A 51,314-nucleotide genomic window follows, 5' to 3' on the forward strand; every position below is an offset into this window, starting at 1 on the left:
GCAATCGCATTATCGGTGGTTTAAACGAAAATCTGATTCTGTTGATTCACTAACTGAGCTGATACAGGCTGAAATATAAAGGATATAACTTTTTTTATGACTTTCAGCCTCTGAAAAGCCCCTGACGAATAACGGACTCACCGCATGGGGGTTGGGCGCATCAAGGAAACCTGGCGGGAACGCAGGCGCACATCCAGGACTGGCCGCCAGGACGGCGGCCAGAGGCTGAGTCGCGGCAAGGATGCCGCGTCTCAGCCGGTCCGCCAGATGAAGCCGGAGTGGAGCGGACCGCGCAGCGGCAGGTTTTCAGCGCCATGCCGGGGGTGCAGGGGGACGGGCGAAACGTCCCCCTGCCCGTTCACACGCTGTGGATATAACGAATATCCGCGAATTACCCGTGAACGGAACAGACCACGGAATCTGAATGGGTGAAAATGAAAAATGCGTCATGTTCGCCAGAACCACCGATCGCGGGCCGATAAAAAGCAGATAACATAATGATATTATTGTTTTTTCAAGCCAGAAAAGGCGGTAATCACCACCCGGCGAAAATGCTGACACAATATCTCAAACAGATTTGTCATCAGCCTCAAGGCCCTACAGGTCGCAACACGCCGCCTGGTACATTCGCTAAATTTACCGCTATAATGCCCCACAATATTCAGCAGATTCAGACACCCGTATGACAAAACTCACCTTACAAGAGCAGATGCTCAAAGCCGGATTAGTAACCAGCAAAAAAATGGCCAAGGTCCAGAGAACCGCTAAAAAGTCGCGCGTTCAGGCTCGCGAAGCCAGAGAAGCCGTGGAAGAGAATAAGAGAGCGCAACTTGAGCGAGATAAGCAGCTAAGCGAGCAGCAAAAACAAGCGGCGCTGGCCAAAGAATATCAAGCTCAGATCAAGCAGCTTATTGAAATGAACAAAATCGACATTGCAAAAGGCGATATTGATTTTAACTTTACGGATAATAATTTTATTAAGAAAATGACCGTAGACAAGCTGACGCAGGCCCAGTTGATTAGCGGTCGTCTGGCTATTGTCCGCCTGGCTGTTGATCATAACGGCGAGAATAAATACGCAATCATCCCCGGGAGCGTAGCCGATAAAATCGCCCAGCGGGACGCAAGCTGCATTGTCTTAAACAGCGCGCTGAGTGAGCAGACACAGGATGAAGACGATCCTTATGCTGATTTTAAAGTGCCCGATGATTTAATGTGGTAAGCAGCGCTCGCGGAGCAGAGATCCATCGGTCACACTAAAGGCGTAGTCTGCGCGGGCATTATGCTTTACACTGCGCGCGGCAAAAATTAGGTAATGAATGATTAATCAGGCGGTAATGGCAATGAACGGAACGATCACGACATGGTTTAAAGATAAAGGCTTTGGATTTATCAAAGATGAAAACGGTGATAATCGCTATTTTCACGTGATTAAGGTTGCCAACCCTGATTTGCTTAAAAAAAACGCGGCGGTAACGTTCGAGCCCACGACAAATAACAAGGGCTTGTCATCGTATGCCGTGAAGGTCATCCCTGAAAGCAAATACATCTACATCGCAGGCGAGCGTCTTAAACTTACCTCAATCAAATCGTGGCTGGTATACAGTGAAGAGGTTCCTGCCGATACCCGCATCGATAAAGAAAATGCGGTGCTGTCTGTCGGTTTGCTGATGGGCAATATCAAGCCAAAATCAGCCGCTAAGCCCGGCGAAATGCGTTCACTGAAAAAACTGGCGATCACCACCTTCCAGGGAACGACGCTTATCTTCTCGGAAGATGAGATAGATATAGAAGCCACAGTGAAAATGCTGAAGGTGTAATCATTCCGGCCCGATCTGGCAGCCAGCAATTATTTATACCGATATCTGTCAGATTATATCTTGCTGAAATGCTGCTCAGCCCGCTTGTTTTCATCATATCGCGTTTCCCCGGGGGAACGAATAGCCAGGAACCGCACCCGCACCATTAATCCACCTGACGTTTCGCTGCGTAAAAGCCGGGGATGTGTGTGGTGCAAACGCGCAATATCGTTAACCAGCGCCAGCCCGATCCCCGCCCCCGCCTCGGTCCCCGCATTGTCAAGTCGCTGAAACGGCTGCAACGCCTGATAGATCTGCTCATCCTCAATGCCCGGACCGCTATCCTCTACCTCCAGAATGACCGCATCGTCATCACGCAGAAGCCTCGCGGTGACGGTGCCCGGTGATGGGGTATATTTCAACGCATTATCCAGCAGATTCGCACACAGTTCGCCAAGTAAAACCTCATCGCCTTCGATCCACTGCGCCGTCTGCTCGCCTTCATATCCCAGATCGATCGCTTTGCTACGGGCCTGCGCCAGACGGCTAAAACAGCTCATCTGCACCACATCATACAGATTAACCGGCAAGAACTGTCGCTCCCCCTGCTCTTTACGTTTCACCGCCGAAAGCTGTAGCAATCTCTCCGTCAACTGAATGGTATTATCCAGCGTGGCGCTCATCGCCCGCAAACTTTCGTGCCACTGCTGCGGCTGTTGACTGGCTAACGCCACCGCCGCCTGGGTTTTCAGTACCGCCAGCGGCGTTTTTAACTGATGGGACGCATCGGCGCTAAAGCGCTCCTGACGGGAGATCAGCGCGCGCAGGCGATCGATGTAGCGGTTAAAGGCGACGATCAGCAGCCGGGTCTCTGACCAGGGCAGCAGTTCCGGCAAGGGGGTCAGCAGGCCCGGTTCACGCCGCACCATCAGCGAAGAGAGCTGACGTATCGGTCTTAATATCCGCCGCAGCAACCAGCCCACAAGCACTAACGTCAGCAGCACCAGCAGACCTTGCGATACCCAGGATGAAAACAACAAATGCCCGGCCAGATAGCGCCGGGATTGCAACGTTTCGGCAACGTAAATCTCCGCCATGCCGAAAATCGCCCCTTCGTTTACCGGCTGTAATAGCCGCGCCACGCGGATCGCTTCCCCGCGATATTGAGTATGATAAAACCATGCCAGCGCCGGATAGAGCCGGGTTCGCGAGGTCGCTGGCGGCATCGCAGGCAGATCGTCATACCCGGAAATAACCTTTCCATCCGGATCCACCACTTTGTAATAGAGCCGATCGTTCATGTTCAGTTCGAAGCTGTCGAGCACCACCCAGGGCACATTCACTTCCAGTTTATCGTCGCGCACCACCAGCCGTTCCGCCACCGTTCTGGCAGAAGAGAGCAGCGTCCTGTCGTAGGCCTGGGTTGCAGCCTGTAGCGCGCTAACGTAGCTGTTGAATGCTGATAGTCCCCACAGCAGCACCAGCGGCAGTCCGAGAAACAGCAGCAGTTGCAGATACAGCGACTGGGGTTTAACCCATCTCATCATCGCACTCCAGCACGTAACCCAGCCCACGCAGGGTGGTGATCCGCACGTTACTGCCCTGTAATTTTTTCCGCAAACGATGGATATAGAGTTCGATGCTCTCCGGGCTGACCTCATCGCTCAGGCTGAAGACCTGTTCAAACAGCTGCTGGCGCGACACAGGTCGCGTTCTGCGGTACATCAATACCGTCAGCAACGCCTGCTCACGCGGGGTCAGCGCCAGCGGCTGCGCCTGAAGCAAAAAGTAACCTTCATCGTGAAACGCCAGATCGCCAAGCTGCTGTAACTCCTGCACCTGGCCCGCGCTGCGCCGCAGTAATGCCCGTAATCGCGCATCCAGCTCTTCGATTTCAAACGGTTTTGGCAGATAGTCATCCGCCCCGACATTCAGCCCTTTCACCCGATCCGCCACCGCGCTGCGCGCCGTCAGCAGCAGCACCGGCAGCGTTTGTCCACGCTTGCGCAGGCGTTGCACCACATCCAGCCCGTCCAGTCCAGGCATATTGATGTCCAGCACCGCCAGCGCGTAGCTTTCACTGTGCAGAAGATGATCGGCCGCCAGGCCATCGAATACGCAGTCCACGGCAAAACCGTTTTGCGCCAGCGCTTTCTCCAGCCAGTGAGCCAGCTCACGGTTATCTTCCGCTAATAAGAGACGCATTTTAAACTCATCAAATTGTTATATATGGACTATTTTACTAAAAGAGGTTGTTTTTATCCTGTTACTTATCCGGTTATTCAAAATCAACCCCACTTTACCAGAGTGGAAACAGGATTGAGGATGTCAAAATGCAACAGATTTGCAACATGCGCGGAAGAGGAATGGAATGAGTGTAGCATAATTGGCATTCAAACCGCCCTCTCATCATTCCTCATATCGCCGATCGCATGCGTCGCGACACCCAGCACTTCAACCTCATCCATCGCATCGCCTTCAATCGATTCTCCCTCAACCGTGATAAATGAACGCCCCATCAATTTTGCAAACTGCAGTTCGCCAGACACGCGAATCAAAACCACACTTCCCTGCATTACCTTCAGTGACAGGTCCAGAACGACATAACCCCTGTCAGTCTGGATAACCTGTGAATTTGCACCAATATTGCAGGCATGGGTTACTGTAATCGCCCTTTCTATATAGTCAGCAGCAGGAGACGGAAATCCCATTACAATACACTCCCCATAACTCTCAGAATCCACAACCGGTTTTCTGTATGCTCCGGCGTCTTGTCAGCAAAGCACGGCTGATAGCGCTGTATCCAGCGATTAGCCTCGGATTCTGAAAAGTGAATGCCATGACGCAGCAAAACCGCCATAAAGTCATGAGTGTGTAAATACTGATGGCCTTTGGGATTGCGAAGAATCGACTCCCGAAAGGCCTGGTTGATGTCTGATTGCCTGAGCATGATAATCCTCCCACTCACAAACACTGTTTATAAATACAGTAGTTTTATTAGAGTGGAAGATCAAGCGCAGTTGAAACAATTAAATCATCTGACAGCCTTGCGACTAACAATGGTAATTACAGGTATTCATTTTATTCAAATACAAATCCCGGTAAGTCTCCCTGAGCCAGTACAGATTTCAGTATTTCTTCTTCGCCCACTGGTCCCATTGGGATGTCGTATGCGCCGTAAGGCACACCGTCATCGTAAAGGATCACACGAATCATCGTGTCCGGCCATTCACCTATAATTGCAACCTGTCCGAGCCTCAATACCACATCACGCACAATGGTGGTCTCTTCCCCGTTGATTTGCACGATTTTGCTTTCAGTGCCTGTTAATTGCATAAATACCTCACTTCAGGAAGTAATACCCTTCAATCTGGAAAAAGTCGCCAGCGGCTGGATAAAACGGATAAGCGGTGGAAGGGGAAACTGCGTATGCCGTCAGATATTTTTCAAAGACCAGCGCGGCACCCTGCCCCGATATTAGCGCCCGGCCATGATAGAATTTTGCCGCTGAGGCGTCATAAGCTATGCATGAAAGACTCTGTCCCGTAACGACAGTGTTATACGGTAAAGTGAGCGTCAGGTTTGTCCCTTCGATGACCGTGGAACTGCCCACTACCAGTCTGGCATTGACTTCAACCTTATTGAAGTTTCGGGTTTTACGGCCCGTCTGCGTCCCGTTACCCACCGATACAGAGCCGTTTGTAATCGTCCATTGCGGAGAGTAGCCCGTATCGTATGTGCGCATAAATCCGGAAATAACACCTTTAGTGGAGTTATCCTGGTATGTGGCAACGTTTGTATCAACCGGCAGTGTCACCAGCACGCCAGCTCTGACACCATAGATATTTGAACCCGCAGGGCTGGTGAAATCCATGTTCAAATCCATCACAGAGGCTAAATCACACTGGATGAAATCCACGCCGACATGGCAATTCCAGCAACGGCCACCAGTAATAGAAAAATTCGCTGCACCCGGACCATCAATCTGAATGGCGATTTTCTCCCCGGTCGCATACCGGTCAGCAGGACCATCGTAATAAGGCGTATCGATTCTGACGCCATGCGTCCTGACAAAGCGCATACCGATAAGGCCTTCCTGGAATTTGCAATGCTCAAAACGAAGTGCATTACCGCCAGTGAACAGCGCCTGAACGCCATAATTGTTACAGGAAAATGCTTTAACCCGGACATATCGGTTATAGGAGCATTCCATAAACATCGGGTCGTCAGCGTTATATGTCGGGTTGGGTTCATATTGTTCCCATCCGTAACTTTTAGCGGCGCGTACTTCAATTTCACCGAAGAAACATTCTGTCACCGCTTTAGCAAGCACCCCTCTCCCTTGCGGATACCACACCTGGAAATCAGTGAATAAACCCCAGAGAGAAATGTTTTCCAGGTGTACGGCTGCCGGATAAATACCGTTGCTATCCGCTTCAAGAGACCAGTCAGATACATCAATACACAGACCGGTAATCTGAACACCTCGCGCCGATTTGCTCCCCGATGTCCCGAGGTTCCCCAGCGCTCTTATGGCAGGTGTAGAGCCGTCACCACCGACAAAATATATTTTGCTCGACATGTCATTAGGGCCAACAATACGAGCAGACAAACCATTCCCGGTGCCATCCCCGCGGTCAATCATTTCCAGACAGCCTGATGAGTAATAAATTGCACCCTGCGTTGGTGATACCGGGCGACCATTATTCGCTCTCGACCATTCAAGCGCCTTGTTGATAGCTATGGCATTCTCATCTGCTTTAGTCGTGTCATTCGGGATTGCGCCAAATGATTCGAATGTCGGGTTCCCAAACCAGTGCGTGATGCTGGTATCGGAGAACAGCCCCTTTTCCTGAACGTATTCCTGGATTGCTGCGCTGACAATATCGGAGCCAAAACCCGTTTCGCTTGAACCCAGGTTTGCGCGAAGCGTGTCACCATCCATCAGAACGAAGTGAGTAAAGTCATTCGCAAAGCTGGTTGCATCAGTACCGGTTGTTGTGAAACCAACATCAGTGGAGGCGTTCAGGCGGTAATACTGATTGTCGTAACGAATGTACTGGTTGCGGGCGCTGAACTGGAATGGGCCATCTTCGTAATCACCGAGAAAGACATATCCAGATGAAATAAGGAACTCCTGGAATTTATTGCTGCGCCCTGTATTCGTAAGATGTTTTACACCCAATCTATCGACGTAATAATCACCGCTACCAGTCACTTCTTCGTCAAGCTTTGCGCCAGCAAATACATGATCCCGAATATCAGTGCTTGGCACCGGATTTTTTGTCGGTGTTGGTAATGGAATTTTCGCCATTGCGCGTGTCGCCCTATATATAAGCGCACGAATCCATCAGAGGTGAATCTGATGGTGTGCGCGAAGGTTGGTTATTACGGGTAAATGAGGTCGGAATACTCAGAGAGCGAAAGCGTCTGGGTATCGTCACCGTTGGGTTTAGCGCTTTCTACGCGCCAGATGGTTGAGTTAAGTTCTGTGTTTGTTGCGATGAAGTACCGACTGGCGTTCTGGACTGTAACCCGGTCGTAAATATTGAGGTCGAAAGCATCCGCTGCGGCTTCAAAAGCCTTTGGATTATCGTCAACAGGATATGCCCGCCAGCGCCCCCGATAATTACCGAGACTGTCGGTCATCACCACCCACATATCGCCGAGAGAAAAGTCGATGCGCTCTGATGTGTAAAATACGTCGCCATTACGCCCGGTGATGTAGCCGTTCTGCTGCTTGTTGTCGTACAGGTCAGGACACTGAACAACCGTCCCGCGCACGACCTGAGTCGATTCAAGCACTTTGACTGTCATAGTCAGGCGTGAGTAAAGGATTTTACGCGCCTCAAGCCATGCCCTGTCGAGCGCCTGTGCCCTGTTCCGGCAACCGGATAGACTTACCTGCATTGCGTTAACAGTGGCATCTTCAACTTCAGTAATGCCGTTGCTGTCTATTTGCAGATAGATATACAGTTTCTTGTTTGTCGACGGGTCAACGTAATCAAGAGATACGCCGTCATAACCGCCAGGTAAAGACATTTGCCACGCCAGTTTGTACTCGTCCCAGAACATGTTAGAGCGCGCGAATACCGCATCAGGGTTAGTGACTTTTTCGTCACGCCAGAATGTCAGCGTGTCGCCTATCCAGTTAAAATCCACCCTCGCCACGTTGCAGGCAATCTGTATTCTCTCTCCAAGGGGTTGAGTTGCGTCTGAGAAAGTCCAGTCGAAATACCCAAGCCACTCGTCAGAAAGACTGTCTGAAATTGCGTAAAGAGAGGGTAAATCCATTCTTTCCGGGTCCTGCTTTCCAATCACCACCCATTCGTGCAGGACAGCATCTGCAAATGACCTGCTTGCTCTCAGGGTGTAATCAATGCCACCTTCCGCACTCCATGAAATAACCTTTCTTTGCACCAGGCAGTTATATTTTCTGTCTGTTGCTACCGTCTGGGTTTCTGTCTGCCTGACAGTCACGCGAACAAGAGTATCGTCGGGATACACAACATTCTGGCGGATTGATACTGCGTGAGCGCCGGAGAGATACAGCACAGAATCAGACTGAGAGTTATTTGTCCGGTAAAGACTGAATGCATATCGCCCATAACCCGCTGTAGGGGTTATTTTTCTGGTCACATAAATATAATCAGCACTCCCTCCTGAATTGTGAACAGGAATATCGACGCTCTGCTCTGTCCCTGCTATCTGATTATTGTCTTCGTCAACCTGCCATAAAGTCACTCTTGCCGGGGCATCATACCCGCCGCCGAGGTTGGCATAGAGATGAACCCACAACTGCTCTGATTCCAGTGCGGCGAAGAACGGGCCAATAACCGTGCTGTTATACTCATTAATTGTGAAAAGAGCGCTGTTAACTACTGTGTCAGAGGGAAGCGATGAATAATCACTTCCGCTAAGGTTGTCAAACCAGAAGTTATAATATTCTTCGGGGTCAATCAGTCCGCCATCATCAGTGATTGTTGACTGAAATAGTCGCGCCGCCACGCTTACGTCTTTTGTGACTGTGCCGCTTGCGGTTTCATACGTGACATTGACCTTTACAGTAACTGATAACGGTTTTGGGGAATCATAAAAGTAATCGAAGTCGTTAACTTTACTGATTCGCGCGTAAAACTGGAAACCAGAAAAATTTCCTTCAAGCAAGTCGCTTGTCGTGGCTGACTGCTTAACGCTACCGTCATTTTCATTCAGGCCGGGTATTTCCTGCCCGTCGACATCATCAAAGGCGTAACCCTGCGCCATCTCATCGATAACATCTCCGGGCTGATAAATCTGATAGCTGGCACCGGCCATTGATACAAGAGATGATTCTGAATATCGGACGGATGATATGTCGTAATGCCCGTAACCAATCTCCATCCACTCCGTGACCATCTTATTGTTGTTAACGTACTCAAACATCGACTCCTGAATTAAATCAGGGTACGCCCGAACCTGCCCGTAAATATTCGGGCGGCCCTTATAAAGCCTCGCCCTGTTAGTCTGCTGAGTTACGTCATTATTTGGTGAATCACCGGTGGCAACCGAAACGCTACCTGCCGATTTAGGCGACAAGCCAAGCAGTTTCATTGCTCCGGAAAGTATTTTTGTGACCGGCTTTAAAATTGTCTGTATTAATTTACCGACACCGCCCTGCGGCTGGTCAAATACAGTGACAAAATCGCCCTGCTTTAGTTTGTAAGATATGTCGAAATCATCAGCAAGCTCCCTGCCGTTAAGTCTTACAACCACGTCATTGTGCAGCTTCAGTGAATCGAGAAGGTCAATCAGTTGCTTCCCTGCATCCACCACGCCGCGCTCTCTTGGCGCTCCAGGAAGACGCTGCAATTCATATCGAACCATGCATCATGTACTCCACTTTGCTGTAAACCTTCAGTAATGCCAGCGGGCTGTCACAGCGTACAAAGCCGAATTCCCCGCGAGAGTGCAGGCATTTAACCGGGCTTATCATCACGCCGATATGTGCCGGAACGTCGCCGCGATAAAAAACGGCGATACACCCGGTTTTTGCATTCGGCACCGTCCGCCAGTGCTCAACTTCCTGCTCATGGCAGGTGATGAAGTCCGCGCCAGATTCGTAACCAGCAATGTGATGTAACTCAATGCCGAAAACGTGCCGGTAATACAGAACAACCAGCGCCCAGCAGTCCATTTCATCAAAACTACAGGCGCGGTTAGCCCACGGCTTGCCGATAACCAGCCGGATAAATTCGTCTTGTGTCATGAGGTTTTCAGTCCGGGGTAGAGTTCTGTTGTGTAAATAATCGGATTGGCGAGTGTCAGAGGGTTCGTAAATCCGGCGTTGACAGTCACGTTATTGGCATCGGCAGAGATATCACTCACAAACAACGTCCAGTCCTTCATTGAGGACGAATCGCCGATAGCGTCCCATTGCTGATAAAGGCACTGAATCGGCGTCATTCTTGCTTCACCACTCCAGCTTTTCAGCGTCTGCCTTACCTGTTCCGTGGCCGCCACAAACGTGATAGTCAGTGATATCGTTGCAGTTCCGTCCTGCGCTGGCTCCGTTACGCTGAAACGTGCTGGTTCAAATGAATTTCCGCCAAATGTCGCCGGGAGAAACAGGTTATTCACCACACGGTAGTAGCCAAATGATGGGTGATAAAATTCTACCGTCTGTTTGATATCGCTGGCCGGGCGTCGCTCTTTCCATTCGCGTAAAGTTGGCATTAATCAGCCCTCGGTATTAATTCGGTGACAAGATAATCAAGCCAGTAGCCGTAGTTTTCAGGCGCTTCTACAATCCAGTCGTCGTAGTCTTCCGTCAGGTCGTTAATTCCGTTGCTGATGACCGTTGCCGTCCAGGTGACGATACTGCCGTTCTTACTGGTCTGTACCGGAATACTGACGAAATGAAGTGTCTGAAGCTGAACACCTTGCGTGTCGCCGAGGTCTATAGTCATCTGGAACCAGTTACGCCCACGATCACAGTAAGTTGGCGACCGCAACCAGGACTTAAATCGCTCAGCCTGCGCCAGCGTGAATATCCACTGCAATGTCCACGTCGCTTTAAGGTCTGTGGTTATCGGCGTGAATATCGCTGGCCCGACTGCCGGTTGCGTTGTCTGCCACGCAGTATCCTGCGTCATGTTCTGACTGGCCCGCTGCGGAAGCGGAAGAAATTCCGGGTATGAAACTGTTGCCACGTTTCCTCCGGGCAAAATAAAACCCGCCGGAGCGGGTTGGTTTAGTAGGAGCCGTTGGCCTGCCTTCTGAGTCCGAAGGTTTGTTGCAATTGCGAAGATACTGCCCCGCCTCTTTCTATATCAGTAATAAGCAGTTCAACAACTGCGCTGCCATCCTGCATATATCCGTCAGCGCTCTCAATGGTTGCGCCGGTTGACTGGTTGATCACATTCACCTGCACGCTAATATTTCCGCTGGATTGCATATCCTTATTGCTAATCACCTTGCCATTGTCGCCCGGTATCATGTACTGGCTTCCATTACTGGCCTGGTAAATCTCCGGCTTACCATTCTCACCAACCTGATACAGCCCACCCGCTGATACCGGTCCGCCGTTGTAGCGAGCGCCAGCAACGTTACCCAGGGCCATTGATGTTGCCAGGCCTGAGCCATAGGCCACGGCTCCCACTTTTGCAGCGGCTCCACCAGTCGCCACGGATGCAGCATAGGCTGCCGGTGTCCATGCGTTGGTTAACAGAGACGCCTGCAGCAATCCGTTTGCAGTTGATGCCGCACCGATTGTCTGCCCGATGATAAAGTTCTTCAGCATCTCGACGCCTACCTGGACGATGCTGTTAATCACACTGTTCAGAATGGTATTACCGAGAGAACTCATCGCTTCCTGTGCTGACATTGTGCCCGTAAGCAGCCCGGTAATGGCATTAGAGGCATTGCCTGCAAACGCATCTACAGCGCTTGTCAGCATGTTATAGCCAAGGCTCTGCTGGCTGAGTATCTCCCATTGTGCTGCGGTTCTCTGCTGCTCATATTGCGTGTCGGCTGCGTTTTTGAGGGCCAGCGCATTCTGATGTGCTAATACGCCCTGCTGCTCAAACTGCTGAATAAGAGCCAGTTCCTGAGCGTGCTGATTAGCCAACTGCTGAACAGGGTCAACCTCGCCAACTGCCTGCTGTTGTGGCGTTACGGTCTGCTGAGCGCGAATTTTGGCAAGATTTGCCTGGTGCTGCTGCTCAAGTTGCTCGCTGGTTTGATTGTACTGTTGCTGAGTTATTTTTTTTGCAGCATACGCAGTTTGCAGGTCTTTAACGTCCTGTTCGTATGATGCGTTTTCCCTGGCTTCTGGGAGTAATTTCTCAGCCGCAGCCTGAGCTTTGATTGCGTTAGCTGTGTCCCACTTTTTAGCAGCGTACTGTCCTGCAAGCGCTATTTGCTCCTGCGTTGCACCTTTGCCAAGAGATTGCTGGGCGGTCAGTATCGCTTGATCCCTGCTCAGTTGTTGCGTTGAGTCTGCGGCAAGTTCCGATTGTTGCTTCAGGTTGGCGAGTTTTTGGGCTACCGACTCCTGCTGATTGGCAAGCTTTTTGGCTTCTGATGCAGATTCCTTGGTGGACTTCTTGTTGTTTTGCTGCGCCTGTTGAGCATCAAATTCAGCAGCCGCCCTGTCGCGAGCAAGATTAACATCTGCCTCTGACCCGCCCAGCTTCCTGATATCCTGCTCTGCCTTTAATTGCGCTCGCTTCCTGTCGTTAAGTTCGCTCTGTAGAGTTACTTGATCCTGTAAGTTATCCAAATATTCCTGGACATCTTTTGGGCGCTCAATCATGAGGCTACTGGAGTTGAATTTGTCTTTTGCCTTGGCGGCAAAATTAATCATACCTCCTAACTTACTCATCATTCCGGCTGCGATTCCAGCCTCCTGACCATCTCTACGCAGCAAGTCAATGCCTTGCTTCATTGTGCCGTTTAACGTAGCACGGCCAATATTAATAGCGTTTTGTGTCTGGCTTAATCTGTTCTGAGCCTTCTCCAGTTCAAGGGTTGCTATAGCAAGCTCATCCTGCGCTCCGCCAAGCGCCTCCGCAGCTTGCCGCCCTCTGGTTGTATTTGTGCCCCAGTTTGATATCTCTCTCTGTTGACGCTCAACAGCAGCACTGGCCGCATTAAATTCCTTCTGAGCGTCAGAAACAGCGTCGCTAAGCTCTGGCAGGCTTTGGCTTAATTTGCCTATTGTTGCCGCAAGCTGTGTGTTGGACATGGTCTGGAATTTTGAGCTTAGTTCATTAACTCCATCTGCCAGATTATTCGCATCGTTACGAGCCTCCTTTGCTCTCTGAGAGAAGTAGACTATCGCGCTGGCAGCCAGCATAGCAGCTCCAGCCGGGCCGCCAATTAAACCAAGCGATCTACCTGCCAGACTTGTCCCACTAGAAAGCGCCGCCTGTGCTGCCTTATTAGCTGCGAGTGAACGATTATAATTATCAACGGCTCCAGTTGCAGTTATTCTGGCTGCGGACAATCTCTGCTCTGCGGCTGCGGCGTTAGTGGCACTTACCGCCGTCAGTTTTTGCATTTCGGCAAGTCTGATTTCATCTAACGCGCGTTCTTTAGCTACCGTGGCGGCGCGAAGATCTGCGGCCGCTTTATTAGCGGTAGCCTGTGCAGCTAGCGCCTCCTGAGCCGATAAAGTACGTGATGCAGCCGCTGACTTTATTTTTGCGGCAACTGACATTGTCAGCGCTCCAACATATCGACTTCCCAGGATCGCCGCCACAGCAGTGAGTATTGCGCTCAAGCCAGCTATGTTTTGACTCATTGTGACAACGGCATCACTAAAAATTGCCGCACCTGTTTTTACAGTGGAGTTTTCACCAAAGAATTTAGTGATGTTATTCCCGGCAACCTGTAAAGCCTGGCTGATCGTCGTGGTCGTGTTGGCAAACTCTTTACCGATTGCATCCCCCTGCGAAAGAAGGCCATTCACCACAACGTCAGTGGTCAATTTGCCCTGCGCTGCCATATTCCGCATTTGACCAATGCTTACACCCATTGAGTCTGCGAGAGCGACGATTAAGCGATTTCCCTGCTCGTTTACGGAGTTGAATTCTTCGCCACGTAACGCACCAGAAGCCAGACCCTGAGATAACTGGATAATAGCGTTTTCAGCTTCTTGTGCTGTTGCACCAGAAACGACAAAACCTTGGTTTATGATGGTGGTCAACTTCGCCAGATCATCTGCGCTGGTACCGTACTGCCTTGTTGCTCTTTCCAGTCGTGCGTATAGGGATGCCGTTGCATCTAAACTACTGCGAGTTTGCTGAGTAATATTGAAAACGCGCTCGGTTACATCGGCAAGATGTTCAGATGGGCGAAGAGAGTTTGATAATTTATTGTTGACAGTAGCCCACGCGTCAGCGTATTCAGCCACCTGCTGAACTGACAATGCCGCAGTGAGCGCAACCGCTACGCGTGACAGACTCGACATTGAACGCTCAGTAGTATCAATTGAGCGCGTTGTTTTATCAAAGCCACGCTCCATCAGATCAAGACGTTGGTTGACGCGCTGCTGTGCCGTGAGCAATCCGCGCACATCCATCTCAATATCGTAATAAATGCCGCCAGCGTTCTCTGCCATTTACTTTTCTCCTGACAATAAAAAACCCCGCCGGGGCGAGGTTTCGATTCTGTGTCTATAAAAAGAAAATCCCGCAAGATGGCGGGCTTTAACATTCATCAGTAGTTATGATCTATTGTTGATGGTCCGCATCCATAAAATTTATTTCCAGCTTGGATCACAAATTTATGCCTAGGTTCGGTTGGTATAAACCTGGCTATCATGGAGCCACCATTAAAGGTAAAAGAGTATTCTCTCCCGTCCCATCGAGGATTCTTCCCCATCATTACACTACCAGCGATAATCATTGCCGGGTAACGACCTGTAATCATTGTTACGTCCTCCCATACCAAGCAGTTGGTAGTAAAGGCGTGCTTCTCTTTCATAAAATAAGATTTGGCTTTTGTCCCAGAGAGGCTTTCAACGATCGTCATTTCATTTTCTGCTTCTTTTTTTAGAACAGAAGATTTATCCACCTGACACGCAGCCCACTGTTCAGTGGTTTTCTTTATTCTATCTGACACGGCAAAGCTAGATTTGTCCATATTAGCAGCAAACACCTTTGTTTTATCATCAACAAAGATCATCGTACCTTTCTTTTCAGTTAGCGGCGGGGTTACCACAAAAGAACCATCCGGCCTATATGCTGTAAATGATTTCCCATCAAATATTACATTCGCATTGCCTTTAATGAGAAGCTTTGGTGGTACTGACAACTCGCCTACCGAATACTCACATGATAACTTTTCACTAGACACTGCCAAGCCAGAGACCATCAAAAGACCAAGCGCAAAAATGCTCCTCATACCCCTACCCCCATTAACGTTTTCTTACATGTTAGGTCATGGGGTATGCAATGGAAAGCAAAAACCCGCAGTTAAGCGGGTTTGGATGACCTATAAAAAATTGTTGGTGGTTAACCAATCACATACTCAGCTTTCCCACCGCGAAACGAAATGGTTTTGTTCCCCGCCCGGCTGCAGGCGTCAGCGATAGCCTTCATGCCATACTCAACATTAGCCAGGTGTTTACGCATCGCCACGATTTCAGCTTTCGGTGCTGATACATCAAAACCCGCCCCTTCAAGAAGATTAATTAGGCGAATGGCCGCAGAAGTCGAGTTATCGCCGCAGAGCATATCCATCGTCACATCCAGAGACGGGGCGCATCGGGTTTTACCGAATGACAAGTTTCCACTCCGCACCACCGGGTTATTGTCCATCCACCATTGAATCGGGATGTTGATATCCAGTTTTGGGGCCGGTAAGGTTTCCTGCTTACCCAGAAACTCACCTTCCAACGGAATCCGCGCCGCGATAGAAAGCGCCTCAGTAAACTGGTCTGCACCGATTTCTTTATAGGTGCAGCCAAAATGCGATTTCAGTGATGACCACATGGTGATCATCGCTTTGGCCTGGCATTCTTTTGGTAGCGCCTTGCCGCGAGTCATTACCAGTTGCTTAATGGCTTCCTGCTGATCGGCCGTGATTTTACCGGGGAGTGACTTTTTGGCCTTGCGCGGGTTCTTTACCTCACCTTTAGTCCAGTAGTCATGCAGAACAGTGAAGCACTCTTCCTGATACTGGATCAACTTATCGCGGATATCGGAGCGGACTTTCTCAGGGTTGATGCTGAACAGCCAACCGTTGAGTTTTTTCAGGGGAAGGCACAGAAGCTTGCGTAGCTTGCCGTCAGCAGCAACCATATTCATATGAATACAGTTGAATTTTTCCAGTGACTTCATGAGCTTTTGCTGCTGAGTACCCCAGCTCATGCCGAGATTTTCAACGATAGGCTTCATCGCTACATACGCCACTCCAGCGGCCATAGCAGTAATAATCTGCTGACCGTTGAAAGGCACGTAAGAGGTGTTAACTGCTTCAAGAATTGCTATACTTGTCATGTCGATATTCCTAGCTGGTTTGTTCGATACCGAAGCCCTGACTGTTGCTGCAGTTGGGGCTTCAACTTTTAAGCTACACATCGCCCTTCTTCTTTCATCCTGTCCATGAACATTCGATAAAGTTCCTCGTTCACAGACCTACCATTTTCCGCTGCTACCTGCTTAGCCAGCGCCACTGTTTCCGCTGGCCACCGCAAATTAAGCTGCGGCATTTTTCGCGCGCCTTTCACTTCGCCTCCATATATATCACCGTGGTCTTATTGTAAGCGTACTACCACCGTCATATGATGTCAACAAACGGAGGTTGTATGTCGCGAGAAGATCCACAATTCAATTTCAGGATGACCCCAGAGATAAAGGAAAAGGTTAAGCAAAGGGCAAAGCTTAACGGACGGTCTATAAACGCCGAACTCCTGCAAATAGTGCAAGACGCACTGGATCAGCCATCGCCAGTATCCGGCTACCGCGACGATGCCGAACGTTTGGCCGACCAGCAGGCAGAGAAGTTTAAGAAGGTCGTATTCGATACGCTTAAAGGCATCTACGGGGACAATAAAAAATGAGTACCGAGAAAATAGCCTTCCTATATTCCTTGATTAAAGATAAAGACGGCAAAAAATTACCCGTACTCCAATATGAGCTTCAAAAGGTTCCAGTAACCATGTCGATAACTCTGAAGGTATCAATGGTTGGCCTGGTACAAGATGAGCACTACAAGATTTCAGCAAATGTTTTTTCCCCGGAAGGGGAAAACCTTACTGGAACTTCTGACTGGCTTGAGTTTAAGGCCAATGACAGTAAAGAGACTTGTGAAGGGATTGCGGTTTCTCTCGAAGCAAAATTTGATGGTGTAGAGATAACAAAACTTGGTAACTACAGCATGAAAGCTACGCTAAAACGCGGTGATACCGAGTTAGATTGCGCTACTTGCTACTTTAACATGCGAAGATCATAATGAAGCCAACATTAACTCTCGTTTCAGTGGACACTCCGCATAAGGAGCAACCGAAAGTGGAAAAAAATACATTAAAAACAATTCTCAACTGGGGCGGATTAATCCTGACAGTGATCGTTCCTGTTGTTATTGCAACCGTTTGGATAAATTCCACGATTGAAGCTAAGTCCAGAGAAAACAGACTCGAGCTTAAAGCTGATCTGGCTGAAATGCAGAAGTTGAATAAGGATGACATAAACCAAACAAGGCAAGACTTGCTCGCGCAAACCTATCGTTTGCAAGATGCCGTCCAAAGAATTTCAGATCGAAGCGATGATAAGTTTGACAAAATCGCAACCCAATTATCAGCTATAGAGCTTAATACCAAAAAGTAATCAAGATGTGATAGCCCACCTGAGTGGGCTATCCAAAAACCACGGATTTATCTTGTCTTGGTGGCCTGCTCTTTTTCCATCATCGCCTTCCAGCGGCGGTCGTCCTCGTCCATTACTTCGTCGTACTCTTCCCTGGTGAATCCTTTCTGGTTTGGATATTTGGCATTCAGCATTAATGCAAATTCCGTCATTGTCAGATTTTCAGCCTCTTCCCTGCTGATGCCGAAGTGATTGCGTGCCGCCATGATGTAGTCTGTAGCGCGGAATTCTGATGTGGTCTCGTTCGTTTCGTAGCGCTGTAGTTTTCGCACCTTCGCCTTTCCTACAATGCCATGCATCATCAGGCTTTGCGCGACGATTACCATGTTCTCAGGCGGCATAGAGCCGCGACGCCAGACGAAACTACGCTTACTGGCCTTAGCCGGTTTCATCCAGCCTATCAGTTCGCCGATATCGTCATCGCAACAGGCAGACATAACAGTGTGCGCCGCCATGATTGCCTTTCTCGCAAGTAGCCCGCTCTGGATGTACTGCGTTACGCAAGATGGCAGTCTGCTGTACTCGTCGCGGATATAGGCCTCTGCCGCTCGCTGAAGCAACGGCGTCGCTTCGTCATTGCACAAGTCATAGAACGTCTGCACGATTTCTGCTGGCTCACCGATTCGCGCCATGTTGCGAAACGACGGCCGGAAAAAGAATTCCCGGTCACCGGTACCGATAACGCATTCGCCAAGTTCTTTGATGGGGGTCATAGTTGCTCCATAAACAGTATCAAGGGCGCCGGGACGCCCTTTGTACTGATTACGGCTCAGTAACTGTGATAACGGACGTTGCCGTGAAACTGCCGTCTGCCGTTGTTGCGGTGATAGTTGCGCTGCCTGCGGCAACTGCTGTTACCAGACCGCTGGCGTTAACTGTTGCCACCGCCTCATCGGAAGAGGTGTAAGTTACTGCCTGGTTGGTTGCGTTGGACGGCTCGACTGTCGCATTCAGTTGCTGAGTGCTGCCAACTGCGATACTGGCGGTAGCCGGGGTGACGGTGACGCCGGTAACTGCAATCGGGTCAGCAATTTCAAACACCACGGTGTCGGCGTCGTAAACTTTCCACTCACCAGAGAAGGTGGAAATATCGGACGTGCCGAAATCACCCGACCATGAGGTGGTATTGAAGTACCCCATAATGTAGGTGCCAGCATCTTCGCCCACAAAGTCGAAGCGCACCCACAGCGTCGGCTGGCGTCCGGCCTGCACTTCATCGAAAATATATTTCGACAGGCGGATTGCGCCGACCTCAGTCGTTTTGTCCTTCTTGCGGAACTCGCCCTCACCGGAAATGGTGAAGTCCATGTTGTTAACCAGGTTCTCAACCAGCCCTTTCGTATCGTCAGCCTCGGAGGTGACGGTATTCATGGAGTAGTCAAAACCTTTAGTGGTTAGCGCGCCAAGACGCAGCCACTCAGATAACGCAGGAACAGTGTCAGCACAGCCGTAAGCCATGCGGAGTACCGCTGTTTTACCAATTAGCTTGCCGGTATCATTAGCACAGCCTTGCATGTGTACCTCTCAATTAAAAAAGGCCGCCATCTGGCGGCCTGTTAGTGATTTCTGGCGTTATTCGCCGTATGTGCAGGAGACGAGCAGCCGTGTGACTAACCGACCCTCTTCCGTGGGGATTGCTGTCGGGACATTACCGACAAGCCGCAGCGCGCCGACGCATTCATCAGCACCGGATTGTGCGCTGATGTATTCGACAATAGCGTTTACCGCTGAGTCAGCGGCATCAGGATTGGCTTTCGAGGAAACAACATCGACCATCACATACCAGTCACCGCCGCGGTCGTACTCAATATTGGTACCGCCGGAAGGCCGGAAAACGATAAACTGGTCGGCATCTTTCCCGGTATCGCGCCATTGCCGCCACTGCACCTTAAACCCCTCCGTCAGCTTTTCGGCAACAAACAGGTCTTTCAGGCGCATGTACATGGCCGGAGTCATAGACTTAACTCCTTCTTAATCGCCGCGTCAATCTGGCTGCGGGTATCTTCGAAGCCCTTCGTTAAGAACTCTTTCCGCGCTGTGGCTCGTCGGAAGTTCTGCTTCACTTCAGGGTCGTGGACATACATTGCGTAGTTAGCCGTATAGCCAACGCGCCCGGTCACTCTCACGCCGTTAGTAGTTATTTCCCGGAACTGGCTATTGATGAGCGTCGATGTATCGATGGGCGTATAAAGTGCTGCCTGTGCGCTACCGATGAGCATCGCAGACTGCAACGCGCGAACAACCTTACGCCCCTGGACGTCTTTGATGATGCGGTCGAGATTGGCCTTAGCCTGACGAATGCCGCGAATTTTAGCGCCCATAAGGTAGCTCCAGACGTAAAAAAAGGCCGCCGAAGCGACCTATTAATTGTGATAGTTGGCTACAGGCATTCTTTAAGTCTTGCAATCAGTCTTTCGATGTCTTCTTTTTCCCAAACGGCAAACATCTGGGATTCATCAAACATCGAATTTCTTGTTTCAACATTAAAGTCTGGGTCTACTGACCAACCCATTTTTATAGAGCGCTCTATTTCCTTTTCGGCCTCATCAATACTGTTAAAGTCAAAATCAGGTATTGATGTTTCGTAGTAGTCAGCATCCGCTACTGTTGGCCCTTTTATTTTAAGGTCAGTTATTGATGTACTGCCTCCATCTGGCGTCCAGTGGCTGATGCTGTAGACTGTATCTTCAGGAAGGGAAAGGAATGTCTGTCGATTAACAATACGCATTTCTACCTCAATTAACTGGTTACCACTCCTATACGCCGGTTATTATCGCATAATCATCAGCCAGCCGCTCGAAAGTATCGGCGTAGCGAATCACCTGTCGTATCTCGTCGGCATCATCCGGCGGTGTAGCGTCAGTTGATGCGCCGATAAGGATATAATCTCCTTCCCGCGCCTCTGCGTACTCCGTCCAGATTGTATTTTTAACTACAATCTCCCGACCCAAATCGCCGATTTTCGCAGACAATCCGCCCTGATAATCCATCATGATAGAAAAAGGCGCTTCCCACCCGTAAGGCTGACCTCCGCCGTCAGTATCACTGCCGTCAGCATCGCGTATGCGCCGCCAGATAGTCCCGGTGGCGGTGTAGCTCCAGTTCGCTGCCGATGACACTGGTCACTCCTTTGGCGCGTTAATGCGCTCAATGTCAAACCATTCGATATTCAGCGCATTGACCTGCTGGCCTTTACCAACCGGCACGAACAGGCCGACAGTGTCGCCGCACTCAAGTTGCAAATAGCGTTCAATCACAAGTGAAGACACGACAGTCTCGCTAAAGGTTTTCACCTCTCCGGCAACACGATAAATCACGGTCACATTTAACGCGCTAACCATGCTTTTTATTGCGTTCGCCATACTTTATTCCCTCCATCGCAGCACGGTTGAGCCAGTAGCGCGTATGCGGTCGCAGTTGATGAACCACTCGCCGTTGCTCTTAACGTACGCCGTAGTTTTCTGGCCGGTATCGGTCATCACCCACACACGGGTGAACGTGCGCGGAAGCCTCTGCTTTACTGAAATCCAGTTCATCGACTGTTACCCATACAGCCACCCTTGCCAATCCAGATGCCAGCAAATGCCGTATTGGTCGGGTTTGGCGGGATAAGCGCCGTGGTGCAGCCGTATTTATCCAGCCCGCGCAGCAGGTTCAGCGTGCCTTTCCACCGGTCGGAAAATGACTGGTAGCGGAATGAGCGAGAAGCTCCTGATGGTGCGGTCTGGCTGGATATGTACTTGTCACCCTGCCCCAGAGCCATTAACCCAAGAAGATAGGACTGAATAAGCAACGCGGTAGCCGGTGAGTAATGCGCATCAAGACATTCCTGTACGCTATTAGCCTGTTCAACCAGAGCGGCAAGAATGAAGTCAGGCAGCGTGATACCGACTGACTCAAGATATTGCGTAGCCTGTTCTGTGGTTATCATGCCGTCCTCTTAAAGCCCTCCTGAGAGGGCATAAAAAAAACCGCTTTCGCGGCTATTCTTCACTTTCTGCTTTGCGCTTCCGGCTTGTTTTGGCCTCTGGCGTGGCGGGAGTCAGTTCTCCCTCGCTAATCAGAATGACGTGTGGTTTTAATGACGGGTGAAGGCCCTTCATTTCAACCACCTGACCAGCGTTCACACCATGCCACGGCTTAATGACCTGGTATTTAGCCATTTGTCACCCTTAATCCAGTTCAGCGCCGTACACAACGCCAGACAGCCCCTGCTCATCTGCGGTGATTTGCAGACCTTCAGCGGACATAATCTGGAAGTTATAGTTAACGTTCGGGAGCGGGCGAGGCAGAGGAACAACACCAACAGCCATGCCAACCAGCGGGGAGATGACATCCTGACGACGCACGTACGCAATGAACTCGTTGCCGGACAGCGCGAAGGTCATGCGGATTTCTTTCACCGGAGCGAACGGCAGGACCGCATTCAGAACGTTGCCGCTTACAACGCCGTTGACAACGTACGGCTGCGCGAGGTTAGCCCAGATTTCCGGGGATACCCACATCACATCATATGCTGCAACTTTATTAGCGCGGGCCAGCGTACCGAATGCACCTTTACCGAAGAACTCAAACAACTGAGTCATGGTAGCTGTGGTCAGGTCGATATTAACGCCGCCGGTACCAGAGCCAAGATTCAGCTTTTTGGTGTTGCGGTGGTTTTTGATTCCCTGCGCCGGGTAGGATTGCACCTGAATGTTGGTGTCGCCGTTCAGGTAGTAATTGACGCGCTTCTTGTTGAATTTGCGCATCTTCGCCATCTGAGAATCAAGAACCAGGTCGATACCTACCGTATTCAGACCTGCAGCGTGACGCCAGTTCACACCATAACCGGCAGTAAAAACCGGGATCGGGTCACCATCGCTGGCGTATTCGGTGTGGTCGAACGAGAACGGGGCCTGACCATCGATACTTACGGAAACATCATCAGCGATATCGCCGACAACGTCATACAGTTTCGCGGTTTTCCCGACAGAAAGAACTGTCTGGACACCAATCAGGTCGTTAACGATTTCAATGCCGACTTCCTGATCGCGCAGTTGCAGCACCTGACGGTCAATCTCCGCCCAGAAATCGCGAGTGAATCCGCCTGCTGCGTTCACCGCAAGCCATTCTGGCGTCATAGTCGCACGGTTAGCGGCAATCATCGCGTCGTGATGGACGTTCCACATATTGCGGTTAGCCCACAACTCATTCCAGTGACCACCCAGACGGGAATTGGTCGCCAGCGTCTCTTTGGAGAAATACATGTTCAGTTATCCTTTTATTATTCGCCAGCGGCGGCCACGGTGCCAACGCGCATGCGCACACGAATGAAATCGGTTGTGCTCGCAGCGATGGTGTATTCGTCCTGGCTGTAGCCGATTACTGAGTCAGTATCATCGGTTGCCAGGGTGAATTGCCCGTTCGTTCCGAGCTTGACAGGACTGTCTTTTGCGTATGAGCCAGGCGCGCACAGCAATGCCAGTTCGCGCCCCTCTTCCACGTAGTTACCCACGGCAGAGTCACCGGCAGGAACGGCATCAAGAATGCCTAACCCCTGGTGGTATGCGCAGTCAATGATGTACAGGCGTCCAGCAAGTGCTGCGGCCTGTTCAAACTCACCATCCGTATTGATGACTGCTGCGGTTCCCGGAAGGAGCGCGGCTGCCGTCTTGCGGGTTTCGGTCTTGTACAGAGACTGACCGTCGATATTAACGCGACGATAACGTGCCATTATTCAGGCTCCTTATTTGAAATGTTCTTCAGCGGTAGGTGCGCCGGTTTCTTTCTGCTGCTGTGCGGAATTCGTACCCAGCGGAGTGGCTTCACCAAGCGATTTGTACATTGCATCCAGTGCTTCACCTGACAGCGCGTTAGCCACGATTTCGCCGTGCACTTTCGCCACGGCATCACGCTTGGTTTTCTCTTCAGCGCGGGAGTTGGCAGTCAGCGTTTCCGCGAGCTTGTCCTGGTTGACCTGCAAAGCATCAACCTTTTCCGACAGTGGCTTAATTGCCTTTTCGGTATTGGTTGCAACAGCCTCGCTAACCATGCTGCCGATTTGTTCCAGTTCTTCTTTGGTTAAAGGCATGTCGCCCTCCGTATTGTGGTTTGGTGCAGGCTGTTCCTGCAGTGTGAAAAGAGATTTAAATTTGTTGGCAACAACGGCAACCCATGACTCCTGCCGCTGAACTGTGGTTCCGGTGTCGTCAAAGGTGATTTTTCCACCGTCAGTTGAATAGCCGAACACTTCGGCCTTTCCGCCATTGCGTATCACCACCGCCTGAGAATCGGTGAAATCAGCAATCCAGGCGTATTCATCAGAGCCAGGCGCAAATTTTTCTTTGGCCGCACGGTCAAGCCGCTGTTCGCGCTCGCGATATGACTCGCCAATCAGAGCGCCGGAGTTTGCTTTCAGTGGCTGCGCAAGGTCAGCGTTAACCATCAGTCCGACACCCTGCTCCGGGGTAGCGGCTCCGACTTCGTGCAGCAGGATCGCGTCATGGTCCATACTGTGGATTTTCGCCACCCATTCAGCACCGGTAGCGCGTTGCTCTTCGTTTGGCTCTAACTGGTCAAGGAAGGCGGCAACGCTGGTATGGATTGGAGGAACGTCATCGCCTCGCTCAATGGCAGCTACCCGCTCAAGCAGTTCTCGCCCACCTTCTGACTCTTCCGCTTTAGATACGTCGAGCCACTTCTCCAGATAGATGCGATTCCCTGACTTCTTAACATTTCTGTTCCAGGCCCCAATATGACCAGCATTAATGCCTTCAGGGGAGAAAGCTGAAACGAACTCGCCATTAACCTGCGGATGACCTAGCGGTGCCAGAGTTCCTTCCAGTCCCTGATAATGCGCATCAATTTCAGATGCCGGATAGAGTCCGCCATTCATGACAACATTCGCGGGAAGTGTGTAGCTCGGGAGAACAAGATGCTCTCTGCCGTTGTAAGTTTCTCGCCGGATTGACTGGCTGTTTACCTTAGTGGTGATATTTACCTGAATAGGCATGAGTTACCCCTTAGACCAGGCATAACCTCGCGCCTGCATCGTTTTGTATTCCTGTTTGAGCTTTGTGATGGTGTCTGGATAAACCGGTTCGCCTTTGTCATCAACAAGTACAGATTGCTGCGTACATTTGCAGTTAATACTGTTCGCCCCCTGCGCGTACCATTCGCGAACTTCTTCGTTCGTGTACAAGTGAGCATGCCTTGCCGCATGAGTCTGGCGAGTTGTCGGAGACAGAGCGGAAATGTGAAGCAGTCTGGTTTTCAGGCCGTAGAGTTCCTGAGCTTCGTCGTCCTCGTCCCATTTGGCCCGCCGCAGCGCAGTAGTAACCTCAGTGCGCGCTATCCGGTTCGCCCGTCGCTTCTCAATACCTACCTGCTCAGTCAGGTTTCGAGCCACTTCGCGCGGGTTAAGCCCTCGTCCAACACCATCAGTGAGAACGCGTGCCATATCTCGCTTAACTTCAGCGGTTAGCCCCTTCATTTCTTCGAACATTCTGGCGTGCACCAGGGCCATTCGCTGCTTATAAGGCTCGCTGGCGAGGATTGCGGCAAGTGATTCCCGTCCGGCGGCATAGACAGGCGACTGCTGACTCAGGTTGGTAAACGACTGCCCCGTCCCTTTCTCAGCAGCCAGGTCTACATACTCGTAAAACCACAGGTCGTACTCGTCGCCATCAAGCAGCACCTGATCAACCAGATAAATGGCATCGTTCAGGATGATTGAGAGTGTTTGTGGATTTAGCTGGTACTCGTATCTGGCGTTTACTGCGAGTGAGGAAGGGATTCGTTCGAGTGCTGATTTATACGCTTTGCTGATTTTGTTCATCCGCCTGGCGAAATCTTTCATCGCCCGTCGCTCCAGCGCATCGGCTCCTGTGGGGTCCTGATAGTTACGCGGAAGAACCGGCGGCTTCGTCTTCTTCTTCGATGCCATCCTCTTCTCCTAATGGCTCTTCGTCGTCATTCTCGTAACCGGCGGCTGTGCGGATTTCCTCACGACTAAACGCAGGATTTTCACCGCTGCCCTGCATTGTCTGATTAATCTCGCTCATGGTCTTAGCGTTGGTCAGCTTCTCTTCTCCGCTCTGCTCGTTCAGGTCATCCCAGATAACTGTTTTCACGCTGACCGGGTCAATGATGCGAAGGTCGATAAGTTTGTCGCAGAAATCCTCTATCTCGAAAGACAGTTCGACGCGGCGAGACTGACAGCGAGAATTGAAATATTTCTGGTCTTCAGTGCTTGACCGTTCCGCCTGCTGGTTGCCAACAAGAATACGCGTCGGGATATCCACCCCGGCGGCAGCTGTTTGCAGGTTAACGTCATAGGTTGGTGACGGATCAGAAACCGGCGATACCAACGAGGTTACGCTTGCTCCTTGCAGGGAAAGCAGCACGTCGTTGCCGCGGTTCATCTCTCGCGCAGCTTCGTTGAACTTGTCCTGTAGTTCGTCAACGCCAACGCCGTACATTGAAGCTATCTCGCCAAAGTTGATCTCCTTGTCGAAGCTTAAAGCCAACTGGCGCGCCGCGTTCTTCAGGAACGACTCACCGGAACCACCCTCGACTTTTTCCAGACTAACAAAGGCGTTATAGGATGGCTCAAGGAAGCCGATCGCATCATCGGTATAGTCACCAAGGATAAAAACGCGGTCAGGATGGATATTGACGCGGCGGGTCGCACCGTTAGGTAACCTTTCCGTGTACTGCCACGTCTTGGGCTGACCGTAGGTCTTCGAGTTAAGACCTGTGTCCCATTCGCCGACAGTGAGTGAGCCAGCCCATGCAACGGCGATTTTTTCAAGTCCTCGCCCTCTCGTTACCGGAAGATTCCAGTCCTGATTATCGCGAACGTACAGGAGAATTCCGGAATACCTTCCGACCAGGCGGCGGCGGTCAGCGTCAGAAAACGAGCGCCAGAAACGGTTAGTGAATACCTGTTTGGCCTTCCTTTCCCATGCGGTTTCATCTTCGCTTTCGTCGGCGTCGTCACCCTCGATAATTTCCGGATTAGTCTGCCAGCATTTACCAACGAGTTTCTCTACCGCACCGTGAGCTATACCACCCCGGCGATATAGCGAGTACAGGTTTTCATAGGATATTTGTTCAGGGAAGCCGTATTCGCACCACGCGGAGCTACGTTTATTATCAAGTCCCATAGTGGGATTCATCAGCCCCATACGGGCGCGAGCAAGCCTGGCGTCGTTAATCGCATGATTAACTGCCATCTGTAACTGTTTGTTCATGTCGTGTCCGTTTGGTTAGCGTAGGCGTTTCGGAATCATCATCCCCATCGGTTGTGAGCCGCTAAGTTCAGTAAGTGCGTATACCATCGCATCCAGGCGGTCAGGAGACTTTTTAGCGGTCGTGGGGACATACTCCATGAGTTGATTTTCCAGAACGTATAAATTTCCGAGGTTGGCAACGCGCCCTTGCTCATAAAGTGCTGATATAGGTTCAGCCCTGGCGTATTTACCTTTGCTGGCGTGAATACGAATGATGCGCCCTTTAAACCCGGCGTTACGCAGCGTTTCCTCCGCCATGTCGCCACCCTGGTTGGTTTCGATAACTATCGCGTCGGCGTGATGATGTTCATACGCCCATATAGCCTTTTTAGCCCAGCCAGCAGGGGAATACTTGCCGCTGTAATCTCCATCGACAGAGAACTGTTTTTTATCTCCGGCACCATAGGCGCTTGCCGCGACAATCCCCGTCTCATCACTTTCATCACTATTGGTGGCCTGCGGGTCAATCGCTATTACAGTCCGAGTTTTATCGCCGTTGATTTGCAAATCATGCGCCGCATTGATCATCACCTCAGTCCACAGCGCTCCCTCAGCGTTAAACCTTCTGGGCTTTTGCATGTACTGAGCTTCAGCAGTGCGGCGATGCGAGAACAGCGATATGCGGTGCGATTCGTTATGCTTGAACGGCCAGAGCCATCCATCAGGCAGCCCATGGTCAATAGGGATAGCATGAGTATTTTCCGGGTACTGCGCCTCGTATGACTGACTATTATCAATAATCACCGGCAAATTAAGGTGATACCACTTCTCACCACTCCCCCCGCGTAGCAAATAGCCGCTCAGGTCGTGGTAGTGGATGCGCTGCATGATGACAATCATCGGTGTAGTTTCGACGGCAAGTCGTGATTTTATTGTCTCATTGAAACGGTTATTGACGCCGTCGCGGACTACTTCGGAATAAGCATCATCAGGCTTAACCGGGTCATCGATAATCAGTGCGCCCTGCCAGCCTGGCTCCATGTGTCCTGCGCGGAATCCGGTAACCTGTCCTGCAGCCGATGACGCATAGACACCGCCGCCGTGCTCAGTCCACCACATAGCCTTGCTGTCAGCGTCATCACGCAACGTCATGGGCCACATGGACTGGTAAGCATGAGATTTAATCATGCCACGGGCTGTGGAGGAGTTCAGCAGCGCCAGGTTGTGCGAATAGGACAGGTGCATAAAGCGGGCGCGATTGTTTATCGCCAGCCCACGCCCCATCATGTTGATGGTTGCCAGTTCAGTTTTCGTATAACCAGGTGGAACGTTGATGACCAGTCGCGTTATCTCACCATCAATGACGCGATCAAGTGTTTGCTGAATCACTTTATGGTGAGGCGCGACAATCATCTTTCCGCCAGTGCGCTGCTTGAAGAAATAGCGAGCGAAGTACAGCCCGTCCTCTTCACACTCAATCTTACGTGCATAAGTCTTTTGCTCAGCAGTCGTCATCCTCCAACATCTCCCGCCGTGCAGCTTTGTATTCTTCTTTCGTCAGTGTGGCAGTTTCAATCGGTCCGCCTCCGGGCCCGGAATGTTCAAGCTTGTGCTTGTTGCTGTATGCCTCACCGACTTCTTTTGCCGCCTGCTCCAGTAACTGCGCCGTCATGCCAATATTCTTCATGTTTTCGGCGGTCATCGACATTCGCTGCAGGACGCGCAAGCGATAAGCCTTGTTGGCGATCGGTATGTCGGATATTTCGTTGAGGAAGCGGTCGCGGGTGGCATTGAAGAGGTCAACCCACTTTTTCGCCAGCCCCTTGCCGCTTACTTTCGTCGGATCGTGCGATTCGACTTGCTGAGGCGTTACTTTTATCCCGTAATCTTTTTGGATAGCGTCGACAACAATTGACAGGCTGTCATAGCACGCAAGCATTTGAACGATGGCGGCCTTCACCTCTGGTTTTAGTGCAGCCATGAATCACCATCCTTCCAAAGCATTCCAGAATTAAGCCAGTTTCAGCATGCAAGTCCCGCACGCTCTGGCAATGTTAAGGTGTGCAACCTCCGCTGGCCTGTTAGCCGCATCAACCATTTCCTGCACTTCATTACTGGCACCGTAACGCCGGACCACTCCAACAAATTCCTCGACGTCGTGACCACGCAATGTCAGCACCGGCTGTCCAGTATCTCTGTTGAACTTCGGCGCGCCGTAGTCATCGGTAGCCTGGGCGATGTGATAAAGCTCATGTTCAACCAACGCACAGAATTCAAGGTCGCTGCATTGTGAGCAGTAATCGGCTGCCAAAGTGATGACGAACTTCGGAATGCGACCGAACCATTCATACATCTGCTGCTCCATGCGGGATTTCTGCCAGCCGCCAGCGCGCATCATTACCTGCTCACACTGACCCAACACAATGCGGCCGCTTTTGGCGAATGAGCCGGAAGCCCACATGAACGCAACATCAGCATCGAGCAAGTGCGCATGGTCAGGATTATGGATTCGACCGCCCTCGGAGAGGATATGCTGGTTAATCCATTCTCCGATTTCAGTAGCCGGGATAATCCGCGTATACGGCAGCCAGTTTTCGACAGTGAAGTTGACGGGAGGGAATGGTCGGCGGTCTTCAACTTCAGCCATACAGAACATTCCTCTAAAAAGTGAGTATCTCCCGCGTGGGAGTACATAAAACAAATTCTGCTTTATCGAGCCTTCTTAGTGGAAAGCTCTGTAAAACAGACTGAGATTCTTCTGCCACGGCTCCAGTTTGCCGCTATGAGGGTAAACCGCAATGTCCCGCGTAAAACCCGGCATTTACCGTTACTGATTATCCCCACACACTCGCGCAGAGGAGATGCCCGTTGGGCTGCGGTCGTAGTTAATGTGGGGATGCTGCGACGATACGGCGCGTGGTGGTGATAGATGTTGTGAAACTGGCTCTAGGAATACTACACTATTGTGTTATGCAACCTTGCCTTCCATGAGAGCAACCATGTCTGGATCAAGCTGGTCAATGAGGTTTTTCCTGGCCTCTTGAAGTAAAGCCTTGCGACCACCAGAACCCCACCTGCCCATTTTGCTTGCGCACTGGCTTATGTCCTTCGTTTCACCGCCAATAACATAATCCAGCCTGTTTAGTTGGTTGAGGATATCCAGTGATTTGGTCCTGCTCTCAATAAACGTGTTGTATACGTCGATTTCGAACTCTGGCTTGATCCACGCAGCATAACGCACGGCGATCATTTCTACGCCCCACACACTTTGAGAATCACCACCACGGATTACTTTAAGTGATTGATTTTGTTCCAAAGGACTTTTTTGTCCTCTGGCATCAAGCGCCCGGACAAACCGCTTTATCGTACCGCTCCGGATAAACTTGCTTGGCTTCTGAGATTCTGTAGCCTCACCATTTAATACGGCAGCAGCATGAAGGTCATTCAGGCAGTAACGACCGTCTCTGTCTACGCGAACAGATACCCCGTTCACTGTTACGGTTGGATATTGCATCGTCATTTCCTTTTTGGTGATATGAGCCAGTTCCCCAGATATGGACAGCCCAAGAGCGGCACGATGAAAGCCACCGTCCTATCTCTGTCTCATATCCCGAAAAGGGCTCTTGGTTTGATTTGCGCGGGGAGTGCGCAGTGGGTTACTACAGGCCAGCGGTGAACTGGCCGGGGATTTGTTATGCAGTGGCTGTTTCGGTCGCCGCTTCGTTAGTCGTTTCCGTAGTGTCGCCCTTCACGTCATCAATCACGCCTTTCGCAGTGTTGTACAGATCGACAACGGAATCGATGAGCGCGGAGAAATAATCCATGATGTTATCCCACACTTCACCCAGGGCTTCGGCGGCCGCCTGGAGCGTTGCGAGCACCAGCGCTTTTTTGGTCGCGCCAGCAGCCTTCAGGCTGGCATAGGCTTCTTCCACTTTTACGATGGCCGCCTTCATAATTTCCAGCAGTTTTTCGCCGTTTTCATAAACGCTGACAACGCCTGATGCGATAGCGGATACGCCGGTCACGATAGTAGACAGTGTACTAAGAGTAATGCTCATGCTTTTTTGTCCTGTTTCAGTTGATGATGCCGCTGTCGCGCAGCTGCCTGATGCAGGCGGCGGTGTTGTCGCGGAGGATTGAGTTGTAGGTATAGACGCCGATGGTTTTAACCGCCCATTCCTGCTGAGCAGCGATGTAAGTACGCAGTACAGCAACGTCAGTAGTTTTGTCACAGTCTGCACACTCCGGGTAATCTGGCAGTTTCTGAAACGCCTTGTCTTCTTCGCAGTTAACGACCGGCTTTGTCGTTAGCGCGTCGGATTGCGTCGTTAATTGCTGTTGTTCGCTCTGACACGCTGCCAGCATTGCGCACGCGCTCAACGTCAGCAGAATTCTGCTTAGCGGCTTCTGTAGTTTCATCGTCGATGCTCTGTGAAGTGGTTCTGGAGATTTCCGCGCTGGCGCGGGAGGATTCGTTAATGACGGTTTTCTGCTCTTTCTCTGCATCACCTTTTCTGGCACCAAAGAAAGCAGCAATCGCACTAATTATCGCGCTGAGTATCGACCACATCGGGCTTCTCCTGGAGAATGACGCGGCCAATAATTCCGCTCACGAAAATCACGCCAGCGACTGTCGCTTTTACCCATAGAGGGAATTCGTGGCCGAAATACTTCTCAGCCTCAGCCATAGCCAGAGGGGCGGAAGTGGCGAGAATCAGCGCGTGGGTGGAGTAATAACGCCATACTCTTGGCCATGTATCGATGAGAGTCATGCGACTTTCCCTCCGAACTTTTTAAACACAGCAACAAGGTCAGACATTCTGTGTTCGCGCTGGTTATACCCGGCTCCCGGAAAACTGGCCCATATGTTTGAGCATTTCTGAATAGCTACCTCAATTCGTCCGGCCAGCACATCAGCGTATGCTCCCTGCTCTTTAATCAACTGAACAGCCACGGCATCCTGAGATGACGGGGAATAATCCGGGAGATTTAACTGGTCGCGGTAGTGTGGCCAGTATTTACCCAGCAACTGATAGCGCCCGGCGGCCGTCGATTTGAGGCCTTTCCGGTTTACGGTCACAAGAATGTTAGGGTGTGCTGAGTAGTCAGTGAAAATATGGGGGGAGTTGATGCCGTCGACGATGACGTCGTACCCATTATTTTGGGTATAGCGGCTTGTGCTCGTTCCCTCAGCCCACGCAATGACGTCACGGAATGCTTTAATGTTATCTGACATTGTCATGGCCTCCATATCGTCGCTGACATTCGCGCTCTTCGCGCCTGTCCCTTTTGCGCTGGTAGTAGACGTTAACCCCGAACGTGAATACGGCGAGAATAAAGCCACCAAGCGCCAGCCACTCGTTAAGTGACATGCTCCCGGCAATAAATGTTGCCCCTGACGTTGTATACGCAGCGGCAGTGGTAACTTTGTCTGACATTGTTCTCATCTCTCACCTCCGGATTAACGGGGTGCTGTGTTTTTGAAAAGGGATCAGGTCAGTCGGGCGGATTTAACAAAGAAGCACGTCAATGATGATTCCCGCTGACCTGAGAATAAAAAAAGCCAGCGGCGTGCTGGCAATGAGGGTAAGTGCAATCTGGTTCAGGACTCTCGCATATGGGTTTTGATGTGTCGTTCAGCACATCTCCACCCAAGAGTCCTGACCATATTGCAGACATAAAAAAGCCCCACGGAATCCGCAGGGCTTGCCTCATTAAGCCAATATGCCGAATCCAAATATTATCGGCGACCGGGTAAAAAGGACTTCCATTTAATCCACCTTAACAAAGGACGGATTTATAGTGTTAGGTGAATGATATTCTTGTTTTCGTCATTTTGCAAGCAGCAATCGTTACCGTTACTAAATATTGCTGGTAACTTTCGACAACTCTGCATCAGCGTGTGATTCCTCTTTTTCAATCTGAGTGATTAATGACTCATAAAACGGCTTTAAAGACTTATCCCATACACCTGGAGAAATGGCGTCGGTGAACTGGCATATTGCCCGGTAGCATGATGCGGCAGGCAGGCGCTCGTAACCCCTCCCCGAGCACTGCTTGCATGACGAATAAACAGGAACCCCCTGTACTTCTGATTTCTTCCTGTCCAGCGCTATCCCCCTTCCACGGCACTTAACGCAAGCCGTTGATATGACGCCCGCGCCATTGCATTTTTTACAGAGAGACTCTGTTACTTCGACCGCCGTTACCGCTGGAGTTTTTTCTCCGCAGCCAGGATGCTTAACTACCAGTTCCTTTTTTCTCAGCACTCCGCGACCTTTGCAGCAAGGGCAAGTAACGCTGCTCGCCGCCGACCGGCAGTAATCCTGATACGCGAAAGTTGCGAGTGTTTGCACAACTTTGCCTTTAACATTGGTTTCAAGTTTGCGTAAGGCTGCCACCTTGTCGCAATGTTTCATTCCATGCTGCACCAGTAACTGAACTGACTTCCGCTTGTCGTTATCGCTCAGGTTCATCTTGCCGCTGAAAGCACTGAACCCGAGCGGAGCGCGACTTTGTACCATCCCGAACGCTGCCATAACATCGGTACCGGTAAGTGAGTCGGTTGCCGTTGCTCGCGGGGAATCGCTCAGTTGCGGTGACTTTGCGCTGTGAAATTTAACCGTTGCCTCAAGCCTCATTTCTTCTTCCTCCCCGGCGTAATATCCCAGGACTGCACGCCTTTGACGGGCTCAGGTACTGGATGTATTGGTCGGAATCGCTCGATGATGTATCGGAGTAGTGGTTTCATTGACTTATCCCCCGGCAGTGACACCAGACTTCAAACATGCGCTTAACAATCTCCCTTGCGTAGAATCCGTCGCAATCCCTGCTGAGGTCGTATCTGTCGCCATGATTTGTGCGAACGTACCACTCGAATGATTTGTAGAGGTTCATGCTGCCTCCCCCATTCGGATAACTATCCCGTCCTGATACCAGTCTGGTAACGTGAACTCAATTCGCCCTGTTACGCCCTGCTTTCTTAGCTCCTGTAAGCGATTCAGTTCACCTTTCATGTGCTTGTATAGCTCGTCCATCTGCCACGGCTTTAACCGTGCCGGAAGCGCTGCCAGACGTGCCACGCGCTCAATAGTCATCTCGCCGTAGACAATCTCGGCGTGAGCGGTGAACTCGTAGGGGTCTTCTTCCAGTTTGCGGTGGCAACCAATGCAGTGGGCGAAAGCGTTATAGGGATGGTATCGGGTTGATTTGTGTCGTCGTGATTTGAAGTGTGAACAGTGGAGTTTTTGTCGTTCGTGGTGGAACGTTCGTCCGCAGTAATCGCACTGCCAGTCCGTTCGCTCCCTTACAAGCTGGGAGAAAACATCGTCAAACTTATCTCGCTTTAATGCCATGTTTAGCCCTCGCTTTAACGCGCAACCAGCGTTTAGCCAGTAGCGGATATGTTGGGTCGTAGCTCTTTACTTCGGATGCCGTGGGGATCGGCTTGGGTTTGTTTCTGCTGCGTTTGGTGGGTTTGAATATCAAATGGTCGATGATGATTTGAGTTGGGCTTCGTCGATTCATATCACCTCAGAAGAATGACTGTAATCGGTTGAGGATTGCCGGGTCAGTTGCCCCGGCGAATACATGCTTAATGGCGGCGTTTATCAGCGCTGAGTAACACCTTCCGAACTCTTCATCATCCATATTTCCGTAGGCCAGGCTTTTTGCCTCAGTCCTCACTTCACCGTTCAGGCGCACCGTTTGCTCGTAGAAGCCAGCCAGTATCGTCAAGTCCTTGCGGAATCTGTCGAACTGAGAAGACTCGTCCATATGCTCAAGACCGGCGCGATTGCCACACCAGTGAGCAAAACAGAAGTTAAAAAAGGCGAATACCTTGCGGTGAAATTGAGGATTGCGAGTGACTTTGAGTTCTAACGTATACTGACCACCGTTCTGGAGCCTGGTCAGTCGAGGAAGGTCGTGCTCCATCGCTGGTACAAAAACGCCACCGGCATTTTTGACCATTTCAATTTGCAATAACTACCTCCTGCGCGGCTTTGCGTTCTGCGGGGGATTTAGTCATCAGTCGTCATCCTCATCCCAGTCATCCTCATCTTCGTCATCACAGAAGTCCAGTAGCGGATTCATTCGCCGCCCGACCTGGCTGGCGTAACCTTGCCGGCCGAGATTGTGCAGCACGCCGTAGATTTCGAACATTTCAGTACGCTCATCACCAATATCAAGCTCACAGGCCAGCGTGTGGCATTCAGTAGCGAGCGCCGATATCTTCTCAATCAATTCGACCTTATTCACCTTTCACCTCCTCGCTGACTGGGCTGGCATAATACTGAGCCACGCACTCACCGCTAACCCGAAAACGTTCCACGGGTCCATCACCCAGCGCAACACACACTACCGGTTGAGATATACCAGAAACGATTTGATAATCAGCGCTCCAGCTATCATCATGCTCGGCCCATACTTGAGCCGCATCACTTGCGTCATGCGCTTCAAATTCCCGCGCGTCTTCTCGCTCTTCCCCATTTTCGGGGCACCACACCAGATAGGTATTCATGATTTAATCTCCTTAGGGGAGGCTGCGAGCATGGCCTCGTAGATATTCCCGAACTGTACGCAGAATGATTCATCGCTATTGAACAGCACATCATCGCAATTCATGGCAGCAGCAATCATGTCCTCTGTCGGCTCCCTCGGCACCATCACGTAACCATCCGGAATTACCGGATAGTTGCCCAACTTGTTAGCTGTTGCTACAGGTTCAGCCTGGAGCGTGGCGGCGCGGGCTTGCCATACTATCCACGCTACGACCATATCCCATGCCATATACCCACGGTCTCCATTTTTGGCGCGCCGCTGGTCTACCAAATCGCCGAATCGCTTAGCCATAAACGCTTCGAATGCTTCACGTTCATTCCGCGCTACCGGCACTGGCTGCGCATTTCGTCCCTGAACAGCGTCATCGAGTTGTTGCAGGAGAATATCGACCACGGCAGCGGCATTTTGCGGAGTAACCTCTCCGCCCTCGTATTCGTATCCGCTGGCGTTCAGGCGCTCTACAGTCGCAGTTAGTTCAGGCGCTGGCTGCGGTGTGGCGTAGAGATTGTTTATGCCGTCTGGCAGGTCATTAAAATCGAAGGTGCTGCCCGGAATACGTCCCGCGTTTATCCAGTCGTCGCCCTCTACCTCAATGAAAAATACTGGCTTGCTGTTCATTGCGGCCAGCGCCATGCGGGCCAGTTCGCTAGCTTCGCCGCATTGAACGTGGTCGGTTTCGATAATATTGATTAATTCTTCTCTGGTTAATTTGCTGGTCATTTTTATGGCTCCATTGCTACAACTTCACGTCCGCCGAACTCATCCCTGCCGGAAAACTCGGCTGATGCGTCGTATACGTAGGTGACAAAATTGTTGAATTCCCCTTCTCCGTGGTCGTGATCTTTCCAGATAACGACCGCATCAGGTGGCATTTTCCTTAGCTGATTAATCAGTTGCTTTACCGTTGTTTGAGCCATCACTCAGCCTCCACCTTGATGCCAGCCTCTCGGAGCATCTTCTTGACCAAGCGCTTATCAAGCACAGGAACATCTCGCGACAAATCGTCGTGCTCATACCAGATAGTCGGCGGCAGCTTCACGGTGACGGTGCGGGACTCACTATCCAGCGGCGGCAGGTCTGGAGTTGTCACGCCAAACAGCGCCGCCAGTGCGCGATAGTTCTGTTCGCTGTGATAGCGACCTTTGCAGCGGACCAGTTTTTCGGCTGCAGCGCGAATAGCTTCAAGGCCCTCTCTCTCTACGCGAAAGCGCCCAATTGTAAGCATCAAGTCCTGATTCTCTTCGTCTCGCTCTTTGGCGTACTGCTGCGCCTTCTTCAGCGCCTCTACCAGCGCGAGGATGTTGGCAGGGCTGGCGATAGCGACATAATCCCTTGTTGATTTATGGTCTATTTCTGCAATGGGTTCATAAGTACGATAGCCACATTGGGAACTGTAACTACCTTTGCGAATAACGTAAAAGTCACCGCTAATTTTCTTTGCCTGCCAGTCATCAGCCCCTGCTTTATTTGCTGCCGCTTTCAGGCCCTTCGCCAGTTCGGTGATATCAGTTGTCATGCTGGATCCTCCAGACCAATTAGCTCGGCAATCTGTGCCAGCGTGTCTTCGCTTTCACCAACCTGATTATTCATCCAGTCAAACGAAATCAACTTGCCGTCCTCGATAACTCCGATGTTGAAATCGTCGCTTTCACGCAGCTTAAATCCGTGCCTGATAGCCTCATCGCGTTTATCAAATTTTACGCAGTCAGAGGTGTATTCAATGCCTCCGCCAGTTTCGTTACACCACAGGTATTGCAGAATCACTATGTATGACTTGCTCATTTGTCGGCCCCCTCTCGCAGCAAACGCGCTACTTCCGCGCAAATATTTGGCGCGTCGGTAAAATCGTCATCATCAGAGGTCGCCAGTGCCCTAACGCAGTCCTCTGCGCCTTCAGCCTTAATCCCGGCTACGATGCGATCGGTGGCGGGGGTTTCGTCCTCTCCCTCTAGCCATTTGTTGTAGTGATAGTCAAACATTCCTGTCGGATGCCCGCACCCGCCAAGTTTATGATTTTTCATCAAATCACCACACATGCAGTAATCGTTATCTGCATTTCTTATGATATCTATTAACTGCTGCTTTCGGATTGACAGTCTGGCATTCTCCGCAGCCAGCGCTACATACCCTTTCGCCAGCTTCAGGAACTTTTCTTCTCTGATTGACAACTCACCTGCGCTTTCAAGCGAGGCAATTAACTCGTTTACTTGTTCTGTGTTCATGTTCTCTTACCCTCAGTTATGAAAAAGGCCCGCATTTGCGAGCCTGTTAATTTGCTTTCTGTTCAGCGATGGTAAATTTCATCTCTTCGAGTTTCTTTCGCTGCTTGTCTATTGATTCCAATCTCGCCAGTCGCCTACGTTCGCAATCTGCAATCGCCTCATCTTCAGTCATCCAAAAGTCATTACCGTGAGCGGTTTGCTGGTATCCATTTATCTTCCATGAAGCCATAGCGCCGTTAAATGAAACGTCAGCCTCAACGGCGAATGGTCCTTTTGTTAGTGCATATTTTGTTACGAACACTTTTGTCATAATTTCCTCCGCACATAAAAAAGGCCGCTCAGTGTTACCAGCAGCCCGTAGACTAATTCAGCGATGTAGATTTGCGTCACGATTATTTACCTCCAACAATTAGGTACATCGCTGCAAGCATTAGAATCGACGCTATCAGCATTTTGTTGTGCGCCCTCCAGGTGCCAAGCTCATCCCACAAAACGGCAGCGAAAGCTCCAGCGATACACAAACCGGTTATAACTCCAGTTAACATGTCAGCCTCCTTTGACCTTAAAGCCAGCGGAGCGGATGGCTTCAACACAGTAATCAATTCCGCAGTTATGGCCTGTATCAAAATCATCTTCTGCGAAAACTTTGTCAGGCAAATCTATCTCCACGTTACGACTGGCCTGCCATGCGAGAAACATATTGGCTTTAATGCGGTTGAACATAATCCCTCCTTTAATTCGGGATAACTCTTCGTCATAACGTTCTGACTCCCACCACGATTCAAACTGATCTCTGCTTGTCATCCCATCCTCCCGTATACTGCCCTGACCTCTGCCAGTTTCTGATTAAACATGTGCGTTAGTGGATTGCTGCACCCGTAGCGCGGGGTGAATTCAGGCCCTTCAACTTCTGGTGGCACTTCTTCGATAATTTCTACCCATGAAGAAACGGTGTAGGTGTATTTACCGAGCGGGCCATGTCGTTTTACCCGTGTATCGTCAGCCATCTTTTTCAAAGCTGAAACAACCGCGCTTCTGGCAATGCCCGTATCGCGTGTTATGTCAGTTGATTTGCAGTTGGGATGGCTTGATATGTAGTTGATAATGCGTTGACGGTCGGAAATTTTCTTCATCTTAAAATCCCCCTTTGTTTTTCGGTTTTTGTTCCCGTTCTCGGCGTTTCATTTCGGCCTGCATCTGGTCGCAGTCGTATATCGCACCATTGCGCTGCTCGCAGAAGACAACCCCACCTGAGCCATGCCGGTTTAGTCTGAGTAGCAATTCGGTATCGCCTTGCGGGTAGTTCTCGTCATAGGCTCCTTCTCGATAGATACCCATCCAGTAATCGCAGTCCTGCTCAATCTGGCCCGTATCACGGGAGTCGCTTGGTAGCGGGCGTTTGTTAACTCGCTTTTCCAGATCTCGGTTAAGTTGGGTAAGCAGGACAACAACGCAATCCAGCTCTTTCGCGAGGTTCTTTAGCCCTTTGGTGATAAGCCCGTACGCAAGGTCATTCCGGTCAGCTTTTTCTGCCGTCATGAGTGTCAGGTAGTCGACCAGTACCATACCTACGTTGCCGCGCTCACGCTTAATGCGGCGGGATTCAGCGACAATGTGAGACAGGCTTGCGCCCGGTGTGTCGTCAATGTAGAGATTCTGGCTCTCTACCATTTCAGCGAGACGGGCGTTTGCGATTGCGAATTCCTCATCCCGACACGCGCCACGGTAAAAAATATCCGTATTAACGCCTGATGCCTGCCCGATCATTCGCTCAAGGATCTGCTTGTCTGGCATTTCCAGGCTAAACATGATGGCCGGTAGTTTTTCGTTGATAGCGCAGTTAATTGCTAACTGGCTGTAACAGGTTGTCTTACCCATTTTTGGCCTTGCGCCAATGACGAACAGAGAGCCTCTCACCAGCCCTTTTGGCTCCAGCATCTCATCAAACGATTTAATGCCGGTTGAAAGTCCTCTTGAGCGTTGACTTGGATCGAAGCGTTTTTCAACCTCAGCCACCCAATCATCGGCAACCTCTGCCAGCGTTCTTGCGCCACGGCGACTACCGGTCTTTGAATGATCTGTTAGCTGGGTGAAAATACTCTGAATGGCTTCGTACTTCTCAACGGCGCTCATGCCGTTTCTGGCATAGAGCAACTCTGTCGCCTCGGTCAGACGCTGGATACCGTAGCGCTCCATTGCAGACTCGCGAACTGACATGGCGTAAGCCACGATGTTGGCGGCGCTGGGGGTGTTCTTTGCAATCTGGCCGATATAGGCGAAACCGCCAATCTGTTCAATAAGCCCTTTGCTTTCCAGAGAGTCAAAAAGTGTAAGGCCATCTACAGGCTTGTTATCCCGGTACATCTGCCGTATTTCGGCAAAAATTATTTGGTGAACTCTGCTGTAAAACGATTCTGGTTTGAGCATTGACAGAACCTTTTGCACCCTCTCGCTGTTATCGTCATCCAGTAAGAGGCCACCGATAACACTCTGCTCAGCATCGATGTTGTGAGGCAGCGTAATAATCTCATCGGTCATCGTGCTCGCCCTCCCTGACTTTGAGATACGTGTTGTCATTCAGCAGGAAGTCGAACCCCTTCTTGTGCCAGACGGTACCGCGCTGATGGTTTGGCCTCTCCTCGAACATCCAGCGACAGTTTGTCGCTACATAGCTCAGATAAGATTTCCAGTCTTCCAGGGTGAATCCATGTCCGTCAAGTTGACGTGTTATAACTCCAGCTTTCCGCCAGAACGTCTGTATCTGGTTTTTACGTTTGTCATTCAGAGCCCGAATCTTTGGCGCTTCAGGGAGTATTTCATGGTAAACCTCCACGACTTGCTGGCAACTGATTGAAGGTTTTTTCTTCTCAGGTTTTGAGCCTGCTAATGCACTCTCTAATACGTCAGTATTAGAGATATTATTTATATTATTATTGTTTATGGACAATCGTTGGACATCCGTTGGACAATCACCTCTGAGAGCACTGTTATTACTGGTGTTTGCGTTGGACAATCGTTGGACATCCGTTGGACAATTTGGAGCCTGAAAATCATCATATTTCAGGACAGTTATCAGGCTAAATTTCCTCCCTTTTGACTCCACCCGAATCATTCCCTGACCTTCGAAAGAACGAAGCAAACTCTTTACTTTGTTATCAGGAATGAACGTCTCGCTTACCAGTTTTGGGCGGCCTGTTATTAATTGACCGCGCTCAACCATCATGTCGCCAATATCGGTATTGACGACCGCCGGAGAGTGGTTAGCCTTCAGTATCAGGTGCAGGAAGAGGTGTACCGCCTGAGAGTCCTTGTATAGCTTGCTATCCATGAACTGACGGTGGATCAAGGCAAACCCCTTACCGCTATTTGTATGCGGCTGTTGCTGCCGTCTGGATTCCCGTGCAACGGCAAGGTTTGTTACGTTACTCATGACCTTTCCCCTTCAGAAGCTTTTTCCATTTTTCTAACTCATCCCGAAGTCGACAAGGCTGCCGGAAATCTGAAAGGTAGCGATCACGCAGTATGTGTTTGTGTACTTTGTCCTGGTCAGGACTGAGTTTTTTCATGTATAATTACCTCTTACAGATGTGTTTTATTCTTACCTTCACGCCTCGAACGAGTTCCCGCTCGCCGGGGCGTTTTCTTTGTCGGTGATTTCCAGTTGCAACTTTGCGAACTCCATTGCGACGGTCATCAGCCAGCGATACTGATCTATCGGTAACTTCCGCTCCCCTTTAAGCACAAAATCCTCTACGCCACTTGCGGCAAGCTGATCCATGATTTCCGGGTATTTCTCCGTTCTGCGCATCACTGTTGAATCGTGAACGCCGAGCAGTTTTGCGACAGACGTTTGTTTTGTTTTGACCAGCGCCTGATGTGCTGCTGAAAGCAGATGGCGACTGATGAATGAATTGCGTTTTTTTGCGTGTTCCATTTAGTAAAATCCTGATGTTGAATAAATAGTTAGTTGAGGCGCATTCAGTAATGCGTCTTAGTTTTGGTTCCGTCAGCTTCTGACGGCTGGATTGTTAAAGAGCGGTGTTGCTTAGCTTGCTTGTAATAACTGAGCCAGATCTGGCCTTACTTCCTGTGGCTTAATTTTTCCGCCAGTAGCGTTAACAATGGCGGCGACATGTTTTACATCGATACCGCCGCCATGAAGCCAGCGCCAGACTGTCGGTTGTGCAACTCCGCACAAGTCAGCCAGTTTTTTTTGGCTACCAGCGATACTTACTGCTCGCTGAATCACTTTGTTAGTCATATCCAATCCTTTTAGGTATTGTTCAGGTGCAATAATAGCAATACGTATTAATATTGGCAATAGCAAAACGTGTTTTGACCATCAATACGCAAGCGTATAAATTAAAAATTATGAAAAAAGAAACTCTTGCAGATCGATTGAATCAGGCAATGGCATTGCGAAACATGTCTCAGGGCGCTCTTGCAAAAGCGTCAGGGGTGGCCCAACCCACGATATGGCGTCTTACAAGCGGCAATGCTCACGGCTCTACAAAAATTGTCGAAATTGCCAATGCTTTAGGGGTGAGATCAGAGTGGTTATCAACTGGTGTCGGGCCAATGGCAACTGATGATGTCGCCCCTGCGCCTCAGACCAGTAGCAACAGTTACCGGATTGACGTTCTTGATCTGACGGTAAGCGCTGGACCGGGCGTAATTAATCAGGAATTCGTTGAAATTTTGCATTCCGTTGAGTATGCGCCAGATGAAGCGCGTCATATGTTTGATGGGAGAAAGGCAGAGAACATCAGGATTATCAACGTCCGGGGAGACAGCATGTCAGGCACTATTGAGCCTGGAGATCTGCTATTTGTCGACATCAGCGTTAAGAGCTTCGACGGTGACGGTATTTACGCCTTCCTGTACGACGAAACGGCGCACGTTAAGCGTCTGCAGAAGATGAAAGACAAGCTGCTGGTTATCTCGGATAACAAGATTTATACGCCATGGGACCCTATCGAGAAAGACGAGATGAACCGGGTTTTCGTGTTCGGAAAGGTGATCGGCAGCATGCCGCAGACATACAGGAAGCATGGGTAGCCAAGTGGCCTGATGAGGTGTTTGGGTGATTTCATACAGCATAAGGAAAGTTTATGGAACAGGAAGAATTTCAGCAATTACCCTCTCCATTCGCTAAATGGAAAGGGAAAATCAATCTTGGCGGAGAGGATATTGATTGCTATGTACTGGACACTGGCGAGCGCGTCATTGCCCTGCGAGCTACTGTAAAAGCGATAGCAGAAGTTGAATCCAGTGCGCTGGCGGATTACATTGGCGCAAAAGCAATAAAACCCTTTATAGACAGCAACTTAATCCTGGCGGAACTTATTGAATTTTCCATCCCTGGAACGCAATTCAAGAGTCAGGGATTAAAAACTGAGCACTTCGAATTAATTTGCAGGGGATACGTTCAGGCGCTATATCAAAATGCCCAGCTAACCGATCGACAGCGACAAATAGCCATCAAGTGCGCAGTTCTTACAGCGGGTCTCACAAGAACTGGTCTTGATGCACTTATCGATGAGGCGACCGGGTATCAATATGAACGTGCAGAGGATGCTCTTCAGGTAAAACTACGAGCATTTATCGCAGAAGAGCTAAGGGCGTGGGAAAAAACATTCCCCGATGAGTTGTGGGAAGAATTCGGCAGACTTACTGGATGGAGCACCCCACTACAGTCACGCCCGAAGTGGTGGGGAAAGCTAGTAATAGAGCTCATCTATGACACACTCGATGAAGATGTAGCTAAGTATCTGAAAGAAAACAAGCCGGCAGCAGGTGTTCATTGGCACAGGCAGCTAACTGAGAACCTAGGAGTGAGGCAGTTGGTGTCGCGCTGTTGGGAGGTTATAGGCGTAGCCAAGACGTGCGACACGATGCACGAGCTTAGGAGTCGAGTTGCCCATCATTATGGGAAGAAACCAGTACAGATGACAATGTATCTACCAGCAAATGAAAGCGAGTAATTTCCACCCGGCCACCGCGCCGGGTTTTTATTGCCCCTTCCTTACGAATTCCGCCGAATCTCTCAACAACCCTTTGTGAATGACGTTGCCTACGCTGCGTCGTTTAGCCTCCAGCTTGTCTACTATGGCGTCACGGTCAATCACCACACCCTCAATGATTAGCTCCACCACGGCCCCGCCGATTTCGCCAGCGATGAAAGCTGCGCGGTCTTCAAGTAGTTCATCTCGCCCCATATCCATACCCAGCCCCATATCTGTGCCCTCTTTGGTGTTTTTTCGAGCATATCATGACGCGTTTACAAAAATAAATTCCTTTAGTTATCAATAAATAAATAGCAATACGGATTATTTAATATCAATACGTATTGCTATACTCAATACTCATTGCTATTATCATCCCATCGCAACGAAACAGCGATGCGGCAACCAGAGTTACCAGCCGCGCCAGACAGGAAGTCAGGCTGCTCATTAACAATATGCTCCTCAGAATCTGAGGCCAAAGAGAGTTCTTTGGGGTGTGGTGAAACAGGAAATGATTCGTAGGCATCGAATATCAATCGGGATACGGCGGCGCTGCCACTCGTTAGTAAGTCGATGGTGCCTGGCATGATCAACCAAGCGAAAAGACCAGCGGATTTTGTGGTTCGATTCCACATTTACCACACCACCAAAGAACTCACAGGAGACAATCTAATGAATCGAAATCAGGCTCGCAGGCTGGCAGCTTTCAATGCAAAGAAAGCCGCTGAAAAACGTTTAGAGAATCGAATTGGCGCAATCCTTAGTGGTCGAGCATCACAGGCAGAACGCGCCACAAAGCTGGCCAGCATTACCGGCAGCACATCACATGAAGAAACAACCGGCGCATGCTGCCTTCCGCAGGTGGCAATTTTCGCCGCAGGTCATCGTAAGAGCAAACAGATAACAGCGAGGTGAGGTATGACACCATCTTCATTGCCGACGAAACTTTATCGCCCCCTTGCGGAGGTGAAAAACTATGTTGAAAAGATGCCTGATGGCGTCAGGCTTTTAGATGTAAGCCGAAAGATTGATGTATTTTCAAAATTGTCAGGAAAGGAAAAGAAACAGCTTGTCGATTTTTTAGAAGCAAGGGAAAGCATTCTTGTTGTCAAGGCTAAAAAGGTTGGCGGAACAAACGGAACGACAATTCTTAGACATAAAAAATATGGATACCCACAGAGTGATAGTGAGTTCCAGATTTTAAAGAACATAAAAACAAAAACCTGCTCCAAGTGTAAAAAAGAAAAGCCTAAAGGTGATTTTTATGTTAACAACAGCAACCCTGACGGACTTCAGTCATATTGTAAGGATTGCGTAAAATCATCAACCCATGAAAGATCATGGAAGCACGATGAAAATTACGCAAAAAGAATTAGCCAAAACCCAAAACAAGAGGAAGTAACCATGCAAAAAATAGAATCTAACAGCACTTCCCCGGAGGCTTTAAGAAAACAAGCTGAGCAACTATTGAAAGCGGCTGAAGAAGCAGAGAAAAAACGAAGTGAAAACGATTTTTTCAATAAAAAATTACAACCAGTGAAATTAGAAATTTGCCAGTCTGTAGGAAAACTGCAAAGAAAAGTAGATGAATTTATTGATTGTATGGATGATGTGAATAAGGCCATACAGAAGTTAAAAGATATCACCGCATAACACAGGTCGCCACGGCGGCCTTTTTTAATGAGGGTAAGAGAATGCAGAAAGAACAAAAAGAAACAATTGTAACCTATAAGGGTTTCAACCCTGATATGACCTGCCGCGGATTTCAGTATGAATTTGGCAAGACATACGAACATGAAGGTGAAGTTGAGGCATGTTCATCAGGATTTCATGCCTGTGAGTACCCGCTGGACTGTTTCGGATATTATCCCCCGGCGGATTCTGTATACGGGGAATGTGAACAGTCCGGAGATATCTCCACACATGAAGATGATAGCAAAATCGCGAGTCGAAAAATTCACGTAAAATTTGGAATTGATATTCCAGGTCTAATTAAAGCCGCTATCGAATTCACGACATCCCGTTGCGATCCAAAGAAATCAAACCATACGAAGGGTGACCGGTCAGCGTCGTCAGCCACGGGTTACCAGTCAGCGTCGTCAGCCACGGGTTACCAGTCAGCGTCGTCAGCCACGGGTGACCAGTCAGCGTCGTCAGCCACGGGTTACCAGTCAGCGTCGTCAGCCACGGGTGACCGGTCAGCGTCGTCAGCCACGGGTTACCAGTCAGCGTCGTCAGCCACGGGAAACCGGTCAGCGTCGTCAGCCACGGGAAACCGGTCAGCGTCGTCAGCCACGGGAAACCGGTCAGCGTCGTCAGCCACGGGTGACCGGTCAGCGTCGTCAGCCACGGGTGACCGGTCAGCGTCGTCAGCCACGGGTGACCGGTCAGCGTCGTCAGCCACGGGTGACCGGTCAGCGTCGTCAGCCACGGGTGACCAGTCAGCGTCGTCAGCCACGGGTGACCGGTCAGCGTCGTCAGCCACGGGTGACCAGTCAGCGTCGTCAGCCACGGGTGACCGGTCTAGCAGTCAGATCACTCCAGCAGAAGATGGGCGTCCACTTCATGCTATTGCCCTAGCCGCAGGTGAAGAAAGTAAAGCCAGAGCACCAGAAGGTAGCGCTATTGTCTGTGTGTACCGCAACGATAAAGGGGAACTAATCCATATTAACGCCAGCAAGGTTGGTGAGAATGGAATTAAACCGGACACCTGGTACACCCTGAATTCAGATGGAGAGTTTGAAGAGGTAGAATAATGATTCGTGAACAAGACCGGAAAGCGTGGTTCTATTTCAAAATAAAGCTGGCAGTGATTATTGGTATTGCTGCTGTGTGTGCGTATGTATTTACGATGCGGGGTGGGGTATGAGCAAAGAAACAGGCGGTCAAGCATTCCCTCGCCAGCAGTGGGAATACGACGGCCAAAACAATGTCCTGCAATATCAGGAAGAAGGTATGACGCTGCGGGATTTTTTCGCAGCAAAGGCTATGGAGGCAATTGTACGTAGATATGACGGGCATTCATTTGGCGGAGGACCCAACTCACCATATTACAAAGAGCTAGCTGAAGATGCGTATAACATCGCCGACGCAATGCTTAAAGCACGGGAGGCATCATGAGCAGTAACGGATTGCGTTCTCTTATTTATGCGCTGGCAGCATGTCTGGTGCTTTGGTGTATTGTTGCATATATGATTTGGATTTGGTGGTGAATATGATTAATCACTACGGAACGACAACTATTATTCGTCAGTGCGTTAAGCCAGGAATGTGGGTAAGACACAAAGAGCGTGCTTTTCAGGTGTCAGCAGTTCCTGAAGGAAAGCGCGTAATTTATTTAAATTCTCTTATTGAGAAGACCAGAATTAAAGACCTGACGGTTGAGGTTTATCTTGATGGTCGCGGTGAGCCGTTAATTGCGAGGGGGTGGCATGCAAGCGTTTTAGTATTTCGTTATGGACGGTCGCGCAAAGTTTGATTTCGATAGCGCTGTAGTTTTTGAATCTTTGGGTCGAAAATTGCCATCTAATAGGGTGTTACTCAGGGATTGGGGTGATATGGATGCTGTACTGGTTCGCGCTCCGGTTATTAGCGATACAGCTTGTGGTGACTTTGAATTTCTTCGCGAAATTTAACCCTTCCCCACCAACCGAATAAACAAACCAACTTAACCATGTCGGCTATTACAGCGACGGGAATCGTGCATTCTTAAATCAGGAGAAATCATGAGCGAATTAGCCGTAATAGAAATCAAACCAGAACAAGCGCCAGCGCTATACGTAGCCAATGGCCTTGATGCCTATCTTGAACAAATCAAACAAGCTGTTAATGAAGTTCCAGACCTCAGCACAAAGAAAGGTCGAGATCGCATTGCGTCGTTGGCCGCACAGGTATCACGCAGCAAGACGGCCATCGAAAAGCCGGGTCGTGAGTATCTGAAGCACCTGAAGGAACAGCCGAAAATCGTGGAGGCTGAATTGCGGCGCTTCGTCACTGAATGCGACAACCTGCGCGATGCCACGCGGAAGCCACTCACCGAATGGGAAGCTGAACAGGACCGCATTAAGGCTGAAGAAGAAGCGAAGCGAGCCGCCGAAGAACTGGCAAAAAAAGTTGAAGCCGACCACGAACTTGCCCTGCTGATGAATGATGCATTCGACCGTGAACAGGCGGAAAAAGCCGCAGAGGCAGAACGGCGGCGCATCGCCCATGAAGAAGCTCTCAAGGCGCAGGCGGCAGAACAGGCAAGGCGTGAAGCTGAAGAAAAAGCAGCCGCAGAACTCGCAGCAATAAAGCAGCGCGAAGCTGATGCAATCGCCGCTAAGGCTCAGGCAGAACTACTGGCTAAACAGGCTGAGGAACGCGCAGAACAGAAGCGACTGGAGGCGCTGGCACAGGCGGAGCGCGAGAAACAGGCGGCTATCGAAGAAGAACGTCAGAAAGCTGTAGCAGCAGAAGCGTACAGGCTCGCAGAAGAGAAACGCATTGTAGAAGAGACCGCCCGTCGAGAGCGTGACGTTAAGCACCGCAAAGCGATCGGTACCGATATTGTGAACGCCCTTCTCGCTAATACCAGTGTTAATCGCGAGCAAGCGATTGAAGTTCTGACGGCGTTGAAAGACGGGTTAATTCCACACGCAAAAATTAATTACTGAGGTCGCCATGAATCTGACACTTACCGATAAAGCTGAAATTAAACGCATCATCGCAGGACTCGGTGATGCAGATATGGAGCATGTTCACGCTGAAACAGAACGCCGAGCGGAATCATGCGCCGCGCTGTTTGACATGCTCGAAGCACACAAGCCGGATGAATTCACAAGGGATGCTGTTAACTGGCTCCGCGAAGAGGATTGTGAGGCTCAGGATAAGGCCGCAGAGACGTTTTACGACCTGCTGCTTGAGGTGGTTAAGGTTGAGTATGCCATCACCGTTTTTGTCCGCAAACACACGTACAGGGAGGTTGCATGAAGCCGGGGATATATTACGGAATGCCGGACACTGAATACCATGCAGACCCGGCAATCGGGTCTACGTCTGTAAAGCAAATCAGCATTAGCCCGGCGAATCTATATTTCAATCCATTTAAGGGAAGCAAGTCAGCGCACATTGGAAGTGCCATACATTCAGCGCTTCTTGAGCCGCATGTTTTCAGGGAGCGCTACGTGCTGCGAGAGGATATTACCACCCGCGCATCAAAGGATTTTAAGGCGCTGGCAGAACGGTATTCACCAGAAAATATCATCGTTGGTAGCGAGGTCGAGACCATAACGCGAATGATGGAAACGGCGCAGATGAACGAGGACTTCACCAACTATATGAACACTAAAGGTGATTCCGAAGTTTCCATGTTCGCAGAGTGCCCGGAAACCGGGCTGATGCTGAAATGCCGGTTTGACAGGCTATCAAATTCACTACCCTACCCACTGGATGTGAAAAGCTGCCGTGACGCATCAGAACGCGGATTCAGTAACGCCTTTGGTCAATTTAAATACCACATTCAGGCAGCCTTTTACCTCTACGTTCTCAGGCTGGCCACTGGAATTGAGCGCAATAATTTCGCTTTTTTCGCCATTGAGAATACCGCGCCATACCGTAATTGCATGTATTACATCGGCGAGGAATCGCTTGAACTTGGTCGCCGTGAAATGTGGTCCGCACTGGAAAAAATAAAAGAGTGTATGGCTGACGATTCCATTAAATATGAGGGGATTGTCCTTCCTTCGAATGAAATTAATGTCCCGGCATATCTGCTGGATGAAGAATATACAGATGAGGTGATTCTCTGATGCAAAATAATCAAGATAAGATAGCCAACCTGAGAGCTACAGTTGTCCCTCGTTCAGACCAGATTAATTTCGAGGATGTGCAATCTGAGAGCATTACGGCAGTTATTAAATCTGTTCGTGCTGGTAATTCAGAACAGCCTGTGTTCATTGACCTTGAGGGTTATGACGGAAGACCTTACAAGCCATCTAAATCTATGCGTAGAGTATTGTGTGATGCATGGAGCACCAATGGTCATTCGTGGGTCGGGCGCTCTCTCACATTGTATGGGGACCCTTCCGTTAAATTCGGTGGCGTTGCTGTCGGCGGGATAAAAATTGGCGCAATGAGTGATATCGAGGCTGATTTTTCTTTGATGCTTTCGGTGTCTCGCGGTAAGCGTCAAGAACACCGGGTGCGAAAACTGGAAGTAAAGAAAAGCATGACACCTGCGGAAATACTTGCATGGTTCAGTAGTGAAGCATTAACCGCCGATTTGAAAAAACTTAACGGCATCTACTCCCGCACAAAAACCGCTCTTTCAGCACATCCTGAAGAATCTAAAAAAATGGAAGAAGTCTATTCGTCGAGGAAAGCAGAATTGGGGTCAGAATGAAAACGCTAAATATCTCACCGCAACAACTAAAAAGCGTCTCCGGTAAAATGATTGCATGGCGTGCTGCTGAAACTCTCGGACTTAACATTACCCAGTTTTATTACCTTTCACGCAAATATTCAGTAAGCACCGCCTTTGTCAGTAGAAGATGGAATGATAAGGACATATCAAAGGCTATTGAACTGAAAAAGAATGGGCTATCACACAGGGATATCGGCATTGCCGTTGGCCGCAGTGAGGGGGCCATTAAGACGCTATTCAGGAATATGCGCAGGGGGCGCTACAAAAGCCGGTTCGGAGCGATTAGCAATGACTGATTACGGAGGCTCAACGACACCAAAAAATGAAAGAGACCGATGGCAAACGCCGATTGAAATATTTAACGCGCTCGACATTGAATTCGGCTTTTATCTGGATGCCGCAGCCTCTGAGAGTAATGCGCTATGCAGCCGCTATATCACTGAATTGGATAACGCGATGAATAGAGAATGGACGTCATATGGCGCTATTTTCTGTAACCCTCCGTATTCAGATATCGCCCCGTGGATAGATAAAGCCGCTGAGCAATGCAGGAAGCAGTGCCAGCCGGTAGTAATGCTGTTGCCTGCCGATATCTCTACCGGCTGGTTCAGTGCGGCATTACAGACCGCTGATGAATTACGGATGATAATCGGAGGCCGCATTCAGTTCGTGCCGGTATCTGAAGACGGAAAGCGCAAGAGCAACCCAAAAGGCTCTGTTTTATTTATCTGGCGACCGTTCATTAAACCTCGCCACATTATCACGTCCGTTTCGCTTGCTGAGTTAAAGCGGATCGGTGCCCAGGAGGCAGCATGATTCCAGACCCATTAGACGCCGCCCGTGAATACTGGGACCGAGTGGAAGCAGCAGGCATTGACGCCTGTCGAATTAATCACAATGCAGTGTCAGCCAGTCACTGTATTGACTGCGGTTATGCGATACCTGAGTTGCGGAGGGTGAAGGTTCCGGGATGTCAGCGTTGTTCGAGTTGCCAGAGTGATTTTGAGTTGCTGAAGAAGCAAGGGAGGGTTTGAGTATGAGTGATTTAGCGATGAAGGTTTTGCAGTGGCAAGCAAATGGTCGCGTTGGGGTAAGCAGCGCGACGATGGCATCTATCGCGCTTGGGCTTAAAAGAAATATCTATGGCTCAGGATTCGATGCGCCAAGTGACCCCTCTGATTTAAAGCGTTGCATGCTGCTGGTCGAAGATATACCAGAGATAAAGGATTTCTTCCCGGTAATTGCAGATAA

Annotated in this window: 78 protein-coding genes and 1 pseudogene (1 of these 79 running past the window's edge); 21 read left to right on the forward strand and 58 right to left on the reverse strand. The window is 50.1% G+C overall.

What is annotated here, in order from left to right:
- Positions 1-682: 682 nt before the first annotated feature.
- Both FN037_RS00005 and FN037_RS00010 read left to right on the forward strand, forming a co-directional pair.
- Complete coding sequence (locus tag FN037_RS00005; protein ID WP_138362192.1) at positions 683-1,222, forward strand: DUF2058 domain-containing protein; 540 nt, start codon at positions 683-685, stop codon at positions 1,220-1,222.
- Positions 1,223-1,337: 115 nt separating this feature from the next.
- Positions 1,338-1,820 carry a cold-shock protein gene (locus tag FN037_RS00010; RefSeq protein WP_138362387.1) on the forward strand — a complete coding sequence of 161 codons (483 nt, stop codon included), beginning with the start codon at positions 1,338-1,340 and terminating at the stop codon, positions 1,818-1,820.
- 53 nt (positions 1,821-1,873) lie between these two features.
- Here the strand turns inward: FN037_RS00010 and FN037_RS00015 are convergent, their stop codons facing one another.
- The 14 genes from FN037_RS00015 to FN037_RS00080 all read right to left on the reverse strand — a co-directional run bounded on the left by FN037_RS00015 (position 1,874) and on the right by FN037_RS00080 (position 16,497).
- On the reverse strand, positions 1,874-3,343 hold the full coding sequence (locus FN037_RS00015) for a sensor histidine kinase (RefSeq protein ID WP_142501847.1): 1,470 nt from the start codon (positions 3,341-3,343) through the stop codon (positions 1,874-1,876).
- Entirely contained in the window at positions 3,330-4,004 is a 675-nt protein-coding gene (gene tctD / locus FN037_RS00020; protein ID WP_142501251.1) for a transcriptional regulator TctD, read from the reverse strand. Before tctD ends, FN037_RS00015 begins: the two co-directional genes overlap by 14 nt.
- 188 nt (positions 4,005-4,192) lie before the next feature.
- Positions 4,193-4,510: a hypothetical protein gene (locus tag FN037_RS00025; protein WP_142501252.1), complete on the reverse strand. Its 318-nt coding sequence runs from the start codon at positions 4,508-4,510 to the stop codon at positions 4,193-4,195.
- Positions 4,510-4,749 (reverse strand): hypothetical protein, encoded by a 240-nt coding sequence (locus tag FN037_RS00030; RefSeq protein WP_142501253.1) that lies wholly within the window; start codon positions 4,747-4,749, stop codon positions 4,510-4,512. Before FN037_RS00030 ends, FN037_RS00025 begins: the two co-directional genes overlap by 1 nt.
- Positions 4,750-4,880: 131 nt before the next feature.
- On the reverse strand, positions 4,881-5,135 hold the full coding sequence (locus tag FN037_RS00035; RefSeq protein WP_142501254.1) for a hypothetical protein: 255 nt from the start codon (positions 5,133-5,135) through the stop codon (positions 4,881-4,883).
- A gap of 7 nt (positions 5,136-5,142) precedes the next feature.
- Positions 5,143-7,113 carry a hypothetical protein gene (locus FN037_RS24300; protein ID WP_185929207.1) on the reverse strand — a complete coding sequence of 657 codons (1,971 nt, stop codon included), beginning with the start codon at positions 7,111-7,113 and terminating at the stop codon, positions 5,143-5,145.
- 74 nt (positions 7,114-7,187) lie between these two features.
- On the reverse strand, positions 7,188-9,665 hold the full coding sequence (locus tag FN037_RS00045; RefSeq protein ID WP_142501255.1) for a host specificity factor TipJ family phage tail protein: 2,478 nt from the start codon (positions 9,663-9,665) through the stop codon (positions 7,188-7,190).
- Positions 9,652-10,047, reverse strand: coding sequence for an NlpC/P60 family protein (locus FN037_RS00050; RefSeq protein WP_142501256.1), 396 nt, complete (start codon positions 10,045-10,047; stop codon positions 9,652-9,654). Before FN037_RS00050 ends, FN037_RS00045 begins: the two co-directional genes overlap by 14 nt.
- A complete protein-coding gene (locus FN037_RS00055; RefSeq protein WP_142501257.1) occupies positions 10,044-10,514 on the reverse strand; it encodes a hypothetical protein in 471 nt (156 codons plus the stop codon). The genes FN037_RS00050 and FN037_RS00055 overlap by 4 nt, the downstream gene beginning before the upstream one ends.
- Positions 10,514-10,990, reverse strand: coding sequence for a hypothetical protein (locus FN037_RS00060; RefSeq protein ID WP_185929208.1), 477 nt, complete (start codon positions 10,988-10,990; stop codon positions 10,514-10,516). The genes FN037_RS00055 and FN037_RS00060 overlap by 1 nt, the downstream gene beginning before the upstream one ends.
- Before the next feature lie 41 nt (positions 10,991-11,031).
- Complete coding sequence (locus tag FN037_RS00065) at positions 11,032-14,403, reverse strand: tape measure protein (RefSeq protein WP_142501258.1); 3,372 nt, start codon at positions 14,401-14,403, stop codon at positions 11,032-11,034.
- Positions 14,404-14,501: 98 nt separating this feature from the next.
- Positions 14,502-14,969, reverse strand: coding sequence for a hypothetical protein (locus tag FN037_RS00070; RefSeq protein WP_142501849.1), 468 nt, complete (start codon positions 14,967-14,969; stop codon positions 14,502-14,504).
- Positions 14,970-15,298: 329 nt separating this feature from the next.
- The gene (locus tag FN037_RS00075; protein ID WP_142501850.1) at positions 15,299-16,285 is read right to left on the reverse strand and encodes a phage antirepressor N-terminal domain-containing protein; all 987 of its coding nucleotides are present in this window, start codon (positions 16,283-16,285) and stop codon (positions 15,299-15,301) included.
- 68 nt (positions 16,286-16,353) lie between these two features.
- Complete coding sequence (locus FN037_RS00080) at positions 16,354-16,497, reverse strand: Arc family DNA-binding protein (protein WP_312845794.1); 144 nt, start codon at positions 16,495-16,497, stop codon at positions 16,354-16,356.
- Between the two features lie 96 nt (positions 16,498-16,593).
- Here FN037_RS00080 and FN037_RS00085 point away from each other — a divergent pair, with 96 nt between their 5' ends.
- Genes FN037_RS00085 through FN037_RS00095 form a run of 3 tightly spaced genes read left to right on the forward strand, consistent with a single transcriptional unit; the run spans position 16,594 to position 17,614 of the window.
- On the forward strand, positions 16,594-16,848 hold the full coding sequence (locus FN037_RS00085) for an Arc family DNA-binding protein (RefSeq protein ID WP_142501260.1): 255 nt from the start codon (positions 16,594-16,596) through the stop codon (positions 16,846-16,848).
- Positions 16,845-17,240 carry a hypothetical protein gene (locus FN037_RS00090; protein ID WP_142501261.1) on the forward strand — a complete coding sequence of 132 codons (396 nt, stop codon included), beginning with the start codon at positions 16,845-16,847 and terminating at the stop codon, positions 17,238-17,240. Before FN037_RS00085 ends, FN037_RS00090 begins: the two co-directional genes overlap by 4 nt.
- Positions 17,240-17,614 (forward strand): hypothetical protein, encoded by a 375-nt coding sequence (locus tag FN037_RS00095; RefSeq protein WP_142501262.1) that lies wholly within the window; start codon positions 17,240-17,242, stop codon positions 17,612-17,614. The genes FN037_RS00090 and FN037_RS00095 overlap by 1 nt, the downstream gene beginning before the upstream one ends.
- Positions 17,615-17,661: 47 nt before the next feature.
- Here the strand turns inward: FN037_RS00095 and FN037_RS00100 are convergent, their stop codons facing one another.
- The 43 genes from FN037_RS00100 to FN037_RS00310 all read right to left on the reverse strand — a co-directional run bounded on the left by FN037_RS00100 (position 17,662) and on the right by FN037_RS00310 (position 41,916).
- Positions 17,662-18,366 (reverse strand): DUF6246 family protein, encoded by a 705-nt coding sequence (locus tag FN037_RS00100; RefSeq protein WP_142501263.1) that lies wholly within the window; start codon positions 18,364-18,366, stop codon positions 17,662-17,664.
- A 49-nt stretch (positions 18,367-18,415) separates the two neighbouring features.
- Positions 18,416-19,168, reverse strand: coding sequence for an Ig-like domain-containing protein (locus tag FN037_RS00105; protein ID WP_142501264.1), 753 nt, complete (start codon positions 19,166-19,168; stop codon positions 18,416-18,418).
- 57 nt (positions 19,169-19,225) lie between these two features.
- Positions 19,226-19,609 carry a hypothetical protein gene (locus tag FN037_RS00110; protein ID WP_142501265.1) on the reverse strand — a complete coding sequence of 128 codons (384 nt, stop codon included), beginning with the start codon at positions 19,607-19,609 and terminating at the stop codon, positions 19,226-19,228.
- Complete coding sequence (locus FN037_RS00115) at positions 19,606-19,974, reverse strand: HK97 gp10 family phage protein (RefSeq protein WP_142501266.1); 369 nt, start codon at positions 19,972-19,974, stop codon at positions 19,606-19,608. Before FN037_RS00115 ends, FN037_RS00110 begins: the two co-directional genes overlap by 4 nt.
- Positions 19,975-20,033: 59 nt before the next feature.
- Positions 20,034-20,381, reverse strand: a complete 348-nt coding sequence (locus tag FN037_RS00120; RefSeq protein ID WP_142501267.1) for a hypothetical protein — start codon at positions 20,379-20,381, stop codon at positions 20,034-20,036.
- 28 nt (positions 20,382-20,409) lie between these two features.
- Positions 20,410-20,772 (reverse strand): hypothetical protein, encoded by a 363-nt coding sequence (locus tag FN037_RS00125; RefSeq protein WP_142501268.1) that lies wholly within the window; start codon positions 20,770-20,772, stop codon positions 20,410-20,412.
- Positions 20,773-20,775: 3 nt separating this feature from the next.
- Complete coding sequence (locus FN037_RS00130) at positions 20,776-21,015, reverse strand: hypothetical protein (RefSeq protein ID WP_142501269.1); 240 nt, start codon at positions 21,013-21,015, stop codon at positions 20,776-20,778.
- Positions 21,016-21,185: 170 nt separating this feature from the next.
- Positions 21,186-21,584, reverse strand: coding sequence for a hypothetical protein (locus FN037_RS00140; protein WP_142501271.1), 399 nt, complete (start codon positions 21,582-21,584; stop codon positions 21,186-21,188).
- Positions 21,585-21,636: 52 nt separating this feature from the next.
- On the reverse strand, positions 21,637-21,816 hold the full coding sequence (locus tag FN037_RS00145; RefSeq protein WP_142501272.1) for a glycoprotein: 180 nt from the start codon (positions 21,814-21,816) through the stop codon (positions 21,637-21,639).
- A 9-nt stretch (positions 21,817-21,825) separates the two neighbouring features.
- Complete coding sequence (locus FN037_RS00150) at positions 21,826-22,902, reverse strand: major capsid protein (protein ID WP_142501273.1); 1,077 nt, start codon at positions 22,900-22,902, stop codon at positions 21,826-21,828.
- A gap of 17 nt (positions 22,903-22,919) precedes the next feature.
- Positions 22,920-23,369 carry a hypothetical protein gene (locus tag FN037_RS00155; protein WP_142501274.1) on the reverse strand — a complete coding sequence of 150 codons (450 nt, stop codon included), beginning with the start codon at positions 23,367-23,369 and terminating at the stop codon, positions 22,920-22,922.
- A 12-nt stretch (positions 23,370-23,381) separates the two neighbouring features.
- Entirely contained in the window at positions 23,382-24,647 is a 1,266-nt protein-coding gene (locus tag FN037_RS00160; RefSeq protein ID WP_142501275.1) for a hypothetical protein, read from the reverse strand.
- Between the two features lie 3 nt (positions 24,648-24,650).
- Positions 24,651-25,580: a phage minor head protein gene (locus FN037_RS00165; protein ID WP_142501276.1), complete on the reverse strand. Its 930-nt coding sequence runs from the start codon at positions 25,578-25,580 to the stop codon at positions 24,651-24,653.
- The gene (locus FN037_RS00170) at positions 25,537-26,889 is read right to left on the reverse strand and encodes an anti-CBASS protein Acb1 family protein (protein WP_142501277.1); all 1,353 of its coding nucleotides are present in this window, start codon (positions 26,887-26,889) and stop codon (positions 25,537-25,539) included. The genes FN037_RS00165 and FN037_RS00170 overlap by 44 nt, the downstream gene beginning before the upstream one ends.
- Before the next feature lie 15 nt (positions 26,890-26,904).
- A complete protein-coding gene (locus FN037_RS00175; protein ID WP_142501278.1) occupies positions 26,905-28,383 on the reverse strand; it encodes a DNA-packaging protein in 1,479 nt (492 codons plus the stop codon).
- On the reverse strand, positions 28,370-28,849 hold the full coding sequence (locus FN037_RS00180) for a DUF2280 domain-containing protein (protein WP_142501279.1): 480 nt from the start codon (positions 28,847-28,849) through the stop codon (positions 28,370-28,372). The genes FN037_RS00175 and FN037_RS00180 overlap by 14 nt, the downstream gene beginning before the upstream one ends.
- A 30-nt stretch (positions 28,850-28,879) precedes the next feature.
- The gene (locus tag FN037_RS00185; protein ID WP_142501280.1) at positions 28,880-29,515 is read right to left on the reverse strand and encodes a putative metallopeptidase; all 636 of its coding nucleotides are present in this window, start codon (positions 29,513-29,515) and stop codon (positions 28,880-28,882) included.
- Positions 29,516-29,836: 321 nt separating this feature from the next.
- The gene (locus tag FN037_RS00190) at positions 29,837-30,382 is read right to left on the reverse strand and encodes a KilA-N domain-containing protein (RefSeq protein ID WP_142501281.1); all 546 of its coding nucleotides are present in this window, start codon (positions 30,380-30,382) and stop codon (positions 29,837-29,839) included.
- Between the two features lie 178 nt (positions 30,383-30,560).
- Positions 30,561-30,929, reverse strand: a complete 369-nt coding sequence (locus FN037_RS00195; RefSeq protein WP_142501282.1) for a hypothetical protein — start codon at positions 30,927-30,929, stop codon at positions 30,561-30,563.
- A 16-nt stretch (positions 30,930-30,945) separates the two neighbouring features.
- On the reverse strand, positions 30,946-31,290 hold the full coding sequence (locus tag FN037_RS00200; protein WP_142501283.1) for a hypothetical protein: 345 nt from the start codon (positions 31,288-31,290) through the stop codon (positions 30,946-30,948).
- A 122-nt stretch (positions 31,291-31,412) separates the two neighbouring features.
- Positions 31,413-31,643 (reverse strand): hypothetical protein, encoded by a 231-nt coding sequence (locus FN037_RS00205; RefSeq protein ID WP_142501284.1) that lies wholly within the window; start codon positions 31,641-31,643, stop codon positions 31,413-31,415.
- Positions 31,640-32,122: a glycoside hydrolase family 104 protein gene (locus FN037_RS00210; RefSeq protein ID WP_142501285.1), complete on the reverse strand. Its 483-nt coding sequence runs from the start codon at positions 32,120-32,122 to the stop codon at positions 31,640-31,642. Before FN037_RS00210 ends, FN037_RS00205 begins: the two co-directional genes overlap by 4 nt.
- Positions 32,097-32,309 (reverse strand): holin, encoded by a 213-nt coding sequence (locus FN037_RS00215; RefSeq protein WP_142501286.1) that lies wholly within the window; start codon positions 32,307-32,309, stop codon positions 32,097-32,099. Before FN037_RS00215 ends, FN037_RS00210 begins: the two co-directional genes overlap by 26 nt.
- Before the next feature lie 423 nt (positions 32,310-32,732).
- Entirely contained in the window at positions 32,733-33,512 is a 780-nt protein-coding gene (locus FN037_RS00220; protein ID WP_142501287.1) for an antitermination protein, read from the reverse strand.
- 106 nt (positions 33,513-33,618) lie between these two features.
- Positions 33,619-33,768 (reverse strand): hypothetical protein, encoded by a 150-nt coding sequence (locus FN037_RS24445; protein WP_260607780.1) that lies wholly within the window; start codon positions 33,766-33,768, stop codon positions 33,619-33,621.
- The gene (locus tag FN037_RS00225) at positions 33,765-34,226 is read right to left on the reverse strand and encodes a hypothetical protein (RefSeq protein ID WP_142501288.1); all 462 of its coding nucleotides are present in this window, start codon (positions 34,224-34,226) and stop codon (positions 33,765-33,767) included. Before FN037_RS00225 ends, FN037_RS24445 begins: the two co-directional genes overlap by 4 nt.
- Positions 34,207-34,398, reverse strand: coding sequence for a NinE family protein (locus tag FN037_RS00230; RefSeq protein WP_142501289.1), 192 nt, complete (start codon positions 34,396-34,398; stop codon positions 34,207-34,209). The genes FN037_RS00225 and FN037_RS00230 overlap by 20 nt, the downstream gene beginning before the upstream one ends.
- Positions 34,399-34,404: 6 nt before the next feature.
- Complete coding sequence (locus FN037_RS00235; protein WP_142501290.1) at positions 34,405-34,854, reverse strand: DUF1367 family protein; 450 nt, start codon at positions 34,852-34,854, stop codon at positions 34,405-34,407.
- Positions 34,855-34,899: 45 nt separating this feature from the next.
- Positions 34,900-35,130 (reverse strand): hypothetical protein, encoded by a 231-nt coding sequence (locus FN037_RS00240; RefSeq protein WP_142501291.1) that lies wholly within the window; start codon positions 35,128-35,130, stop codon positions 34,900-34,902.
- Positions 35,123-35,392, reverse strand: a complete 270-nt coding sequence (locus FN037_RS00245) for a hypothetical protein (protein ID WP_142501292.1) — start codon at positions 35,390-35,392, stop codon at positions 35,123-35,125. The genes FN037_RS00240 and FN037_RS00245 overlap by 8 nt, the downstream gene beginning before the upstream one ends.
- On the reverse strand, positions 35,389-36,153 hold the full coding sequence (locus FN037_RS24725; RefSeq protein WP_142501293.1) for a hypothetical protein: 765 nt from the start codon (positions 36,151-36,153) through the stop codon (positions 35,389-35,391). The genes FN037_RS00245 and FN037_RS24725 overlap by 4 nt, the downstream gene beginning before the upstream one ends.
- A gap of 2 nt (positions 36,154-36,155) precedes the next feature.
- Positions 36,156-36,350 (reverse strand): hypothetical protein, encoded by a 195-nt coding sequence (locus FN037_RS00255; protein WP_142501294.1) that lies wholly within the window; start codon positions 36,348-36,350, stop codon positions 36,156-36,158.
- Entirely contained in the window at positions 36,350-36,949 is a 600-nt protein-coding gene (locus FN037_RS00260) for an ead/Ea22-like family protein (RefSeq protein ID WP_142501295.1), read from the reverse strand. Before FN037_RS00260 ends, FN037_RS00255 begins: the two co-directional genes overlap by 1 nt.
- Entirely contained in the window at positions 36,946-37,215 is a 270-nt protein-coding gene (locus FN037_RS00265) for an antitoxin (protein ID WP_142501296.1), read from the reverse strand. The genes FN037_RS00260 and FN037_RS00265 overlap by 4 nt, the downstream gene beginning before the upstream one ends.
- Positions 37,212-37,655 carry a hypothetical protein gene (locus tag FN037_RS00270; protein WP_142501297.1) on the reverse strand — a complete coding sequence of 148 codons (444 nt, stop codon included), beginning with the start codon at positions 37,653-37,655 and terminating at the stop codon, positions 37,212-37,214. Before FN037_RS00270 ends, FN037_RS00265 begins: the two co-directional genes overlap by 4 nt.
- A gap of 46 nt (positions 37,656-37,701) precedes the next feature.
- A complete protein-coding gene (locus FN037_RS00275) occupies positions 37,702-37,965 on the reverse strand; it encodes a hypothetical protein (protein ID WP_142501298.1) in 264 nt (87 codons plus the stop codon).
- A 236-nt stretch (positions 37,966-38,201) separates the two neighbouring features.
- Positions 38,202-38,459 (reverse strand): hypothetical protein, encoded by a 258-nt coding sequence (locus tag FN037_RS00280; protein WP_142501299.1) that lies wholly within the window; start codon positions 38,457-38,459, stop codon positions 38,202-38,204.
- Positions 38,456-38,788: a MarR family transcriptional regulator gene (locus tag FN037_RS00285; RefSeq protein WP_142501300.1), complete on the reverse strand. Its 333-nt coding sequence runs from the start codon at positions 38,786-38,788 to the stop codon at positions 38,456-38,458. The genes FN037_RS00280 and FN037_RS00285 overlap by 4 nt, the downstream gene beginning before the upstream one ends.
- 1 nt (position 38,789) lies before the next feature.
- Complete coding sequence (locus FN037_RS00290; RefSeq protein WP_142501301.1) at positions 38,790-40,193, reverse strand: DnaB-like helicase C-terminal domain-containing protein; 1,404 nt, start codon at positions 40,191-40,193, stop codon at positions 38,790-38,792.
- Positions 40,183-41,085: a DNA replication protein gene (locus tag FN037_RS00295; RefSeq protein WP_142501302.1), complete on the reverse strand. Its 903-nt coding sequence runs from the start codon at positions 41,083-41,085 to the stop codon at positions 40,183-40,185. Before FN037_RS00295 ends, FN037_RS00290 begins: the two co-directional genes overlap by 11 nt.
- A complete protein-coding gene (locus FN037_RS00300) occupies positions 41,078-41,221 on the reverse strand; it encodes a DUF2740 family protein (protein WP_142501303.1) in 144 nt (47 codons plus the stop codon). The genes FN037_RS00295 and FN037_RS00300 overlap by 8 nt, the downstream gene beginning before the upstream one ends.
- A 38-nt stretch (positions 41,222-41,259) precedes the next feature.
- A complete protein-coding gene (locus FN037_RS00305; RefSeq protein WP_142501304.1) occupies positions 41,260-41,589 on the reverse strand; it encodes a hypothetical protein in 330 nt (109 codons plus the stop codon).
- Between the two features lie 111 nt (positions 41,590-41,700).
- Positions 41,701-41,916, reverse strand: a complete 216-nt coding sequence (locus FN037_RS00310; protein WP_142501305.1) for a transcriptional regulator — start codon at positions 41,914-41,916, stop codon at positions 41,701-41,703.
- A gap of 149 nt (positions 41,917-42,065) precedes the next feature.
- Between FN037_RS00310 and FN037_RS24455 the strand changes: the two are divergent.
- From FN037_RS24455 to FN037_RS00320, 3 genes and pseudogenes are all read left to right on the forward strand, one after another.
- Positions 42,066-42,203 (forward strand): annotated as a pseudogene (locus tag FN037_RS24455) (helix-turn-helix domain-containing protein); the annotation flags it as partial.
- A gap of 126 nt (positions 42,204-42,329) precedes the next feature.
- Positions 42,330-42,713 carry a S24 family peptidase gene (locus FN037_RS24460; RefSeq protein WP_260607814.1) on the forward strand — a complete coding sequence of 128 codons (384 nt, stop codon included), beginning with the start codon at positions 42,330-42,332 and terminating at the stop codon, positions 42,711-42,713.
- A gap of 53 nt (positions 42,714-42,766) precedes the next feature.
- Positions 42,767-43,639, forward strand: coding sequence for a P63C domain-containing protein (locus FN037_RS00320; RefSeq protein WP_129741374.1), 873 nt, complete (start codon positions 42,767-42,769; stop codon positions 43,637-43,639).
- A 27-nt stretch (positions 43,640-43,666) separates the two neighbouring features.
- Here the strand turns inward: FN037_RS00320 and FN037_RS00325 are convergent, their stop codons facing one another.
- Positions 43,667-43,891: a hypothetical protein gene (locus FN037_RS00325; RefSeq protein ID WP_142501306.1), complete on the reverse strand. Its 225-nt coding sequence runs from the start codon at positions 43,889-43,891 to the stop codon at positions 43,667-43,669.
- A gap of 354 nt (positions 43,892-44,245) precedes the next feature.
- Between FN037_RS00325 and FN037_RS00330 the strand changes: the two genes are divergently transcribed.
- From FN037_RS00330 to FN037_RS00395, 13 genes are all read left to right on the forward strand, one after another.
- Positions 44,246-44,575, forward strand: coding sequence for a transcriptional regulator (locus tag FN037_RS00330; RefSeq protein WP_142501307.1), 330 nt, complete (start codon positions 44,246-44,248; stop codon positions 44,573-44,575).
- Between the two features lie 3 nt (positions 44,576-44,578).
- Positions 44,579-45,313, forward strand: coding sequence for a hypothetical protein (locus tag FN037_RS00335; RefSeq protein ID WP_142501308.1), 735 nt, complete (start codon positions 44,579-44,581; stop codon positions 45,311-45,313).
- Between the two features lie 402 nt (positions 45,314-45,715).
- A complete protein-coding gene (locus FN037_RS24305) occupies positions 45,716-46,240 on the forward strand; it encodes a hypothetical protein (protein ID WP_185929209.1) in 525 nt (174 codons plus the stop codon).
- A 285-nt stretch (positions 46,241-46,525) separates the two neighbouring features.
- Positions 46,526-46,780: a hypothetical protein gene (locus FN037_RS00345; protein WP_142501310.1), complete on the forward strand. Its 255-nt coding sequence runs from the start codon at positions 46,526-46,528 to the stop codon at positions 46,778-46,780.
- 40 nt (positions 46,781-46,820) lie between these two features.
- On the forward strand, positions 46,821-47,138 hold the full coding sequence (locus tag FN037_RS24310) for a cell division protein FtsZ (RefSeq protein WP_185929210.1): 318 nt from the start codon (positions 46,821-46,823) through the stop codon (positions 47,136-47,138).
- A gap of 247 nt (positions 47,139-47,385) precedes the next feature.
- Complete coding sequence (locus tag FN037_RS00360) at positions 47,386-48,315, forward strand: hypothetical protein (protein WP_142501312.1); 930 nt, start codon at positions 47,386-47,388, stop codon at positions 48,313-48,315.
- 7 nt (positions 48,316-48,322) lie between these two features.
- Entirely contained in the window at positions 48,323-48,631 is a 309-nt protein-coding gene (locus tag FN037_RS00365; RefSeq protein WP_142501313.1) for a hypothetical protein, read from the forward strand.
- On the forward strand, positions 48,628-49,449 hold the full coding sequence (locus FN037_RS00370) for a PD-(D/E)XK nuclease-like domain-containing protein (RefSeq protein WP_142501314.1): 822 nt from the start codon (positions 48,628-48,630) through the stop codon (positions 49,447-49,449). Before FN037_RS00365 ends, FN037_RS00370 begins: the two co-directional genes overlap by 4 nt.
- The gene (locus FN037_RS00375; RefSeq protein ID WP_142501315.1) at positions 49,449-50,042 is read left to right on the forward strand and encodes a hypothetical protein; all 594 of its coding nucleotides are present in this window, start codon (positions 49,449-49,451) and stop codon (positions 50,040-50,042) included. The genes FN037_RS00370 and FN037_RS00375 overlap by 1 nt, the downstream gene beginning before the upstream one ends.
- Positions 50,039-50,359 (forward strand): sigma-70 family RNA polymerase sigma factor, encoded by a 321-nt coding sequence (locus FN037_RS00380; protein WP_142501316.1) that lies wholly within the window; start codon positions 50,039-50,041, stop codon positions 50,357-50,359. The genes FN037_RS00375 and FN037_RS00380 overlap by 4 nt, the downstream gene beginning before the upstream one ends.
- Positions 50,352-50,879 carry a phage N-6-adenine-methyltransferase gene (locus FN037_RS00385; protein WP_142501317.1) on the forward strand — a complete coding sequence of 176 codons (528 nt, stop codon included), beginning with the start codon at positions 50,352-50,354 and terminating at the stop codon, positions 50,877-50,879. Before FN037_RS00380 ends, FN037_RS00385 begins: the two co-directional genes overlap by 8 nt.
- Positions 50,879-51,097: a TraR/DksA C4-type zinc finger protein gene (locus FN037_RS00390; RefSeq protein WP_142501852.1), complete on the forward strand. Its 219-nt coding sequence runs from the start codon at positions 50,879-50,881 to the stop codon at positions 51,095-51,097. Before FN037_RS00385 ends, FN037_RS00390 begins: the two co-directional genes overlap by 1 nt.
- A 2-nt stretch (positions 51,098-51,099) precedes the next feature.
- Positions 51,100-51,314: the 5' portion of a hypothetical protein gene (locus FN037_RS00395; protein ID WP_142501318.1), read on the forward strand. The gene runs 160 nt beyond the window's last position; the window shows 215 of its 375 coding nt (coding positions 1-215); the start codon lies at positions 51,100-51,102; the stop codon falls past the right edge of the window.

This window comes from Klebsiella sp. 2680 (assembly GCF_900198535.1).
Taxonomy (GTDB): Bacteria; Pseudomonadota; Gammaproteobacteria; order Enterobacterales; family Enterobacteriaceae; genus Klebsiella; species Klebsiella indica.

What these genes read in the sequence shown, in the direction of transcription:
- FN037_RS00345 (WP_142501310.1), top strand. Translation starts at nt 46,526, where the DNA reads ATGAGCAAAGAAACAGGCGGTCAAGCATTCCCTCGCCAGCAGTGGGAA.
- FN037_RS00035 (WP_142501254.1), bottom strand. Translation starts at nt 5,135, where the DNA reads ATGCAATTAACAGGCACTGAAAGCAAAATCGTGCAAATCAACGGGGAA.
- FN037_RS00280 (WP_142501299.1), bottom strand. Translation starts at nt 38,459, where the DNA reads ATGACAAGCAGAGATCAGTTTGAATCGTGGTGGGAGTCAGAACGTTAT.
- FN037_RS00100 (WP_142501263.1), bottom strand. Translation starts at nt 18,366, where the DNA reads ATGACCCCCATCAAAGAACTTGGCGAATGCGTTATCGGTACCGGTGAC.
- FN037_RS00370 (WP_142501314.1), top strand. Translation starts at nt 48,628, where the DNA reads ATGAAGCCGGGGATATATTACGGAATGCCGGACACTGAATACCATGCA.
- tctD (WP_142501251.1), bottom strand. Translation starts at nt 4,004, where the DNA reads ATGCGTCTCTTATTAGCGGAAGATAACCGTGAGCTGGCTCACTGGCTG.
- FN037_RS00260 (WP_142501295.1), bottom strand. Translation starts at nt 36,949, where the DNA reads ATGACAACTGATATCACCGAACTGGCGAAGGGCCTGAAAGCGGCAGCA.
- FN037_RS00105 (WP_142501264.1), bottom strand. Translation starts at nt 19,168, where the DNA reads ATGCAAGGCTGTGCTAATGATACCGGCAAGCTAATTGGTAAAACAGCG.
- FN037_RS24445 (WP_260607780.1), bottom strand. Translation starts at nt 33,768, where the DNA reads ATGAACCTCTACAAATCATTCGAGTGGTACGTTCGCACAAATCATGGC.
- FN037_RS00265 (WP_142501296.1), bottom strand. Translation starts at nt 37,215, where the DNA reads ATGAGCAAGTCATACATAGTGATTCTGCAATACCTGTGGTGTAACGAA.
- FN037_RS00195 (WP_142501282.1), bottom strand. Translation starts at nt 30,929, where the DNA reads ATGAGCATTACTCTTAGTACACTGTCTACTATCGTGACCGGCGTATCC.
- FN037_RS00210 (WP_142501285.1), bottom strand. Translation starts at nt 32,122, where the DNA reads ATGGAGGCCATGACAATGTCAGATAACATTAAAGCATTCCGTGACGTC.
- FN037_RS00230 (WP_142501289.1), bottom strand. Translation starts at nt 34,398, where the DNA reads ATGAATCGACGAAGCCCAACTCAAATCATCATCGACCATTTGATATTC.
- FN037_RS00225 (WP_142501288.1), bottom strand. Translation starts at nt 34,226, where the DNA reads ATGGCATTAAAGCGAGATAAGTTTGACGATGTTTTCTCCCAGCTTGTA.
- FN037_RS00050 (WP_142501256.1), bottom strand. Translation starts at nt 10,047, where the DNA reads ATGACACAAGACGAATTTATCCGGCTGGTTATCGGCAAGCCGTGGGCT.
- FN037_RS00030 (WP_142501253.1), bottom strand. Translation starts at nt 4,749, where the DNA reads ATGCTCAGGCAATCAGACATCAACCAGGCCTTTCGGGAGTCGATTCTT.
- FN037_RS00215 (WP_142501286.1), bottom strand. Translation starts at nt 32,309, where the DNA reads ATGTCAGACAAAGTTACCACTGCCGCTGCGTATACAACGTCAGGGGCA.
- FN037_RS00285 (WP_142501300.1), bottom strand. Translation starts at nt 38,788, where the DNA reads ATGAAGAAAATTTCCGACCGTCAACGCATTATCAACTACATATCAAGC.
- FN037_RS00080 (WP_312845794.1), bottom strand. Translation starts at nt 16,497, where the DNA reads ATGCCGCAGCTTAATTTGCGGTGGCCAGCGGAAACAGTGGCGCTGGCT.
- FN037_RS00335 (WP_142501308.1), top strand. Translation starts at nt 44,579, where the DNA reads ATGACACCATCTTCATTGCCGACGAAACTTTATCGCCCCCTTGCGGAG.
- FN037_RS00165 (WP_142501276.1), bottom strand. Translation starts at nt 25,580, where the DNA reads ATGGCATCGAAGAAGAAGACGAAGCCGCCGGTTCTTCCGCGTAACTAT.
- FN037_RS00145 (WP_142501272.1), bottom strand. Translation starts at nt 21,816, where the DNA reads ATGGCTAAATACCAGGTCATTAAGCCGTGGCATGGTGTGAACGCTGGT.
- FN037_RS00245 (WP_142501292.1), bottom strand. Translation starts at nt 35,392, where the DNA reads ATGAATACCTATCTGGTGTGGTGCCCCGAAAATGGGGAAGAGCGAGAA.
- FN037_RS00360 (WP_142501312.1), top strand. Translation starts at nt 47,386, where the DNA reads ATGAGCGAATTAGCCGTAATAGAAATCAAACCAGAACAAGCGCCAGCG.
- FN037_RS00365 (WP_142501313.1), top strand. Translation starts at nt 48,323, where the DNA reads ATGAATCTGACACTTACCGATAAAGCTGAAATTAAACGCATCATCGCA.
- FN037_RS00095 (WP_142501262.1), top strand. Translation starts at nt 17,240, where the DNA reads ATGAAGCCAACATTAACTCTCGTTTCAGTGGACACTCCGCATAAGGAG.
- FN037_RS00275 (WP_142501298.1), bottom strand. Translation starts at nt 37,965, where the DNA reads ATGACAAAAGTGTTCGTAACAAAATATGCACTAACAAAAGGACCATTC.
- FN037_RS00090 (WP_142501261.1), top strand. Translation starts at nt 16,845, where the DNA reads ATGAGTACCGAGAAAATAGCCTTCCTATATTCCTTGATTAAAGATAAA.
- FN037_RS00170 (WP_142501277.1), bottom strand. Translation starts at nt 26,889, where the DNA reads ATGAACAAACAGTTACAGATGGCAGTTAATCATGCGATTAACGACGCC.
- FN037_RS00150 (WP_142501273.1), bottom strand. Translation starts at nt 22,902, where the DNA reads ATGTATTTCTCCAAAGAGACGCTGGCGACCAATTCCCGTCTGGGTGGT.
- FN037_RS00045 (WP_142501255.1), bottom strand. Translation starts at nt 9,665, where the DNA reads ATGGTTCGATATGAATTGCAGCGTCTTCCTGGAGCGCCAAGAGAGCGC.
- FN037_RS00160 (WP_142501275.1), bottom strand. Translation starts at nt 24,647, where the DNA reads ATGCCTATTCAGGTAAATATCACCACTAAGGTAAACAGCCAGTCAATC.
- FN037_RS00115 (WP_142501266.1), bottom strand. Translation starts at nt 19,974, where the DNA reads ATGGGCGCTAAAATTCGCGGCATTCGTCAGGCTAAGGCCAATCTCGAC.
- FN037_RS00380 (WP_142501316.1), top strand. Translation starts at nt 50,039, where the DNA reads ATGAAAACGCTAAATATCTCACCGCAACAACTAAAAAGCGTCTCCGGT.
- FN037_RS00290 (WP_142501301.1), bottom strand. Translation starts at nt 40,193, where the DNA reads ATGACCGATGAGATTATTACGCTGCCTCACAACATCGATGCTGAGCAG.
- FN037_RS00130 (WP_142501269.1), bottom strand. Translation starts at nt 21,015, where the DNA reads ATGGCGAACGCAATAAAAAGCATGGTTAGCGCGTTAAATGTGACCGTG.
- FN037_RS00005 (WP_138362192.1), top strand. Translation starts at nt 683, where the DNA reads ATGACAAAACTCACCTTACAAGAGCAGATGCTCAAAGCCGGATTAGTA.
- FN037_RS00320 (WP_129741374.1), top strand. Translation starts at nt 42,767, where the DNA reads ATGGAACAGGAAGAATTTCAGCAATTACCCTCTCCATTCGCTAAATGG.
- FN037_RS00070 (WP_142501849.1), bottom strand. Translation starts at nt 14,969, where the DNA reads ATGATCTTTGTTGATGATAAAACAAAGGTGTTTGCTGCTAATATGGAC.
- FN037_RS00175 (WP_142501278.1), bottom strand. Translation starts at nt 28,383, where the DNA reads ATGACGACTGCTGAGCAAAAGACTTATGCACGTAAGATTGAGTGTGAA.
- FN037_RS00205 (WP_142501284.1), bottom strand. Translation starts at nt 31,643, where the DNA reads ATGACTCTCATCGATACATGGCCAAGAGTATGGCGTTATTACTCCACC.
- FN037_RS24310 (WP_185929210.1), top strand. Translation starts at nt 46,821, where the DNA reads ATGTCTGGTGCTTTGGTGTATTGTTGCATATATGATTTGGATTTGGTG.
- FN037_RS00375 (WP_142501315.1), top strand. Translation starts at nt 49,449, where the DNA reads ATGCAAAATAATCAAGATAAGATAGCCAACCTGAGAGCTACAGTTGTC.
- FN037_RS00255 (WP_142501294.1), bottom strand. Translation starts at nt 36,350, where the DNA reads ATGGCTCAAACAACGGTAAAGCAACTGATTAATCAGCTAAGGAAAATG.
- FN037_RS00190 (WP_142501281.1), bottom strand. Translation starts at nt 30,382, where the DNA reads ATGCAATATCCAACCGTAACAGTGAACGGGGTATCTGTTCGCGTAGAC.
- FN037_RS00295 (WP_142501302.1), bottom strand. Translation starts at nt 41,085, where the DNA reads ATGAGTAACGTAACAAACCTTGCCGTTGCACGGGAATCCAGACGGCAG.
- FN037_RS24300 (WP_185929207.1), bottom strand. Translation starts at nt 7,113, where the DNA reads ATGGCGAAAATTCCATTACCAACACCGACAAAAAATCCGGTGCCAAGC.
- FN037_RS00300 (WP_142501303.1), bottom strand. Translation starts at nt 41,221, where the DNA reads ATGAAAAAACTCAGTCCTGACCAGGACAAAGTACACAAACACATACTG.
- FN037_RS00180 (WP_142501279.1), bottom strand. Translation starts at nt 28,849, where the DNA reads ATGGCTGCACTAAAACCAGAGGTGAAGGCCGCCATCGTTCAAATGCTT.
- FN037_RS00015 (WP_142501847.1), bottom strand. Translation starts at nt 3,343, where the DNA reads ATGAGATGGGTTAAACCCCAGTCGCTGTATCTGCAACTGCTGCTGTTT.
- FN037_RS00220 (WP_142501287.1), bottom strand. Translation starts at nt 33,512, where the DNA reads ATGAGGCTTGAGGCAACGGTTAAATTTCACAGCGCAAAGTCACCGCAA.
- FN037_RS00330 (WP_142501307.1), top strand. Translation starts at nt 44,246, where the DNA reads ATGATCAACCAAGCGAAAAGACCAGCGGATTTTGTGGTTCGATTCCAC.
- FN037_RS00025 (WP_142501252.1), bottom strand. Translation starts at nt 4,510, where the DNA reads ATGGGATTTCCGTCTCCTGCTGCTGACTATATAGAAAGGGCGATTACA.
- FN037_RS00065 (WP_142501258.1), bottom strand. Translation starts at nt 14,403, where the DNA reads ATGGCAGAGAACGCTGGCGGCATTTATTACGATATTGAGATGGATGTG.
- FN037_RS00140 (WP_142501271.1), bottom strand. Translation starts at nt 21,584, where the DNA reads ATGATAACCACAGAACAGGCTACGCAATATCTTGAGTCAGTCGGTATC.
- FN037_RS00185 (WP_142501280.1), bottom strand. Translation starts at nt 29,515, where the DNA reads ATGGCTGAAGTTGAAGACCGCCGACCATTCCCTCCCGTCAACTTCACT.
- FN037_RS24725 (WP_142501293.1), bottom strand. Translation starts at nt 36,153, where the DNA reads ATGACCAGCAAATTAACCAGAGAAGAATTAATCAATATTATCGAAACC.
- FN037_RS00155 (WP_142501274.1), bottom strand. Translation starts at nt 23,369, where the DNA reads ATGGCACGTTATCGTCGCGTTAATATCGACGGTCAGTCTCTGTACAAG.
- FN037_RS00075 (WP_142501850.1), bottom strand. Translation starts at nt 16,285, where the DNA reads ATGACAAGTATAGCAATTCTTGAAGCAGTTAACACCTCTTACGTGCCT.
- FN037_RS00200 (WP_142501283.1), bottom strand. Translation starts at nt 31,290, where the DNA reads ATGAAACTACAGAAGCCGCTAAGCAGAATTCTGCTGACGTTGAGCGCG.
- FN037_RS00110 (WP_142501265.1), bottom strand. Translation starts at nt 19,609, where the DNA reads ATGACTCCGGCCATGTACATGCGCCTGAAAGACCTGTTTGTTGCCGAA.
- FN037_RS00085 (WP_142501260.1), top strand. Translation starts at nt 16,594, where the DNA reads ATGTCGCGAGAAGATCCACAATTCAATTTCAGGATGACCCCAGAGATA.
- FN037_RS00385 (WP_142501317.1), top strand. Translation starts at nt 50,352, where the DNA reads ATGACTGATTACGGAGGCTCAACGACACCAAAAAATGAAAGAGACCGA.
- FN037_RS00120 (WP_142501267.1), bottom strand. Translation starts at nt 20,381, where the DNA reads ATGCGTATTGTTAATCGACAGACATTCCTTTCCCTTCCTGAAGATACA.
- FN037_RS00270 (WP_142501297.1), bottom strand. Translation starts at nt 37,655, where the DNA reads ATGAACACAGAACAAGTAAACGAGTTAATTGCCTCGCTTGAAAGCGCA.
- FN037_RS00305 (WP_142501304.1), bottom strand. Translation starts at nt 41,589, where the DNA reads ATGGAACACGCAAAAAAACGCAATTCATTCATCAGTCGCCATCTGCTT.
- FN037_RS00055 (WP_142501257.1), bottom strand. Translation starts at nt 10,514, where the DNA reads ATGCCAACTTTACGCGAATGGAAAGAGCGACGCCCGGCCAGCGATATC.
- FN037_RS00310 (WP_142501305.1), bottom strand. Translation starts at nt 41,916, where the DNA reads ATGACTAACAAAGTGATTCAGCGAGCAGTAAGTATCGCTGGTAGCCAA.
- FN037_RS00325 (WP_142501306.1), bottom strand. Translation starts at nt 43,891, where the DNA reads ATGGGGCTGGGTATGGATATGGGGCGAGATGAACTACTTGAAGACCGC.
- FN037_RS00010 (WP_138362387.1), top strand. Translation starts at nt 1,338, where the DNA reads ATGGCAATGAACGGAACGATCACGACATGGTTTAAAGATAAAGGCTTT.